At 31.1% G+C, this 57671-nt stretch carries 42 protein-coding genes; 25 read left to right on the plus strand and 17 right to left on the minus strand.

What is annotated here, in order from left to right; all coding sequences use genetic code 11:
- A partial coding sequence (locus ABD771_RS06155) for a beta strand repeat-containing protein (protein ID WP_425556451.1) occupies positions 1-5583 on the minus strand: 5583 nt, incomplete at its 3' end.
- A gap of 154 nt (positions 5584-5737) precedes the next feature.
- On the opposite strand from ABD771_RS06155, the gene folE reads away from it, so the two are divergent.
- The 5 genes from folE to ABD771_RS06180 all read left to right on the plus strand — a co-directional run bounded on the left by folE (position 5738) and on the right by ABD771_RS06180 (position 9917).
- Complete coding sequence (gene folE / locus ABD771_RS06160) at positions 5738-6409, plus strand: GTP cyclohydrolase I FolE (protein WP_345092167.1); 672 nt, start codon at positions 5738-5740, stop codon at positions 6407-6409.
- A 41-nt stretch (positions 6410-6450) separates the two neighbouring features.
- Positions 6451-7932, plus strand: a complete 1482-nt coding sequence (gene cysS, locus ABD771_RS06165; protein WP_345092170.1) for a cysteine--tRNA ligase — start codon at positions 6451-6453, stop codon at positions 7930-7932.
- An 11-nt stretch (positions 7933-7943) separates the two neighbouring features.
- Positions 7944-8189, plus strand: a complete 246-nt coding sequence (gene yidD, locus ABD771_RS06170; RefSeq protein ID WP_345092173.1) for a membrane protein insertion efficiency factor YidD — start codon at positions 7944-7946, stop codon at positions 8187-8189.
- Positions 8190-8258: 69 nt separating this feature from the next.
- Positions 8259-9182: a prolipoprotein diacylglyceryl transferase gene (gene lgt / locus ABD771_RS06175; RefSeq protein ID WP_298302051.1), complete on the plus strand. Its 924-nt coding sequence runs from the start codon at positions 8259-8261 to the stop codon at positions 9180-9182.
- 135 nt (positions 9183-9317) lie between these two features.
- On the plus strand, positions 9318-9917 hold the full coding sequence (locus ABD771_RS06180) for a DUF6624 domain-containing protein (RefSeq protein WP_345092178.1): 600 nt from the start codon (positions 9318-9320) through the stop codon (positions 9915-9917).
- A gap of 133 nt (positions 9918-10050) precedes the next feature.
- On the opposite strand, the gene secDF is transcribed toward ABD771_RS06180, so the two are convergent.
- From secDF to ABD771_RS06220, 8 genes are all read right to left on the minus strand, one after another.
- Positions 10051-13026 carry a protein translocase subunit SecDF gene (secDF, locus tag ABD771_RS06185; RefSeq protein ID WP_345092181.1) on the minus strand — a complete coding sequence of 992 codons (2976 nt, stop codon included), beginning with the start codon at positions 13024-13026 and terminating at the stop codon, positions 10051-10053.
- 221 nt (positions 13027-13247) lie between these two features.
- Positions 13248-14183, minus strand: a complete 936-nt coding sequence (gene mdh, locus ABD771_RS06190; protein WP_298302043.1) for a malate dehydrogenase — start codon at positions 14181-14183, stop codon at positions 13248-13250.
- 31 nt (positions 14184-14214) lie between these two features.
- Complete coding sequence (locus tag ABD771_RS06195) at positions 14215-15282, minus strand: DUF6588 family protein (RefSeq protein ID WP_345092184.1); 1068 nt, start codon at positions 15280-15282, stop codon at positions 14215-14217.
- Positions 15218-17158, minus strand: a complete 1941-nt coding sequence (gyrB, locus tag ABD771_RS06200; protein WP_345092187.1) for a DNA topoisomerase (ATP-hydrolyzing) subunit B — start codon at positions 17156-17158, stop codon at positions 15218-15220. Before gyrB ends, ABD771_RS06195 begins: the two co-directional genes overlap by 65 nt.
- A 444-nt stretch (positions 17159-17602) precedes the next feature.
- Positions 17603-19276 carry an asparagine synthase B gene (asnB, locus tag ABD771_RS06205; RefSeq protein WP_345092190.1) on the minus strand — a complete coding sequence of 558 codons (1674 nt, stop codon included), beginning with the start codon at positions 19274-19276 and terminating at the stop codon, positions 17603-17605.
- 211 nt (positions 19277-19487) lie between these two features.
- Positions 19488-19931 (minus strand): hypothetical protein, encoded by a 444-nt coding sequence (locus ABD771_RS06210; RefSeq protein ID WP_344816000.1) that lies wholly within the window; start codon positions 19929-19931, stop codon positions 19488-19490.
- A gap of 189 nt (positions 19932-20120) precedes the next feature.
- Positions 20121-21890, minus strand: a complete 1770-nt coding sequence (locus tag ABD771_RS06215) for a TonB-dependent receptor (RefSeq protein WP_345092193.1) — start codon at positions 21888-21890, stop codon at positions 20121-20123.
- Between the two features lie 37 nt (positions 21891-21927).
- Positions 21928-24942: a tetratricopeptide repeat protein gene (locus ABD771_RS06220; protein WP_345092196.1), complete on the minus strand. Its 3015-nt coding sequence runs from the start codon at positions 24940-24942 to the stop codon at positions 21928-21930.
- Between the two features lie 237 nt (positions 24943-25179).
- On the opposite strand from ABD771_RS06220, the gene ABD771_RS06225 reads away from it, so the two are divergent.
- On the plus strand, positions 25180-25863 hold the full coding sequence (locus ABD771_RS06225; RefSeq protein ID WP_298302498.1) for a cell division ATP-binding protein FtsE: 684 nt from the start codon (positions 25180-25182) through the stop codon (positions 25861-25863).
- On the opposite strand, the gene ABD771_RS06230 is transcribed toward ABD771_RS06225, so the two are convergent.
- Entirely contained in the window at positions 25832-26566 is a 735-nt protein-coding gene (locus tag ABD771_RS06230; protein ID WP_345092200.1) for a hypothetical protein, read from the minus strand. The two genes, ABD771_RS06225 and ABD771_RS06230, sit on opposite strands and share 32 nt — an antisense overlap.
- A gap of 599 nt (positions 26567-27165) precedes the next feature.
- On the opposite strand from ABD771_RS06230, the gene ABD771_RS06235 reads away from it, so the two are divergent.
- The 3 genes from ABD771_RS06235 to ABD771_RS06245 are packed head-to-tail and all read left to right on the plus strand — an operon-like array spanning position 27166 to position 29947.
- Positions 27166-27882: a glycosyltransferase family 2 protein gene (locus ABD771_RS06235; protein ID WP_345092203.1), complete on the plus strand. Its 717-nt coding sequence runs from the start codon at positions 27166-27168 to the stop codon at positions 27880-27882.
- 19 nt (positions 27883-27901) lie between these two features.
- A complete protein-coding gene (locus ABD771_RS06240) occupies positions 27902-29002 on the plus strand; it encodes a glycosyltransferase (RefSeq protein WP_345092206.1) in 1101 nt (366 codons plus the stop codon).
- A 3-nt stretch (positions 29003-29005) separates the two neighbouring features.
- On the plus strand, positions 29006-29947 hold the full coding sequence (locus tag ABD771_RS06245; RefSeq protein ID WP_345092209.1) for a glycosyltransferase family 2 protein: 942 nt from the start codon (positions 29006-29008) through the stop codon (positions 29945-29947).
- On the opposite strand, the gene ABD771_RS06250 is transcribed toward ABD771_RS06245, so the two are convergent.
- Positions 29931-30332: a sugar 3,4-ketoisomerase gene (locus ABD771_RS06250; protein ID WP_345092212.1), complete on the minus strand. Its 402-nt coding sequence runs from the start codon at positions 30330-30332 to the stop codon at positions 29931-29933. The genes ABD771_RS06245 and ABD771_RS06250 overlap by 17 nt on opposite strands.
- The gene (locus tag ABD771_RS06255) at positions 30322-31431 is read right to left on the minus strand and encodes a glycosyltransferase (protein ID WP_345092215.1); all 1110 of its coding nucleotides are present in this window, start codon (positions 31429-31431) and stop codon (positions 30322-30324) included. The genes ABD771_RS06250 and ABD771_RS06255 overlap by 11 nt, the downstream gene beginning before the upstream one ends.
- 37 nt (positions 31432-31468) lie before the next feature.
- On the opposite strand from ABD771_RS06255, the gene ABD771_RS06260 reads away from it, so the two are divergent.
- The 4 genes from ABD771_RS06260 to ABD771_RS06275 are packed head-to-tail and all read left to right on the plus strand — an operon-like array spanning position 31469 to position 35657.
- The gene (locus ABD771_RS06260; protein ID WP_345092218.1) at positions 31469-32608 is read left to right on the plus strand and encodes a glycosyltransferase; all 1140 of its coding nucleotides are present in this window, start codon (positions 31469-31471) and stop codon (positions 32606-32608) included.
- Complete coding sequence (locus ABD771_RS06265) at positions 32596-34245, plus strand: hypothetical protein (RefSeq protein ID WP_345092221.1); 1650 nt, start codon at positions 32596-32598, stop codon at positions 34243-34245. The genes ABD771_RS06260 and ABD771_RS06265 overlap by 13 nt, the downstream gene beginning before the upstream one ends.
- Complete coding sequence (locus ABD771_RS06270; protein WP_345092224.1) at positions 34220-35089, plus strand: decaprenyl-phosphate phosphoribosyltransferase; 870 nt, start codon at positions 34220-34222, stop codon at positions 35087-35089. The genes ABD771_RS06265 and ABD771_RS06270 overlap by 26 nt, the downstream gene beginning before the upstream one ends.
- A gap of 1 nt (position 35090) precedes the next feature.
- Positions 35091-35657, plus strand: a complete 567-nt coding sequence (locus ABD771_RS06275) for an HAD family hydrolase (RefSeq protein ID WP_345092228.1) — start codon at positions 35091-35093, stop codon at positions 35655-35657.
- On the opposite strand, the gene ABD771_RS06280 is transcribed toward ABD771_RS06275, so the two are convergent.
- Genes ABD771_RS06280 through ABD771_RS06290 form a run of 3 tightly spaced genes read right to left on the minus strand, consistent with a single transcriptional unit; the run spans position 35646 to position 38998 of the window.
- Positions 35646-36923, minus strand: a complete 1278-nt coding sequence (locus tag ABD771_RS06280) for an O-antigen translocase (protein WP_345092231.1) — start codon at positions 36921-36923, stop codon at positions 35646-35648. The genes ABD771_RS06275 and ABD771_RS06280 overlap by 12 nt on opposite strands.
- Positions 36924-38024, minus strand: a complete 1101-nt coding sequence (locus tag ABD771_RS06285; protein WP_345092234.1) for a DegT/DnrJ/EryC1/StrS family aminotransferase — start codon at positions 38022-38024, stop codon at positions 36924-36926.
- On the minus strand, positions 38021-38998 hold the full coding sequence (locus ABD771_RS06290; protein WP_345092237.1) for a GNAT family N-acetyltransferase: 978 nt from the start codon (positions 38996-38998) through the stop codon (positions 38021-38023). The genes ABD771_RS06285 and ABD771_RS06290 overlap by 4 nt, the downstream gene beginning before the upstream one ends.
- 116 nt (positions 38999-39114) lie before the next feature.
- On the opposite strand from ABD771_RS06290, the gene ABD771_RS06295 reads away from it, so the two are divergent.
- The 7 genes from ABD771_RS06295 (at position 39115) to ABD771_RS06325 (ending at position 48716) form a co-directional block, all read left to right on the plus strand.
- Complete coding sequence (locus tag ABD771_RS06295) at positions 39115-40929, plus strand: T9SS type B sorting domain-containing protein (protein ID WP_345092240.1); 1815 nt, start codon at positions 39115-39117, stop codon at positions 40927-40929.
- A gap of 71 nt (positions 40930-41000) precedes the next feature.
- On the plus strand, positions 41001-41789 hold the full coding sequence (locus ABD771_RS06300) for a TrmH family RNA methyltransferase (RefSeq protein ID WP_345092242.1): 789 nt from the start codon (positions 41001-41003) through the stop codon (positions 41787-41789).
- A 21-nt stretch (positions 41790-41810) separates the two neighbouring features.
- Positions 41811-43358, plus strand: coding sequence for a serine hydrolase (locus ABD771_RS06305; RefSeq protein WP_345092243.1), 1548 nt, complete (start codon positions 41811-41813; stop codon positions 43356-43358).
- Positions 43359-43487: 129 nt separating this feature from the next.
- Positions 43488-45707, plus strand: a complete 2220-nt coding sequence (locus ABD771_RS06310; protein WP_345092245.1) for a RelA/SpoT family protein — start codon at positions 43488-43490, stop codon at positions 45705-45707.
- Between the two features lie 80 nt (positions 45708-45787).
- Complete coding sequence (locus ABD771_RS06315) at positions 45788-46243, plus strand: Fur family transcriptional regulator (RefSeq protein ID WP_298302572.1); 456 nt, start codon at positions 45788-45790, stop codon at positions 46241-46243.
- Positions 46244-46303: 60 nt separating this feature from the next.
- Positions 46304-47575 carry an adenylosuccinate synthase gene (locus tag ABD771_RS06320; RefSeq protein ID WP_345092248.1) on the plus strand — a complete coding sequence of 424 codons (1272 nt, stop codon included), beginning with the start codon at positions 46304-46306 and terminating at the stop codon, positions 47573-47575.
- Between the two features lie 121 nt (positions 47576-47696).
- Positions 47697-48716, plus strand: coding sequence for a hypothetical protein (locus ABD771_RS06325; protein WP_345092251.1), 1020 nt, complete (start codon positions 47697-47699; stop codon positions 48714-48716).
- Positions 48717-48724: 8 nt separating this feature from the next.
- Here the strand turns inward: ABD771_RS06325 and ABD771_RS06330 are convergent, their stop codons facing one another.
- Positions 48725-49060 carry a hypothetical protein gene (locus ABD771_RS06330; RefSeq protein ID WP_345092253.1) on the minus strand — a complete coding sequence of 112 codons (336 nt, stop codon included), beginning with the start codon at positions 49058-49060 and terminating at the stop codon, positions 48725-48727.
- A 19-nt stretch (positions 49061-49079) separates the two neighbouring features.
- A complete protein-coding gene (locus ABD771_RS06335) occupies positions 49080-50972 on the minus strand; it encodes an alpha-amylase family protein (RefSeq protein WP_345092256.1) in 1893 nt (630 codons plus the stop codon).
- Positions 50973-51187: 215 nt separating this feature from the next.
- Between ABD771_RS06335 and ABD771_RS06340 the strand changes: the two genes are divergently transcribed.
- The 5 genes from ABD771_RS06340 (at position 51188) to ABD771_RS06360 (ending at position 57417) form a co-directional block, all read left to right on the plus strand.
- Positions 51188-52321, plus strand: coding sequence for an aspartate aminotransferase family protein (locus ABD771_RS06340; RefSeq protein ID WP_425556454.1), 1134 nt, complete (start codon positions 51188-51190; stop codon positions 52319-52321).
- Positions 52322-52436: 115 nt separating this feature from the next.
- Positions 52437-53831, plus strand: a complete 1395-nt coding sequence (locus ABD771_RS06345; RefSeq protein WP_345092262.1) for a tetratricopeptide repeat protein — start codon at positions 52437-52439, stop codon at positions 53829-53831.
- A 102-nt stretch (positions 53832-53933) separates the two neighbouring features.
- Positions 53934-54677, plus strand: a complete 744-nt coding sequence (locus tag ABD771_RS06350; RefSeq protein ID WP_345092267.1) for a shikimate dehydrogenase family protein — start codon at positions 53934-53936, stop codon at positions 54675-54677.
- A gap of 2 nt (positions 54678-54679) precedes the next feature.
- Positions 54680-55120: a hypothetical protein gene (locus tag ABD771_RS06355; RefSeq protein ID WP_345092270.1), complete on the plus strand. Its 441-nt coding sequence runs from the start codon at positions 54680-54682 to the stop codon at positions 55118-55120.
- A 131-nt stretch (positions 55121-55251) separates the two neighbouring features.
- Entirely contained in the window at positions 55252-57417 is a 2166-nt protein-coding gene (locus tag ABD771_RS06360) for a DUF349 domain-containing protein (protein ID WP_425556452.1), read from the plus strand.
- Positions 57418-57671: the final 254 nt, after the last annotated feature.

The raw sequence follows: 57671 nt of genomic DNA on the forward strand, positions 1-57671 counted from the left end.
ACCTGATTGCTCTGCTGTAATTAATGTTGCTAAATTAATAGCAGTAGCTAATGTTTCACAAACTGTGGTAGCTCCATCTAATCCTGCAACTGGCTGTGCGTTGATGGTAACTGTAGCCACACTCGTGTCATTAATGCAAGGCGCAGTTCCTGTTAAAGTATAAGTAAAAGTACTTGTAGTTGCTCCTAAAGCTGGGGTAAATATTCCTGCTGCTGCATTAAAAGATCCTCCTGTTCCACCTGTTCTTGTCCAAGTTCCACCTATTTGCTCTCCTGTAATTAATGTAGATAAAGTAATTGCTGTTGTTGATGTCTCACAAATCGTAATACCGCCATCTACTCCTGCAACTGGTTGTGCATTAATGGTAATTGTAGCTACACTTGAATCACTAATACATGGTGCGGTTCCTGATAATGTATAAAGGAAAGTACTTGTTGTTGATCCAACAGATGGTGTAAAAGTCCCATTTACGGAATCAAACGTTCCGCCTGTTCCACCTGTTCTTGTCCATGATCCACCAGATTGTTCGCTTGTAATAACACTATATAAATCTATAATACCTGATGTCTCACAAACAGTTAAAGAACCATCAATCCCCGCATCCAATTGTGCCGTAATATTTACAGAAGCAATACTAGAATCAGGTCCACATGGCGCAGCTCCTGTAACGGTATATGTAAAAGTACTTGAAGTGGTTCCTGCTGATGGAGTGAAAGTTGCTGATCCTGCATTGAAAGTTCCGCCTGTTCCTGAAGTCTGTGTCCAAACCCCACCTGAACTCTCGCCTGTAATCAAACTAAATAAATTAATAGGTGTAGAACTACTGCCACAAATATTTAAACTACCATCGATACCTGCGGTTGGTTGGGTAATGAAATTAATTGTAGCAATACTTGAATCATCAATACATGGTGCAGTACCTAGTAAAGTATATGTAAAAGTACTATTTGTAGTTGTAGCAGATGGTATGAAAGTTCCAGCAAGAGCATTAAAAGTTCCTCCTGTACCTGATGTTCTTACCCAAGTACCTCCTGTTTGTTCACTAGTAATAATTGAATATAAATCTATAGATGTTGTATCTCCTAAACATACATTTAAAGCCCCATCAGTACCAGCATTTGGTTGAGGGTTTATGTTTACTGTTGCTATACTAAAATCACCAGTACAAGGTGCTACTCCAGTTAAAGTATAATTAAAAGTACTTGTTGTAGCTCCAATAGCAGGCGTGTAGGTTCCTGAAGCTGCATTGAATACTCCACCTGTTCCACCAGTTTGTGACCAAGTTCCTCCAGCTTGCTCGCCAGTAATTAAACTTGATAGATTTATAGTAGCAATTGATGTTTCACAAATTGTTGTATTTCCATCAGTTCCAGCATTAGGTGATGTATTAACAATTACTTGAATTAATTGAAATGGTCTACAAGTTACATCTGAAGGTGCAGGGTTTGCAATAGCATATACATAATAAGTACCCAAAGCATTTGGTAAAGAACCTGCACTTCCTAAAACTGGTGCGTCATAAGTTGCAATTCCACCAGCATTAGGTGTAACATTTGCAAGTAAAGTACCTCCAGTGTACATATTTGTTCCAACTTGTGGAGTAGTAAAATACACATAACTTATACTGTTAGCAGCAGTAAATGTAGTATTTACTGTAAATGGTGTTGGATCTGAATTCAAACATAGTGTTTGAGTTGCAGATGGGTTTGTTATGGTTGGACATGTCGAACAATCATCCAAAATGATATTGAAAGATTTAACTCTAATACAAGGATTAGTAGTACTAATTAAACTCATATAGATAGTTTGACTTGTACCTGATGCTAAAATATAAGCAGCTGGATTAGCAATACTATTTGCTGCAGCATTTTCAGCATCAGCTTGGTTTGTATAATAATAAACATCATAAGCTCCTGTACCTATTAAACCTCCTAGAACAGTTGGTTCATTTGATGTTAAATTAAATACATTATTTGGAATACAATTTGTAATTGAATTAGGAGTCAAAGTATCATCTGGGAAAACCTCGATAGTAACAGGTTCTGTAACAGTTCTAACAATAGTTGATGGTGGGCCAGGTACATTACATTGAGTATATCTAACCTCTGCGGTATATGTGGTCGTAACCGTTGGACAAACAGAAATAGTTGGAGTTGTGCCTATTGGATTTCCGTTTTGTAACCATCTGAAAGCAGTTAATGAAGGGCCTGATGGAGAAAATCTCCATGCTTCATTTGTTGCAGTCCAAGTACCTGTATTTCTTCCTGGTGCCGCAATTCCTTCTGCTGCTGTTTGACCAGTTAATCCAATAACGCCACTTCCACTATTCCATCCTGCACAAACAGTTCTACTTTTTACATAAACATCGATAATATTTGTTGATTCATATAAAACTAATTGACTCTCTTGTAAACCTTGCGCAGTTCCACATGAAAACAATGGCATATTTTTTATATTCACAATTAATTTTCTACAAGGAGCTACCCCATCTACAATGTACCTTACATCAATAGGAGTGGCTGCTGGAGTAGCCACAGCAGGATTGGTATCATTCATTGGAAAATAAATAGAGTTTTGATATTCTACATTAGCACCAAATAAGGCAGGTATAGCTTGTGTAAATGCCCATGGGCTTCCACCAGTACAATTTGCATTATTTGTAGTAAAGGTCAAATAAGTATTAGTACTTAATTGAAAAGAATCAAAACAACTACCATAAAAACTAAAATCAAATGGTATAGGTGTTACAGCTGAATAAGCATCATCAACGTTACACAATGAAGTTCCAGCATTACCTAAAGGAACTAAAGGCGCATAAGGAATAGATGCTACAGTGTAAGAAGTCGTATCTTTAATATCTATATATGATGCTGTAATAGTCGTACAACTAGATGCATTACATAAAACAGGATTTGGGGCATCAATTGTAATCTCATCAGGGCAACAATTAGTTATGTATGTCAGTGTTCCTGTTGATGGTTGACTTACACATCCAGTCGTTGTATTAGTAATTACAACTGTATAATTTCCAGCAATTGCACTATTAAAACTAGGTACATTACCAGGTGCAGGAACTCCTGCAGGAACAGTCCAAGCATAGTTATAAGTTCCAGCAACTGAAGGTGTGGCTTGAATTAAAACCGGAGCTGTATCACCGGTACATTTAACAGGGCTGTTAACCAATACTGATGGTGATGGGTTTATCGTAATGGTAAAACTATTTGTAACATCTGTACATCCACTCAAAGAAGCAGTAACTGTTATAGTTGCTACAATTGGAGCAGAAGTTGTATTAGTTGCAAGTACATTAGTTAAATTTCCTTGACCAGCACTTCCAATTGCTAACAAAGGATTATTGTTTGTCCATGATATATTAGCACCTTCAAAAGTTGGAAGATTAGGTGGATAGTTTGTAGTAAAATTTAACGATGGTATTAAAGTTCCATTACAAACAATTAAATTATTTGGTAAATTTAGAGCAATTGGAATAATGTTTACATTTGTAGCAATTTGAGAACTAACACAATTTGTTATCGTATTTGTTATGACAACTGTATAAGTTCCTGAAGTTGTTGTAGTAAAACTAGGAACATTTCCTGGATTAGTAACACCTAGAGGTACAGTCCAAACGTAAGAATAAATTCCCGGCAATCCTGGAATAGCAGTCACTTGAGAAACACATGTAGTAATATTACTAACTGTAACAGTTGGAAGTGAATGTATCGTAGCCGTTCCAGATGAACTTTGACTTGAACAGTTTGTAATATTATTTGTAATTACTACACTATAAACCCCTGAAACAGTTGTATTAAAACTTGAAACATTTCCTGGGTTTGTTGCACCAGATGGCACAGTCCATGCATAAGTATATGTAGGACCAGCAGGTGAAGGTGTAGCAATAATATTTGCAGATGAACCAAAACAAACTTCAGGACTATTTACAACAACAGTTGGTACACTATTCACCGTAACAGTAACTGACTGTGTAACAGAACAAGTAGCATTTGTAGTAAATGAAATATCATCAATTGCAAAATCATTTCCTGCAACAGAAGTAGTTCTATCATACATTACGATTTGTGCCGTATTACTTGCACCTGAATTCCAAACATATGAGTATTGAGTCCAATTTCCACATGTTGCAATAGCTGGAGCCAATCCGATTCCTTGTGACACTCCATTTATTAGAACTTCTATTTGAGCAGGATTTGGTGTTGCAACTGTTTGAATCCAATAACTGAATGTATGATTTTGACCTGGTAAAACTGGAACCGTTTGACTCCATAACCTGTCATTTCCAGCATTTAAATTTGAACCATCAACAACCATCATATTTCCAGTTCCTGTAGTATGATCAGGACAATTTGAAAAAGGTGCAAACCATAAATTTGGCCTTGCAACTATTCCATAAGCCTTCTGAACTCCTGTTACTGGTGCTGATGCTAGATATTGATAATCAGTACCAAAACCACTATTTCCTTGCGAAAAATCTCCATTAACAATTAAGCTTCTAGGTGAAGTTATTGATGAAGTTACTGTATATGTAGTTGTTGCTGAAGGACTAACTGCAGGTGTTGCACTATTTGGTGTTGTCAATGATGGATCAGCTGGTGATGCTGTCCAAGTATAGGTTGAACCTCCACTAACGGATAATGTTGTGTTGCTTCCATTACAAATACTTGTATTAGAAGAAACTACTAAAGGGTTTACTGGATTAGCAATAACAACGTTTGATTGACTAACTGTTATAGAAGCACTATCTGTTACTGATATTGTGTATGTACCTGCAGGTAAACCTGTAAAAATTCCTAAAGCATTTATTTGTGAAACAGGACCTGAAATTGAATAACTTGTGTAAGGCTGTGAACCTCCAGCGGCATAAATTGCTACAGATCCATCTGAAGATGAAGGACATGATGTATTTAAAGCAGAGTAAGTAATTAATAATGGTGATGATGGTGGTGTTAAAGACAAATCATCTATCGCAAAATCATTGCCAACTGTATTTACATTAAAATTTCTTAACTCAATATTTACACAAGCATTCGTTGGTGTAAAAGTATAGGTTCTCATTTCCCATCCAGTAGCAGGCAAAGGGGCTAAAAAACTAGTTGGAGAGGTTAAAACCGTTGCATTATTAAAAACTACTCTAATATCTGGTTGTGTTGATGCACCTGTAACATTTGTTGAAATTGTTTTAACCCAATAACGAAAAGTATATGTCGCTCCAACAGTTAATCCACAAACACCACCTCCAGAATTACCAGCTTTCCAAAAACTTGGATTTCCTCCATCTGTACTACCATCAATAATCATCATTTTTCCTGTAGCAAGACCAGTTGTATGATCAAAACCACTTATAAAATTAGACGTATTATAAGGTTGAGGATTGGATCCAAACGAATAATCACCTGGAGACGTCGAACTAGTTGGAGTTGCTATATAATTATATCCAGTACTATTGATGTTAAATCCTACACCTACTCCACCTGATTCAAAATTACCATTAACTAATAAATTTTGAGCTGTTATTAGATTGATAAACAGACAACTTAACAATAGAATTAGAGTATTTTTTTTCATTGCGCAATACATTTTTAGGAGCGAAATATACATAAATTTAACCAAAATTTATCTTAAAATTTCTAATTTTTAAAAATAGAGTTTCCATTGCCAATTATAATTCAATAATATTTATCTTTGCAATTAAAATTTGCTAAAAAAATCTTATTAAAAAATGACCCATAACGAAGAATTTACCGACGAAATCGGAAACAATCATATTGCCACAAATGAACAAACACCTTTAAGAAAAGATGCGTTTGAGAAAACTGATGATGAGAAAATCGAATTAATAAAAAAAGATGTTGAAAATATACTTTTCACTCTTGGTATGGATCTAACCGATGATAGTCTAAAAGGCACACCCAATCGTGTGGCAAAAATGTTTGTTAAGGAGATATTTGGTGGTTTGAATCCAAATAAAAAACCAAGTTCGTCTACATTTGACAACAAATACAAATACAACGAAATGCTAGTTGAAAAAAACATAACTGTCTATTCAACTTGTGAACATCACCTACTACCAATAGTAGGCAGAGCTCATATTGCTTATATTTCAAATGGAACAGTTGTTGGTTTGTCTAAAATGAATAGAGTTGTTGATTATTTTGCTAAAAGACCTCAAGTTCAAGAAAGGTTAACTATCCAAATTGTTAAAGAACTTCAAAAAGTTTTAAATACTGAAAATGTAGCCTGTATTATTGATGCGAAACATCTTTGTGTAAATTCTCGTGGAATAAGAGATATTGAGAGTAGTACTGTAACTGCTGAATTTGGAGGAAAGTTTAAAGATGATATAGTTAGAAGAGAATTTTTAGATTACATAAAATTAGACACAAATTTCTAGATTTCTAATCATTTACTTATCAATAAAACAATAAATATAATATGCAACTTCATAAAAATCAAACACTTAAAATTTATAATTCTCTTTCTGGAGAAAAAGAAATTTTCACTCCAATAACAGATGGCACTATTGGAATGTATGTTTGTGGACCAACAGTATATAGCAATGTTCATCTAGGCAATGTTAGAACTTTTATGAGTTTTGATGTTATTTACAGATACCTTTTACATTTAGATTATAAAGTTCGTTATGTTAGAAACATTACTGATGCTGGACATTTAACAGATGATGGCGATATTGAAAATGATAGGTTTGTAAAACAATCAAGATTAGAAAAATTAGAACCCATGGAAGTGGTTCAAAAATATACTGTTGATTTTCACAAAGTATTGGATTTATTCAATTTTCTTCCTCCAAATATTGAACCAACAGCAACTGGTCATATACTTGAACAAATAGAATTAACTCAAAAATTAATAGATGAAGGATTCGCTTATGAAAGCAATGGATCGGTTTATTTTGACGTTTTAGAGTATAACAAAAGAGGTTTGAATTATGGTGAATTAAACAACCGAAATGTTGAAGAATTACTAGCAAACACTCGTGATTTGGATGGTCAAAACGAGAAAAAAAATCCTCAAGATTTTGCTTTGTGGAAACATGCCACTCCTGCCCACATTATGCGATGGAATTCACCTTGGGGAGAAGGTTTTCCTGGTTGGCATCTTGAGTGTACAGCAATGAGTACTAAATATTTAGGAGAACAATTTGATATTCATGGTGGTGGAATGGATTTGAAATTTCCTCATCACGAATGTGAAATTGCACAAGGAAAAGCTTGCAACGGAGTTTCGCCTGTTAGACATTGGATGCATACAAACATGCTAACTATGAATGGATTAAGAATGAGTAAATCTACTGGAAATTATATTCTTCCAATGGAACTGATTGAAGGTGGAAATAACTTTTTTGAAAAACCTTTTCACCCAAATGTAGTTCGTTTTTGCTTTTTACAAGCTCATTACAGAAGCGTTTTAGATATTTCTAACGATGCAATGGTTGCAAGTGAAAAAGGTTTTAGCAGATTAATGGAAGGTCTTCAACTTTTGAACGATATTCAAACAAGTCACTCTTCTACTTTAGATATTTCTTCTTGGAGTCAAAGTTGTTATGATGCAATGAATGATGATTTCAATACTCCTATTTTAATCGCTCAACTTTTTGAAGGAGTACGTTTTGTAAATTTACTTAATGATAAAAGAGAATCAATAACTTCATCTGATTTAGAACTGCTAAAAAAGACTTTAGAGGAATTTACTTTCGAAGTTTTAGGTATTAGAAATGAAAAAACTTCCGGAAATAACGGAGAAAAATTAGAAGGAGTTGTCGAAATGCTAATTGAAATGCGAAATGAAGCAAGAGCTAATAAGAACTGGTCACTTTCAGATGAAATTAGAGATAAATTATTAGCACTCGGCATTCAACTAAAAGACGGAAAAGAAGGAACATCCTTTAGTGTATAATCAAATTTCAAATGGTGAAAAAAATAATTATTTTTCCTCTTGTTCTACTTATTCGGTTTTATCAAGAAGCTATATCACCATTCACTCCTTCAACTTGTCGATTTGAACCTACATGTTCCAGTTATTTTCTTGAAGCATTAAAAATTCATGGATTGATAAAAGGATCTTATTTAGGAATTAAAAGAATTTTAAGTTGTCATCCATGGGGAAAAACTGGTTATGACCCTGTCCCTGAAAAAAAATGTACTCATAAATAACATAATTTTAGAATTAAGTAATTTTAAAATTACTATTTTTGATAAAATTCATATTAAAAAATACAAAAAATGATTTGGAATCCGTCAGAAGGAATACACATTGGCTCACTTAATTTGAGGTTTTACAGCTTAATGTTTGTAATTGCATTTGGATTAGGTTGGTACATCATGAAAAAGATTTTTATAAACGAAAAAGAACCTTTAGATAAATTAGACACTCTTTTCGTATGGACAGTTTTAGCTACTTTGTTTGGTGCACGTTTAGGACATGTATTTTTTTATGATTGGGAATACTTTAGAAATCATCCACTTGAAATATTGCTTCCTTTTAAGTTTGAACCAGAATTTCAATTTACAGGTTTTGCAGGATTAGCAAGCCATGGAGCTGCAATTTCAATAATAATTGTAATGTACTTTTACAGCAAAAAAGTAGTAAACAAACCTTTACTTTGGGTTTTAGATAGAGTTGTGATACCAGTAGCTTGTGGTGCTATTTTTGTAAGATTAGGTAACTTTTTTAATTCTGAAATTGTTGGAAAAACAACTACCAATGAAACTTTTGGAATTAAATTTGTTCGAGATTACTTTTCTCCTCAAGATGCCATGAATCAAACTCAGATTGCAAATCCAGATTTAGCTTATGATGCTATTGTAAACAATCCAAAATTTGCAAACCTACTTGCTGAAGTTCCTTTAAAACATCCAGCACAACTTTATGAAGCTTTTGCCTATATTTTTGTATTTTTTATTTTATTATTCTTGTATTGGAAAACAGATACTCCAAGGAAACATGGTTTAATTTTTGGAATTTTTCTAATCCTTTTATGGACCGTACGTTTTGTGGTAGAGTATGTAAAAGAAAGTCAAGGTGGTTTCGAGAGTGCTCTTGGACTATTTACAACAGGACAATGGCTAAGTGTTCCTTTTATTTTAGTAGGTTTATATTATTTGTTTATGGCAGAAGAACCTCTTCCTGATGATATAAAAATTTAAAATTTTATATCAATATATAAGAAGAGAACTAACATGGTTCTCTTTTTTTTTACAATCAAAATAGTTTTAATAACTGATTAAAAAAAACAATTAGTTTCTATTTTAGCTCATCAGAAACTTAAATTTATCTACAAAATGAATTTTCCAAAAATTGCTAAATTGATAATTGAATTAAAAGATGCTGATTTAAAGTTTCGAGAGAAACTTATTAAAGAAAAAAAGCTATCTGAAGGTTACAACAATGAAATGGAAACTCTTCATATAAAAAATGCAGAAAAACTAAATGAAATTATTGACGAAATTGGTTTTCCAACCATTGAAAAAGTCGGAATTGAGGCTAGTGAATCAGCTTGGTTGATTATTCAACATTCTATAAGTAAACCTGAATTCATGAAAAAGTGTCTAAAACTATTAGAAAATGTAGCTATTGAAAATAAAGTTTATGAGAAGAATTTAGCAAGTTTAATGGATAGAATAAGTGTTCTAGAGGGAATGCCTCAATTATACGGAACTCAATTCGATTGGGACAAAAATGGAGCGTTAAGTCCAAATGACTATGATGATCTTTTGCAAGTTAACGTCAGAAGATTAAAAATTGGACTCAATACTCTTGAAGAACAAACGAAAATCATAAGATTACAAGCAGAAAACGAAAACCAAAGGGTTCCAAAAAATCTTCATGAAAGAGAAAAAGAATTCAACCTTTGGAAAAGAAAAGTTGGTTGGATAAAATAAAAATGGCTTTTACAATGATAGAACTTAAACTTATTTGAGAACTAATACATTGAACCAAGACTAAATATCAAACTGTATTCAATAAAAAAAGCTACCTCAATCAAGGTAGCTTTTATATTTACAAACAATTCACTTATGAATGGTGACGCTCTTCAATTTCTTTAATATCTTTCTTATTCATTGAGTCAACTAAAACTGGTGTTGCAATAAATAAAGATGAATATGTTCCTACAACAATACCAACAAGCATTGCGAAGATAAATCCTCTAATAGACTCACCTCCGAAAATAAACATGATTAACAATACTAAAATCATGGTTAAAGACGTATTCAATGTTCTTGATAATGTAGTATTAATAGAAGCATTTACTACTTCTTTGAAAGTACCTTTAACATTTCCAGCTAAGAACTCTCTAATTCTATCAAATACAATTACTGTATCGTTCATAGAATATCCAATAACAGTTAAGATTGCTGCAATGAAGTGCTGATCCATTTCCATGTGGAAAGGCATCACTTTATATAATAATGAGTACAATCCTAATACAAAGATAACGTCATGTAATACAGCAGCGATAGCTCCTAATGAATACTGCCATTTACGGAATGAAATTACTAAGTAAAGTCCAACAACTAGCATTGCACCAATAACAGCCCAGAAAGAGTTTGTTTTGATATCTGCAGAGATAGCTGCTCCAACTTTAGAAGCTTGTAAAACTCCTAATTGTTTACCATCATAAGAATTGATGAAGTTTTCATATGAAGTATTAGTATAATATTTACCTAAAACTTTGTATAACTTTTTATTTACTTCTTCATCTACGTTAGCACTTTCTTCTTTGATTTTATATTTAGTAGTCAATTTTAATTGATCATCATCACCAAATACTTTTGCTTCAACTGCAGTTCCAAATTCTTTAGATAATTCTTCAGAAACTAGAGTTGGTTCTACTGCTTTTTCAAATTTTACTTGAAAGGTTCTTCCTCCAACAAAATCAACACCTTCGTCAAGACCATTTAAAAAGAAGATTGAAACTAAACTCACTACTACAACTACAGAAGAGAACAAGTAAGTCCATTTTTTAACTCCAATAAAATCAAAGTGGAAACCTGTAAACCAATTTTTAGTTAATGGCGTTGTGAATGTTAAACTTCTATTATTAGCAATATCTTTATCAATAAAGATTCTTGCAATAAAGATTGAAGTAAATAAAGAAGTTACTATACCAATTAATAAAGTAGTAGCAAAACCTTGAATAGGTCCTGTACCGAAAATAAATAAGATAGCTCCAGTTAATACGTGAGTAACGTTTGCATCGATAATTGAACGCATTGCTCCTTTCCAACCGTAAGATGCAATTACTGCATCACCTAAAGTTTTTCCTTCACGCAATTCTTCTTTTGCTCTCTCATATATAATGATGTTTGCATCTACAGCAGTACCTAGTGTTAAAACGATACCAGCAATACCTGGCAATGTTAATACAGCACCTAAACTTGCTAAAATTCCGAATAAGAAAAGTAAGTTAACTAACAATGCAATATTTGCATACCATCCAGCTCTACCATAGTAGAATACCATCCATAAACAAACTAATAAGAAACCTACAATAGAAGAAATGAATCCAGCATGAATAGCTTTCTCTCCTAATGATGGTCCAACAACTTCTGATTGAACAATTTCAGCAGCAGCAGGTAATTTACCAGCTCTTAATACATTCGCTAAATCTTTAGTTTCTGTAACATCAAAATTTCCTGAAATTTCTGATCTACCACCTGCAATTGGTCCTGTAGAAACACCTGGAGCAGAATAAACTACATCATCAAGTGCAATAGCGATATAACCTTTAGTTGTAAATGCATTTCCTGTTAATTGCTCCCATACTTTAGCACCTTGACCATTCATTTGCATAGAAACAGCTGGCTTACCTAATTGATCAAAAGTATCTCTTGCATCAGTGATAACTCCACCACTTAAAGGTGCAACATCATCTTTATTTCCTTTTAAAGCATAAAGTTCAAAAGTTTCAATATCAGCTTTAGTTTTTTCGTCTTTAGTAATAGTTGGTTTACCCCAAACAAATTTTGCAAAACGTTTGTCAGCTGGTAATAAAGAACGAATATCTGCTCTTTTTAAATAAGAGTTAATTTTAGCTGTATCTTTTACTGAAACAATACCTAAAATTGGTCCACCACCTTGACCTACAAATTTATCTAATATAGGATTACTTCCTTTTTTAGAAGCAACAGAATCATTAGCTTTATTAGCTAACATATCTTTAATAGAATCGTTTGTTACAGTCTTTACTTCTGGAGATGTTGCATTCTTTTCAGTAGCTTTCAAAGCGTCGTTTGCAGCCATTAAGAAACCACCTACTTCATCAATTTTGTAAGTTTCCCAAAATTCTAATTGAGCTGTTGATTGTAATAATTTTTTGATACGGTCAACATCTTTAGCACCTGGTAATTCAACAAGAATTCTTCCTGTTTGTCCAAGTTTAGCAATGTTTGGTTGAGTAACACCAAATTTATCAATACGCTTTCTTAATACGCCAAAAGCAGATTCAACTGATTCATCAACTTTTCTTCTGATAACTTTTTTAGTTTCATCATCAGACATTTTAAAATTGATTTCGTCAGATAAATTTTTGTTTGCAAAAATATCTGGAGAAGCTAATTTTGTATCACCTTTGATAGCATCAAAAGCCACAAAGAAAGCATCTAAATAAGATTGATTTCCTTGTTGATTAACCTTTGCATCTTCTAATGCTTTATTGAAAACGGCATTTTTAGAATTGTTAGAAAGACCTTTCAAAACATCTTTAACCGAAATTTGAAGAATAACGTTGATTCCTCCTTCAAGGTCAAGACCTTTGTTGATTTGTTTACCGACTACCTCATCATAAGTGTAATCAACAAGACCAAACATACTAAAAACCTTTTTGTTTTTAATATCGTTTAGATATTCTATTTCTTTATCTTGGTTTCCTTTTGCAAATGCTTTAGCGTCATTTTGAACACCGTTAGATACAAATGTGAAAGAAAGTTGGTAAATACTTACCAGTGCAAATAGAATTGCGAAAAATTTAATAAGTCCTTTATTCTGCATTATTACTAAAAATTAATTAATTTTTGTTTGTTGGGTTAAAAAAAACAAGTAAATATAAAGTAAGACATTGATTTTCAATGTAAATCAATAAAAATACTTTTGTACACGTTTTTTGAAACGTGCAAATATATAATTAACCTAAAGATTAACAAATTATTTACACATTAATATCAAAAAAAAGACTGCAAAAATGCAGTCTTTTTAATCTATTGTATTTTAATTTATGATAAAATCGATTTCAAATCACCATTCATTGCTCTAACTGCATCTGCACTCTTAGCAAATTTTGCTTTTTCTTCTTCGTTTAATTCAATGTTTACAATTTTTTCAATACCATTTCTTCCGATGATACATGGCACTCCGATACAGATATCGCTTTGTCCATATTCACCTTCTAACATTACTGAACAAGGAATCATTTTCTTTTGATCGTTTAAGATAGAATCAACTAAAAATGCTACAGAAGCTCCTGGTGCATACCATGCAGAAGTTCCCAATAAAGCTGTAAGAGTTGCTCCACCCACCATTGTATCTGCAGATACTTTAGCTAATTCATCAGCTGATAAAAATTCTGAAACTGGTACTCCGTTGTAAGATGCCAATCTTGTTAAAGGAATCATAGTAGTATCTCCGTGACCACCAATAACCATTCCTTGGATATCGTTAGCTGGTTTGTCTAAGGCTAAAGATAAATAAGTTTTGAAACGTGAACTATCTAAAGTTCCTCCCATTCCAATAATTCTGTTTTTTGGTAAACCTGTAGCTTTTAATGTCAAATAAGTCATTGTATCCATTGGATTAGAAACTACAACTACAATTGCATTTGGTGAATGTGCTAATAAATTTTCAGCCACTCCTTTTACAATTCCTGCATTAATTCCGATTAACTCTTCACGAGTCATTCCAGGTTTTCTTGGAATTCCAGATGTAATAACTACTACATCACTTCCTGCAGTTTTTGAATAGTCATTTGTACTTCCAGAAACCTTTGTGTTGAATCCTAAAGTTGTTTGTGTTTGCATAATGTCTAAAGCTTTTCCTTCTGCAAATCCTTCTCTAATGTCTAATAATACGATTTCACTCGCAATTCTTCTGTAAGCAATAGCGTCTGCGCATGTAGCTCCTACGTTTCCTGCTCCTACTATGGTAACTTTCATTGTATTGTGTGTTTATTTATATTGATAAAAATTAAAATTCGTATTGTACGGATAAGTTTGTGTTTACAAATTTACCAAAAGCAAATGAAGTTTGAACATAAATTTTGCTAAATTGATATCTACCTGAGATTTCTCCAATAGTATTAAATTTTGATTTGTAAATATCTTTTAGCTTTTCGTTCAAAATATATTGCACCGGAATAACATTTTCTATTTCACCTTTTGGTCCAGATAAATAGTATTTAAAATCACTTTGATTAGCAATAAAACTTGTCATTAATTCAAATCTCTTCCATTCTTTAGATGCACTCAGCTGAAACTGCCATGTATCAACTTCTCCTGTAATCTCATTAATACCTAAATTACCATAATTAGTGTAAGTGTCTAAAAAACCAAAACTTATTTCTTCTTTAGAGTAAGCTACTAATCCAGCTAAATGTATCTTTTTAGATTCTAACGATTTGAAGTACTGACTAAAATTATGTTTTAATCCAAATCCGTATACTTGATAATCTCCACGTTTTAATTTGACTTTTGAAGAAAATTTAACGACAGCTTCAAATCCTTTCCAAAGCGAGATTGAACCTTGCAAATAAGGATAAAAAATAGTTTCTTGATTGACTCCTTTTGGAGTTTCAATACGAACTTGGTTATTGTCAATTTCTCCAATTAAATAGTATTGTGAATCACTACCTAAAGCAGTTGGAACTGTTGCTGAAGAATTATTTTCTATGGTAAAAAAAGAAAAATCAGAGTTTTTAATTTCAAAGCTTCTGTCTCTTTTTGGTACAAAAAACAAATTTCCATGCAAACTCAAAGTTACATCATACAATTTTCTCTTTTTTGGAGAAGTCATCCAATTGGAAGATGCTTGATATACAGCAGCATCAGTGGCTGGAGTAATATATTTTTCAGAGTAAAATGTTGCATCTGTTAGAAACAAACCAATATCTTCTATCGTTTGTATAGATTGAGAAAAGGATTTGCCCGAAAAAATCAGACAAATCCCTATCATTACATATTTTAAAAACTTATTACGCATCGATGTTTGCGTAAACAGCATTCTTCTCGATAAATTCTCTTCTTGGTGGAACTTCATCACCCATCAACATTGAGAATACTCTATCTGCCTCAGTTAAATTATCAATAGTAACTTGACGTAAAGTTCTGAAATTTGGATCCATTGTAGTTTCCCACAATTGCTCTGCATTCATTTCTCCAAGACCTTTATAACGTTGGATTCCTGCACTTCCACCCATTCTTTCATTAGCAGCATCACGTTGATCATCATTCCAAGCGTATTCTTTTTTGTTACCTTTTTTAACTAAATATAAAGGTGGTGCAGCAATATAAACGTGTCCGCCTTCAATCAATTCACGCATAAAACGGAAGAAGAACGTAAGAATCAAAGTAGCAATGTGACTACCATCGACATCGGCATCACACATGATAATTACTTTGTGGTATCTTAACTTTTCTAAATTTAAAGCTTTAGAATCTTCTTCTGTTCCGATAGTTACACCAAGAGCAGTAAAGATATTTCTGATTTCTTCGTTTTCAAAAACTTTGTGGTGCATCGCTTTTTCAACATTCAAAATCTTACCTCTTAAAGGCATGATGGCTTGAAAATTTCTATCACGACCTTGTTTTGCAGTTCCACCTGCCGAATCTCCTTCGACTAAGTAAACTTCGCATTTTGCTGGATCTTGTTCTGAACAATCAGATAGTTTTCCTGGTAAACCTCCACCACCTAAAACGGTTTTACGTTGTACCATTTCACGAGCTTTTTTAGCAGCGTGACGCGCTTGAGCAGCAAGGATAACTTTTTGAACAATGATTTTAGCATCGTTTGGATTTTCTTCCAAATAATTTTCAAGCATTTCAGAAACCGCTTGAGAAACTGGAGAAACTACTTCTCTATTTCCTAATTTGGTTTTAGTTTGACCTTCAAATTGTGGTTCAGAAACTTTAACCGAAATAATAGCGGTCAATCCTTCACGGAAATCATCACCAGCAATTTCGAATTTTAATTTATCTAATAAACCCGAAGCGTCAGCATATTTTTTCAACGTACGAGTTAATCCCATACGGAAACCTTGTAAATGCGTTCCTCCTTCGTGAGTATTGATATTATTTACGTAAGAAAAGATATTTTCAGAATAACTAGTATTGTAAACTAAAGCCACTTCTACAGGAACTTCTCCTTTTTCGTGCTCCATGCTAATTACGTGAGAAATAATTGGCTCACGACCCATATCTAAGAACTTAACGAATTCCTTCAATCCTTCTTTTGAATGAAAAACTTCTCCTTCATATTCACCGTTATCTTTTGTACGACGTTTGTCAGTTAATGTAATTGTAATTCCTTTGTTAAGGAAAGACAACTCACGCATACGAGCTGCTAAAGTATCATAGTTATACTCTATTGTTTGAGTAAAGATAGTTTTGTCAGGATGAAAAGTAACCATTGTACCGCGTTTGTCGGTTGTACCAACTTGCTTTACAGGATACATTGCTTTTCCTCTTTCGTATTCTTGCTCGTATATTTTTCCGTCTCTAAAAACGGTTGCTTTTAAATTATCAGAAAGTGCGTTAACACAAGAAACCCCAACACCGTGAAGTCCACCAGATACTTTATAAGAATCTTTATCGAATTTTCCACCGGCACCAATTTTGGTCATTACTACTTCAAGAGCAGAAACACCTTCTTTTTTGTGCATATCCACTGGAATACCACGACCGTTATCTTCAACAGAAACTGAATTATCTTCGTTTATAAAAACTCCAATAGTATCACAATGACCTGCTAAAGCCTCATCGATTGAGTTATCTACTACTTCATAAACTAAATGGTGTAAACCTCTAACGCCAGTATCTCCAATGTACATAGATGGACGCATTCTTACGTGCTCCATTCCTTCTAATGCCTGAATACTGTCGGCTGAATAGCTATTTTTTTTAATTTCGTCGCTCATAATAAATTATATCGTATGTATGATTTTTGTCTAACACGCAAATATATAATTATTAAGATGATTTTAAAGCATTTTAAAGCATTTTGTCGTAGAAGTTATTAACATTTATCTTTTAATAAATTTTAATTGATTTAAAACGATTTTTTGAAGTTTTAACAAAAATGGTTTTTATAATTGATTGATATACTGACAAATGCTAGCTAGCCCTGATACTGAAATTGTTTGAGCTCTTTTTCTAATGTTGATTTCGAGAACCTCAATCAACATTAGAAAAAAGCGAGTTTCTGTGGCAGGAATATGGATTACTGATAAATAACTGACCATTCGCTCCAGATTCCTTCGGAACGACAAATTTGTTTTAAACAAAAACGCCTATCATAAATGACAAGCGTTTTAAACAAACAAACTAAACTTCAATCTAAAGTCAAGAAACTACGCTTGACTTTATGCTTTTACATAGGCGTCATCGTGAACATTAGCCACGGCTCTTCCTGATGGATCATTCATATTTTTAAAAGCTTCATCCCATTCTAATGCGATTTTGGTACTACAAGCAACGCTTGCTTCTTGTGGAACACAAAGTGCCGCTGTATCACTTGGGAAATGCTCTGTGAAAAGTGAACGATAATAATATTCTTCTTTAGATGTTGGTGTTTGGATTGGGAATTTGAATTTTGCATTCGCCAATTGCTCATCGGAAATTTCTTTTCCAACGATTTCTTTTAAAGTGTCAATCCAACTGTAACCTACCCCATCGCTGAATTGTTCTTTTTGACGCCAAGCCACACTTGCTGGCAACATGTCTTCGAATGCTTTACGCAAAACCCATTTTTCCATGCGTTCTCCGTTAATCATTTTGTCTTGTGGGTTGATACGCATTGCAACATCCATAAATTCTTTATCTAAAAATGGTACTCGTCCTTCAATTCCCCAAGCGGCTAAACTTTTATTAGCTCGCAAGCAATCATACATGTGTAATTTGCTTAATTTACGTACTGTTTCTTCGTGGAATTCTCTTGCATTTGGAGCTTTGTGAAAATACAAATAACCTCCAAATAACTCATCTGAACCTTCGCCAGAAAGCACCATTTTGATTCCCATAGATTTAATAACTCTTGCCATTAAATACATTGGTGTTGAAGCACGAATTGTAGTAACATCATAAGTCTCAAGATTATAAATCACGTCGCGAACGGCGTCTAAACCTTCTTGAATAGTGAATTTAATTTCGTGGTGAATTGTTCCTAAATGATTGGCAACTTTTTGAGCTGCTGCTAAATCTGGTGAACCTTCTAAACCAACTGCAAAGGAATGTAATTGAGGATACCAAGCATCAACAGTGTCGCCTGATTCAATACGTTTTTGTGAATATTTTTTGGCTACAGCCGATGTAATTGACGAATCTAAACCACCTGAAAGCAAGACTCCGTATGGAACATCGCTCATCAATTGACGGTGAACAGCTGCTTCTAAAGCAGTTTTAATTTCTTCTATACTCGTTGCATTATCTTTTACTGCATCATATTCTGTCCATTCTCTGTTGTACCATTTTATGAATTCGCCATCTTTGCTTGACATATAATGTCCTGGTGGAAATAATTCTATTTTAGTGCAATATCCTTCTAAAGCTTTTAATTCTGAAGCAACATAAAATGTTCCGTGTTGATCCCAACCAATGTACAAAGGAATAATTCCCATGTGGTCGCGAGCAATGAAATATTCGTCTTTTTCAACATCATAAATGGCAAATCCGAAGATTCCGTTCATTTCCTCAATAAAATGAACTCCTTTTTCTTTGTATAATGCAAGAATTACTTCGCAATCGCTTTCAGTTTGAAACTGATATTTGCCTTCAAATTGCTTGCGTAATTCTCTATGGTTATAAATTTCACCATTAGCAGCAAGAACCAAACTTTTATCTTGACTAAACAAAGGTTGTTTGCCAGAAGCAGGATCTACAATTGCTAGTCTTTCGTGAGCTAAAATAGCTTTATCATTACTAAAAATTCCACTCCAATCTGGTCCGCGATGACGGATGATTTTTGCCATTTCTAATACTTGAGGTCTTAATGATTCTGATTTTTGTTTTAAATCAAAGGCGCATACAATTCCACACATAATCTTTTCTTTTAATTTTTTATTGTGAAGCAAAATTGAGTCAATAATTCAAATATTAAAACTAAAAAAGAATAATTAGTTATAAATTGAAACTAAAAAATGATTTTATATGAAAATTATAAAGTAAAATTGTTTTGAATTGTGGTTTTGTGTTAGAGATTGTAATTCATTTGCCACAGATTAAACGGATTTTACTGATTTACGCAGATTTTTAAAGGATTGATTGAATTTTATATCTAGTTGAATTAATCTCAAACTCAAAACCCACTTCATTTCCCATCAACTTACTTCCAAGTGGTGATTGTGGAGAAACTGCGATAATGGTTTTATCTTCAATAGTGATTTTTGGTAAAGCCGCGCTTATAAATAATAACATTCCATTGGCTTGAACTAAACTTCCTAAAGCGATTTTAGTATGATTTGCTGAAGCGTCAATTTTATCAAGAATTGCTTTTTGGTCGAGAATTTCTTTTAGTTTGTGGTTGAGTTTTTCTTGTTCAATGTGCATCATTGACAAAGCCGTTTCATGCTTATCACCAGCTGAACCTTTAGCATCGTTTTGAGCATCTTCTGTTAATCCGGAAATCATATCACGGAATACATCTATTTTGTCTTGAAGTAATAGTTGGTGTTGTTGAAGGATTTGTTTTTTCATATAATTTGCCACAAAGACACAAAGGCACGAAGTTTATTATTAAAAATATTAGAAAAATTAAAAAAAGTTTAAAAGCATTGAGATATAAAGATTCATTAAGATTTAAAAAATTATTTTTATAAAATATCAAAGAAAATGAACCTTAATCTTAAATTTTCTTTGTGACTTCGTGGCTTTGTGGCAATAAAATTAAAAATCAAATTTATAATTAGCACCTAATAATCCTTGCACACCTTGCACTGGATAGTTTATCCATCTTTGGTAACTTTGGTTAGCTAAATTATTTCCTTTTAAGAAAAAGGTTAATCTTTCATTGTATTTGAATCCAATATGAGCATTCAAATCGAAATAGCTATCAAGTGTTGTTGTTTCTGTAGTATATGTTGGTGGAAAAATTGCTAAAGCTGTTTGTACAAACTTAAGATCTTTTCGTTCTCCAACAAAGAAAACACTTGTTCCAGCATACCATTTGTCAGTAATATTGAAATCTAAATTTGCTCCTAATTTCAAAGCAGGTAAATTCCAAGCTTCTTCCTGAATATCAGTTGTGTAACTGCTAAAAGTTCCGTTAACACCAAAAGATACATTTTTAGAGAAATCTGCTTTTAATTCACCATAAAAACTCACTGTTTTAACATCGTCATAAACTACATTAAATGAATTTCCGTAGGTATATCCATTTTTGTTATTGTTTGAAAATGGGATTTGATTGCTAATAAACATTGGTTTACCTCCTTCATTCATCAATGAACCACGAATGTTGTATCCTATAGTATTTGCTAATTTACCTTTTAATCCAACATAAATGTCAAATTTTTGATCGGTTGGTCCAATTCCTAATGTTGGTGAAACGAAGAAATTTTCTTGTACGAATTCTTGATAAGAATTTTGTTTTAAAGCACCTTCTGCTCCAGCATAAGCTACCATTAAATCGCCAACCACTTTGTAAGATGCTGTAATATTTGGATAGATAAAGAATTTATTTTTTCCAGATTCTGTTGCCATGCTGTAAAAGAATCCAACACCTAAATTTACAGATAAATCATCTTTATTGATTTGGAAACTTGGTTTCATTCCTACGTTGGTGTAACCATATTTCAACTCAGTTATTCCATTATAATCTTTGTCAAACTTACCATTGATGTAATCAAAAACAAAATCTACTTTTATCTTTTCATCCATGACATCAAATCCAAGAGATGGTTTTGCTACTAAACGATTTTCTCCAGAAGAAAAAGCATCTGAAAAACGATTGAATTTGATTGTTGCCTCTTTCAAAACACTTTCTCCAAGCGCTAATCTTCCACCAAGTGAAATGGTTTGATAGGTTTGTTTAGAATCGATTCCGTTAATAAAAGCATCCTTATCGGCAGGAATAAAATTTTCATAAAATAATGGATTCAAGCCATACCAATTATACATTTGATGTTGATAACCCAAATCTGCATTCCAAGATAGATTTCTAGATTTACTTCCGTAAGTTAAATCTATTGAAGAGTTTGAAAATTTATCATCTAAATCCAAATCTTTAATTCCGCCTTGAGAGGAAAGATGACGTAGCATTGCTCCCACATAATCACCACTTTCTAATGTTTGTGTTACAAACAATTCGGCATTGATATTTCCGTAGTTTCCTGCTGCTAAAGTAGCGTAATTACTATACAATTTTTCTTGCTTTCCTTTATCAACTCCAGCTGCTTTTCCTTTAGAAGGTGTAAATGTTGAAGCTACTGGGAAAGAGAAAATATTGTACTGAATATTCTCTTTTTTAGAATTATCATCGTCTTCTAAAGATGGTGTTTCTTTCACTTTAAAAGCATCTGAAATAGTTGGTGTGTATGGTTTTACAACGTTAACAACTTCTGTTCCGATGTTTTCGTCTTTCTTTTGAGCAAAAGTGATTTGAGTTCCTAAAAGAACAGTTACTATTGCGATTTTATATTGGAAATTGATTTTCATTTTTTTCATTTTTTATTGCACAGAGTTTAAACAAAGTTTATTTTTCAATAGAAGAATTCGTTTTACTTTCCTCTGATTTAATAGTATTCAATTCTGTTTTAGCTTCTTCAACAACATCGGTGAATTCTGCAAAATTTTCTATTACACTTTCTAAAATTGCTGTTGCTTGGAAACTATCTTTCAATCCGTAATAATTTTTCGCCATTACCACTAAACCTTTAGCTCCAAAATATTTGTAACCCGAATAGTCTTTAGCAATTTTTTGAACCACTTTATTAGATTCAGCAAATTTTCCATCTTTATTTTTGAAATAAGCATCATAAAACAATGCCTCAGCTGCTAATTCTCCTTTAGCAATTTTCAATAAATTAGCATAAGCTGTTCTTGCTTTGGCTTCGTCATTTGCTTTTATTGCTGAACGAGCTACAATAATCTGAGCATCACTTTTTACTTTATTATCTGTTTTTGGATTCGCTAAAACTTTATCAGCATAAATCACTGAATTTGGATAATCTTTTTGTGAATAATGAGCTCTCATTAAATTCGCTTGAGCAAAAGTTACGTTTTGTGGAAAATCAGCTTCTGTTTCTAATCGTTTTAAAACTGGAATTGCTTTAGTAAAATCATCTTTTTTCAAATGAATTTCACATAAACGAGCTAACGATTGTTCTGTAAATTCGCTTTTTGATTGTGCAATTACATACTCATAATTTGGAATTGAATTTGTTTCCAAACCATCTGCATAATAAGATTGAGCTAAATAGAAATTGGCTTTCAAAGCATGAATTCCTTTTGGAAAATTAGCCACATAACTACTTAAAGTTGCGATGGCTTGTTTGGTGTTATTTTGTAAATACTGTTTTTCAGCAGCTTCATAAGTATCGTTATCTAATTCAGCATCGGAAACTTCCACAAAATCTAAAGTTCTAACCCAAGTAGCATACTCTTCTACTTTACCATTATCTACATAAATCAATCTTGCAGTAGAAACCGCTTCTAATGCTTCAGGAGTTCTTGGATAATCGGCAGCTACTTTTTTGAACTTCGCAATAGCTTCATTATCTTTATTAGCATTGTAATAAATCAATCCTTGACGTAAAACCGCTTTTGATGAATAAGAACCATTTTTAAACTCTGACAATAATTGGTCGTAAGTTTTAATTGCTAAATCAGTTTTATTATCAGCTACATAAGTATTTCCTAATTCAAATAAGGCATCATCACGATATTGAGAGGTTTTGAAAGTTGACAAAAACTTATTGAAGTCTTCAATTTTCTTATCATTTTTACTTACAAAACCATAAGAAATTGCTTTTTGAAAGGCAGCATAATCAGCGTCAACACTTTTTAATTCAATCGCTTTATTGTAAGCATCCATTGCTGGCCAATATTTGGAAGTTACAAAACGGCTGTCTCCAAGCCTCAAATAAGAATCATTCAATCGGATTTTATCGTCTTTTACAGCGTCAATTTGTGCTTGAAAATAATTTCCAGCTTGGTCATATTCCTTTTGTTTGAAATAACAATAAGCGATATTGTAATTTACATTTTTAAATTCAGGTGTGTTTTTAGCTTCAGCCATTCCTTCAAATTGTTTGAAACTTAACAATGCTTCATTAAAATTATCTAAAGTAAATTCGGTTTCTGCTTTCCAGAAAGTAGCTCTTGCTGAAAATTTTGCATCTTTTTGTTCTTTCAACGATTTGGCAAACATCTTTTGAGCTTCTTGATAATTTCCGTCTGTGTATAATTCTAAACCTCTATAAAAAGTTACTTTTTGATACGCCAATCTGTTTTCTGGATTTTTATTTTTTTCCAACAAAGTTAGCGCTTCTTTGTAATTTTTAGAAGTGATATACGAGTTAATCAATAAGTTTTCAATTTCATTTTTGCTAGGTGAATTTGGATATTTTGCCAAAAAAGAAGACAAAGCATCAGGAACCGATTGATATGAATTTCCAATTTCATAACTGATTTTAGCATAATTCAAATTGGCGTCTTCTTGAATTTTTTTATCAAAATCCATTTCAGATGCAATCTTGAAAGCGTTTAAAGCTTGTTGCTTCTTGTCGGTTTTCATGTAGCTTTCGCCCAAATGGTAGTAGGCATTTTGAGCAACAAAATCCTTTCCATCAATAATCTTATTGAATTGCGAAATAGCGTTTTCGTAGTCTTTTTGTTGGTAATATGTATATCCTAATTGGTAAAAATCAGTGTTACTCCACTTTCCTTTTTTACCGTTATATTCTTTCAAATAAGGCAATGCTTCATCATACTTTTTCAAATTGAAATAACTTTCTCCAATAATTTTATTCAATTCCGATTTTTCAACAGCCGATGATTTTGCCATGGCAGCTTTTCCTAAATCGATTGCTTTTTGGAAATTTCCAAGTTTAAAATTCATATCAGCTTGAAAGTAAGACATCTTTTCTTTGTATTTCTCTTCACCAGAAACCTGATCAAAATACTTAGTTGCTTCTTTGTAATCATCACCTTCATAAGCCATAAATCCTAAGTAATATTTGGCTTGTGAACCATATTCTTTAGAATTAGCAACTTTATTAAAATAAGCTGTAGCCTCTTTTTTATTTTTTGCTGTAAAAAAAGCATATCCTTTTTGAAAATTATAACGCTCTAATTCATCATAAGTCAAGGCGCTTTCGTCAACTTTATTAAAATACTCTAATGCTTGTGGATAGTTTCCGTTTTCAAAATAGAAGGTCGCAACACCAATGTAAGCTTGATTTTGTTTTGTACTTGTTGGGTAATTTGCAACAAAATCTTCCATCAATTTATCAGCACCAGATTGATTTAAACGAATTGCACAATTGGCTATATAATAAGCGCAATCAGCTTGAACTTCTTGTTCTTTATTATTTTGTTGCACTTTTTCGAATAAAATCTGAGCTGCTAAATATTGTTTATCATTATATAAATCTGTAGCTCTATCAAATTCAGAAAGTTGGTTGGTATAAATAGCAGTTTGCTGTGCCGAAATCGTAGCTCCAGAAACCAATACATTTAAAAATAAAAAAGCTGTTATTTTACGCATTTCATATATTTTTTAATAATCATTCAAAATTACCATTCTACTAAGTATAACGAGACATCGTTTGGTTTTATTATAAACATTTTTCTTAACAATCTAATTTTAGATATTATTAAGATAGGAAACAATAAAAATCAACTTGTTAAGTTTTTAAATTAGGAAACTTCAAAATTTATATATCTAAAATCTTATATCTAATATCTAAAATTTATTACTTTTACCCAATAAACAAAATTTCCTATGTCACAACCCGTATTATCTTTAAAAGACGTTACTATTTATCAAGAAAATAAAGTCATTTTATCTCAAGTGAATCTTGAAGTAAATCACGGAGAATTCCTTTACATCATTGGAAAAACCGGAACTGGAAAAAGTAGTTTTATGAAAACACTTTATGGAGATTTACCTTTAACAGAAGGTGAAGGTCATATTGTGGAATATGATTTGGCAACACTACAAGAAAAAGACATTCCCTATTTGAGAAGAAAAATAGGAATTGTTTTTCAAGATTTTAAATTGCTTCCAGATAGAAATGTGAACGACAATATGCTTTTTGTACTGAAAGCAACTGGTTGGGTTGACATGACCGAAATGCAAAATAAAATTGATGAAGTTTTAGATAAAGTAGGAATGAAAGGTTTTGCCAATAAAATGCCTCACCAACTTTCTGGTGGAGAGCAACAACGAGTTGCCATTGCAAGAGCTTTGTTAAACGACCCAGAATTAATCTTAGCAGACGAACCAACAGGAAATCTTGATCCACAAACAAGTGCTGAAGTCCTTGAAGTATTAAAGAACATCAATGCCAACGGCAAAACAATCATTATGGCAACACATGATTATGCTTTGTTAATGAAGTTTCCATCTAAAACACTTAAATGTGAAGATGGTGCTATTTTTGAAGTGGTTCAAAGGAGTGTTTAGTTTTATCAAATATTTTTTTTGCTATTAAAATAAGAACAAATGAAAGTATTGGGAGGTGAAATCTATCTCCTTGTGAACAAGAAATTCCAGATAAAAAAATCGTATACAAGACAAAAAAACTTATTAAACTAAAATAAGGCTCTTTTTTGTAAGATGAAAAAAACATAGATATAGATAGAAAAAAACCAATAATGGTAAAGAACATATTCTGAAATTTTGAAATTGTAAAAAAGAATATTTTTGAAAATTTAAAATAGCCCGTATTATTAATATTTATTGTATAATCTAGCGCTGTGTTTCCTGCTGTTGAATTATCATAAACATCTGATAAATAAGCATAAAACAAATAAAACTTATTATTTGAAATTTGATTTATTAAATCATCAAAAGCTATTTTTTTTGTTTCAGTATTAGATATTGAAAATATATAATCCATTCTTGGATTATCAAGTTGATTAAGTTTTTTACCTTGACTTAAACAAACAGCCTTACTGCCTAAATAATTATAGTAAGTCACTGAATCAATATAACTTATTGTAAAATCTCCATATTGTTTTTTTAGAAGTCCACATTGAATAAGTACTAAAAAAAAACTTCCATACAAAAAAATAATTGCCTTATTATTATAATTTTTCAAAATTTCTTTGACAAAAAACAGTACTAAGAAAATAGCAAATAACTTAGCTCCAGGCTTTATCAACATTGATATTATAAAAATTGACAATGAAATTGATAAAAATAAAAATTTAGAGTTAACATAATATTTTTGAAGAAAATAAAACCCTAAAACAATAAAAAACAAATAAATATTTTCTGAATATAAATTAAAAATACAAATAGCACTTCCAATAAAAAAAATGGAAATTAACGATATGTAAAATGACTTTTTTAAAGTTAGTATATTGCATAATATTTTAAAAAGTAACAAGCCAGTTCCAATCCAAAATAGAAAATTAATTGGATAACACGCTTTAAAAACTTCCAAATTGGAACAACCAAATAAAAAAGGAATCCCATGAATTAAAGCTAAAAAAACAGGTCGATACTGATGTCCCTTGTGTAAGAAATATAAATCATAAGCTGATTCAAAATAGGATTCGGCATCAGGACTTATTCTATTTTGAATATCTAATTGCAAAATAAAATTCAAAAATTCTATCCACAAAAAGCCAATCAACACAATTAAAATTTCAAATTTATATTTTAAAAATAATGATTTCATAATTTTATTTTAAACAAAAATATAGAATTTATTGCAGATTAAATTTAGAACATTAGATTTGTGATTTAATTACGTGTAAAATGAAGAAATTATCTATTATCATACCTATTTACAATGAAGAAGCAACGATTCATTTGATATTAGATAAAATAAAAAACGTTTCTCTTCCCAATAATATAGAAAAAGAAATCATTATTATTGATGATTGTTCTACAGACAATTCGAAAACTAAAATAGAAGTCTACATTGAAAGTAATACAGAATTAGATATTAAATTCTACCAACACAATAAAAACAAAGGAAAAGGAGCAGCAATTCACACAGGAATTTCAAAGGCAACAGGCGATTTTACAATAATTCAAGACGCCGATTTAGAATACAATCCAGAAGAATATTCAATATTATTACAACCCGTTTTAGATGGTTTTGCAGATGTTGTTTATGGCTCTCGATTTATGGGTGGCAATGCACACAGAGTATTGTTTTTTTGGCACACCATTGGAAATCGATTTTTGACATTTCTTTCTAATATGTTTTCCAATTTAAACTTAACCGACATGGAAACGTGTTATAAATTATTCAACACCAAGATACTACAATCTCTAAATTTAAATGAACGAAGATTTGGTTTTGAACCTGAAGTTACAATAAAAGTTAGTAGAATCAAGAAAATAAGAATGTATGAAGTTGGAATTTCTTACTATGGAAGGACTTACGAAGAAGGAAAAAAAATAAATTGGAAAGATGGAGTTCATGCCATTTATTGTATCATAAAATACGGATTATTTCGTTTATAAAAATATTAAAATTCTAGCTTTGTCAAAACAAACAATCGTTATATCAGGAATTAACATGAAACATGGTGGTATTTTTACCATCTTAGACAATTGTTTGCAAAAGTTATCGAATTATATTGAGAACAAAGACATTAAGGTCATAGCGTTAGTTCACGATAAATCTAAATTTGATTACCCAAATATTGAATATCTTGAATTTCCTGATGCTAAAAAATCTTGGCTCAAACGATTGTACTATGAATATTTTTACTTTAAAAAGTTATCTAAAAAAATAAATCCTGACATTTGGTTTTCGCTTCACGATGTTAGTCCAAATGTGATTGCAAAAAAACGTTTTGTCTATTGTCATCATCCGACAGTTTTCTATAAATCATCTTGGTATGATTGGAAATATGATTATAAAATAGGTGTATTTTCAATTTTATATAAATATTTGTTTCAAGTTAACATCAAAAAGAATACTGCTGTTTTTGTACAACAAGAATGGATAAAAACTGAATTTGAAAAACTTTACAACATCAATAGTGTGATAGTTTGCCAACCTGAGTATACAGAAGAAATAACTTCTGATAGAACAGACTTAGCTTCTCACAAAGTACATTTTTTATATCCTAGTTTTCCTCGAACATTCAAAAATTTTGAATTACTTTTTGATGCTATTGAATTACTTGATGATGAAATAAGACATAAGGTTCAGTTTCATTTTACTACCATAAAAGATAATCCGCATAAGTTTGCAAAATATTTATTTGAAAAATATAGTTCAATGCCTGAAGTAGATTTTAAAGGCTGGATTTCAAGAGAGGAATTATTGAAATTATACAATTCCGTTAATTGCATTGTTTTTCCTTCAAAACTTGAAACTTGGGGATTACCTTTATCTGAAGCAAAAGCTTTTGACAAACCTGTTTTAGCAGCCAACCTACCCTATGCAAGAGAAACAGTTGGCGATTATGAGAAAGTTTCATTTTTTGAAGTAAATAATCCAACAGAATTGGCACAATTGATTACCGATTTTGTAAACAAAACCATTAAATTTCAAGGAAATAAATATACTTTTGATACCAACAATCAATTGAACGATTGGAATGCCATTTTTGATTTTATATTTAAAAAATAATTTATGTCCTTTTTTTCAGTAGTCATTCCACTATATAATAAAGAAAAGTATGTTGAAAATGCTCTGAAAAGTATTCTCAATCAAACCTTTACTGATTATGAAGTTTTGATTATAAATGACTGCTGCAATGATAAAAGTATTGAAAAAGTAATGCCTTTTTTATCTGAAAAAATCAAATTAATTCATCATCCTGAAAATAAAGGACTTTCGGCAAGTAGAAATACTGGAATTGAAAAAGCGTCTACCAACCACATCACGTTTCTTGATGCTGACGATTTGTGGAAACCAACTTTTTTAGAGACCATTCATAGGCTAATTATCAATTTTCCAGAAGCGAGAATTTTTGGAACCAACTATGAAGAAGTCTATCAAAATAAGACTTACAAACCTCACAATGGATCAGAGAGTTTACCTGAAAATTTTGAAGGTTATATTAATTTCTTTAAAATCAATGTAAAACAAGGAATTTACAATCATGGTAGCGTTTGTATTCACAAAGAAGTGTATGAAAAAGTTGGGAATTACAACAATGAAATTAAGTTTTCCAATGATATTGATTTCAGTATTAGGGCCAATTATCATTTTAAATTAGCTTACAGCAACACCATTCAAATGTCTTATTTAATGGAAGTTGAGCATCAAATTACACGAAACTCCATCTTACATAAAAAAATTCCGAATTACGACAATTATGAAGCTTGGACAAAAGATAATCCAGATTTAAAAAAGCATTTGGATTTTTTTAGATATGTTTTAGCAAAAAAATTAAAACGAGATGGCGATACAAAAGATTGGAAAAAAATAGCCAAAGCTATAAATCCATCCAATTTGAATTGGAAACAAAAAATATTGCTAAAATTACCGCAATCTTTGTTGCTTTTAGTAGAAAAAACTAAAGCTTATTTGATAAAAAAAGGAATAAAAATCTCTACTTATACGAATTGATATAAGCTACAAAAGATTTGTAATTTCTGATATAATCGTCTTCGTCATAAACTTCTGATGCTAGAACTAAACAAACTGCACCAGAAGAGAAATTTTCAAGTTCACGCCAAATATTGTTAGATATCAACAACCCTTTATCAGGTTTATTCATTGTGATAACTTGTTTATTTTTGTCGTCTTTTAAAACCACATCAAAACTTCCTGAAATTGCTATCAAAATCTGATTCAGTTTCTTATGAGCATGTCCGCCACGTTTAGAAGTACTTGGAATATCATACAAATAATAAACTCTTTTAATATCAAAAGGAACTACATCATTTTCAAGAACAGCAATGTTTCCTTCTCTATTTAATATTTTGGGAATATCAATTAACTTAATGTTCATTTTTTATTTGTTTAAAAAGTGATAACCATTGATTCCCAATGTTTTCAACTTCATATTTTGATATAGTTGTTTTGCAATTGTTTTTACAATGTAAATATAAGTTTTTATCCTCATAAAATGTATTAATTGCAGCAATCATAGCTTCTTTATTTTGATTTTCTACCAATAAACCATTTTGCAGATGATTAATAATTTCTGAAGGACCTGTTTCACAATTATAAGCTAGTACAGGTGTTTCACAAGCTAAAGATTCTATTAAAACCATTGGCAAACCTTCATATTTGCTTGTAAGAACTGTAAAAAGTGCTTTTGAATAATAAGCAAAAGGATTTTCTACATTTCCTTTAAAAATGATGTTTTCTTTCTGCCCTACTCTATCAGCTAAATCTATCCAATCTTGTTTTAATTTTCCGTCTCCTAAAATAATAAGTTTGATGTTTTTATCTGGTAAATTTGATTTAGAATAACATTCAATAAGATGATCAAATTGCTTTACATTTTTGTTCATACTTCCAGCTGCAAGAATGAAATCTCCTTCAAAATCAATACTATTTAATTTGATTTCATTTATTTTTTCAAAATCAATCGGATTGTAAATTTGATGGATGTTTTTAAAATTATATTCAATTTTAATCTTCTCTTCAATTCCTTTAGAAACAGCAATTAATTGTTTGCAATTTTTATATAGTAAATTGGCTAAAAACTTATTTTTAGATATGTAAGAATCTAGTTTATTACTGTGAATGGTTTGAATATGATTTTTGTATAAATAATTATGAATAATAAACTCTTGCAAGAAAAAACGTTTGACTCTAAAATCGATTACATAATCAAAATTCTGCTCTTTTAAATATTTTTTTAAAATAGTGAATCTCTTTATTCTACTAACTATTCTATTAGAACCAGAAACATGTTGCGCTAAATGCATTACTTCACCAGAATAATCATATTCTATTTTCCCAGAAAAAACTAAATGATGAACTTCAAAACCTTGATTAACAAAAAAATGAGACAAAGTTGCAGCGCATCGTTCCGCTCCACCATCAGAAAGAGTTACAGTTACAAGGCAGATTTTATAAGATGTTCGGTTTTGAGTCAATTTTTTGTATTTTAGCAAATGTAAATAAAACTTTTAAATGCGCATATTACTTGTTGGTGAGTTTAGCCGATTACATAATTCCCTCAAAGAAGGATTACTAAAGTTAGGACACGAAGTGGTCATAGTTAGTAACGGTGATGGCTTTAAAAATTATCCATCAGATTATTCCAATAGAGCATTTTGGTGTGAAAGCAAATTAGGTAATATACCACGACAATTGATTTATAGAATTACCAAATTTGATATGTCAAAAATTGAACGTGGTCTTCGTTTCTATTTTCTTCTAAATAAATTAAAAGGTTTTGATTGTGTCCAATTAATCAATGAAGCTCCTATTCAAACTACTGCTAAATTTGAATTATACCTATTAAAAAAACTCTTCAAACAGAACCACAAATTCTTCTTGTTATGCAGTGGTGTTGACTATGTTACTTTGAATCACATGCTTGATAAAAAGGAACGCTATTCTATAATGAATCCTTATTTTGAAAGAATTAAAGAATCGCTAATTCAATACGAATCGATGTGGGAATACAATTCAAAATCTCATAAAAAGATTCATGATTTTCTTTATAAAAAAATAAAAGGAGTCATTGCAAGCGATTTAGATTATGTAAATCCTCTAATTAACAATCCAAAGTTTTTGGGAATGATTCCAAATCCTATAAACATTTCAACTATTGAATTCGTTGAAAATCCTGTTAAAGACAAAATCGTTATTTTTCTCGGCATTAACAACGGAAATTCCTATAAAAAAGGGATTCATTTATTTGAAAAAGCATTGGAAATTATCAAACAAAAATATGCTGATAAAATTGAAATTATTGTCACAAGAAATATTCCCTACCAAGATTACATAAAACAGTTTAATAAAGCACATATTGTTTTGGATCAAATCTATGCTTATGATCAAGGTTATAATGCATTGGAAGCTATGGCTAAAGGAAAAGTAGTATTTACTGGTGCAGAAAAAGAATTTGAAGACTATTTCAATTTATCAGAAAAAGTAGCCGTGAATGCTTTGCCAAATGTTGAAAATCTAGTAACAGAACTATTCTATTTAATAGAAAATCCAAATGAAATTCAAGCTATTGGAATTCGTGCTAGAGTATTTGTTGAAAAGGAACATGATTATGTGAAAGTAGCTGAAAAATATTTGAAAGTATGGGAGAATTAAAAAAAATTGATGGTTACTTTCTGCTTTTTACCTTCATAGTTTCATTTTATTGCTTGGTTTTAGCTCACATTGGATTTGAATTTTGGGATACAGGTTATATTCCTAGTTTTTCATGGAGAATCGTTAATGGCGAAAAAGTTTATGAAGATTTTCTTTATAAAGGACCGCCAGTAACATTGTACTTTCATGCTTTTTTAATGAAAATCCTTCCAGAAGTTGGTCAATTTTATTGGATAAGAGTTACAAATTATCTACTATTTGCATTACAAGTATTTTTCACAGTAAAAGCATTTGATAATTTTTATGGATTAGAAAAATTCAAAATCAATAAATGGGCAATAATGTCTGTTGGATTTGTAATTTCACTATTGAATTTTCCACCATATCCTTGGCCAACAACTGATGGTTTACTTTTTTCATCAATAGCTTTATATTTTTCATCTAAATTGAATAAAATAAAAACATTTGATTTAATTTTAATTGCTTTTTTTAGTGTTTTATCAGCTTTAACAAAACAATCATTTTATTTAATTCCGTTGCTTTTTATTATTTTTATTGCGATTCAAAAAGGAATTCAAAAAGCAATGATTTTATTACTTTTCATTTCATTCTTCATATCACTTTTTCTTTACTGGATTACATCAATAACTACGTTAGATAATTTTCTAAAACAAACCACAGGTCAAACTCATATAAAAGACTTATTTTATGCTGGATTTTTAAATTATTTCTGGATTTATGATGATAAAATCCAAATCTATAGCATCATACTTATTGCTACTTTAATCTTGTATTATTTTAAATTTAAAAATTCTACATTTAGTTTTAAAAAATTGTTTGAAACTATTTCAATTACGCTTTTATTAGTTTCTATTGTTTTATGTTTTTCTAATCAATTTTTAATTGCATCAAGAATAGCTGCAATTTCATGTACCATAGCTTTATTGAATCAAATAAAATTAAGTATTGAAAGTATAAAGTTCCATTTACCTCAATTACTTTTTCTAGGAATAGCTTGGTGTTCTGCAATAAGCATGGGATACGCATTTCCAATTTTATTTTCAACTGGAATTATTTTATCTTGTATTGTATTATTTCATGATGAATTGCAAAAATATACAAAGCTAAATGTTATCATTATTTCTTTTCTTTGCTTGTTTGCGTTTTCATATAATTACAGACCATATAGAGAACAAAATGTATTAAAAATTGATTCGACCTTGGATGCGATTTCACCTAAATTAAAATACATTTATACTACTGAAAGTAATTTTAATAAACTTAAAGAATTGAAACAATTGAGAGAGAAATATGGTTCAAAAACAATAGTAGCTCCAAACATGTCTATGACTAATTATATTTTTAATAGCAAAAGTCTTTTTCCAGCCGATTGGGTTATTAATACTGAAGTAAATCGTGATACAAAAACATTCATAACAATAGCATCATATAGAGAAAATTATATTTTCATTGAAAAATCTTTTATTAAAGGAGAAGAATTAATGCCTTTAAAAAGAGAAAAATTCAGTATAATTGCTGATTATATCTATAGAAATTTCAATAAAATTGAGGAAACAAATCATTTTATTGTTTACAACGGACAAAAAACAAATGAAAAATTACCTAAAATTAATTAGAGTTGAACAATATATAAAAAATACGTTTGTATTTGCACCGCTTTTTTTTGATAGTCAGTTTCTAAATTTAGACAATTTGATTAATGTAATTTTGGCATTCCTATGTTTTTGCACTATATCAAGTAGTGTTTATATTTTTAATGATTATTTTGATATCAATGAAGATAAAAATCATCCCCAAAAACGTTATAGACCTTTAGCTTCAGGAAGTATTAGTATCCAAAATGGATTAGTTTTGATGCTAATTTTAATGATTAGTTCCCTAACAGTTTCTTATTTGATTTCAGTTGAATTGTTTCTTGTAATCATTTCCTATTTAGCGTTAAATTTTCTTTACTCAAAATGGCTTAAACACGTTGCAATACTTGATGTAAATATCATTGCAGTTGGTTTTATACTTCGTATTGTAGCTGGTTCTGTAGTGAGTGATGTAGTGCCTTCGATTTGGATTTTACTAATAACTTATCTTTTGGCACTATTCTTAGGCATTTCTAAACGAAGAACTGATGTTATCCTTGCCGAAAATGGTAACGATGTACGCAAAAATATTGAAGGTTATAATCTAATTTTTATTGATGTCATTTTAGGAATTTTGGCATCCATAATCATTGTTAGCTATATATTCTATTGTATTTCTCCAGAAGTTCAACTACATTATCATTCAAAATTATTGTATGTTTCCATCATCTTTGTTGTTAATGGAATTTTTAGGTATTTGAAATTGGTTTTTGTAAATCAATCAACCTATTCTCCAACTAAAATAGTATTGAATGATCGATTTATACAATTTACAATATTGGGCTGGCTCCTGCTGATGAGTTATTTATTATATTTCAGAAATTAGGATGAAAACATTAGTATTAGTTGACTTTGACAAAACACTTTATAAAAAAGATAGTTTGATAGAATTTACACGATTCTACAAAGGAACTTTTCGATTAATAATAGGTTTTATAACTCTTTTACCAATGCTTTTAAATTGGAAACTTGGAAAAATTTCTAATGAAACTGCTAAACAAAAATTCATGACTTATTTTTTTAAAAACGAGCATTACAATTTGTTTTTAGAAAAAGGAAAACAATTTTCAAACGAAAATATTCCGAGAAATCTTAATAAAAATATTTGGGGAAAAATTCAGCAGTTTCAAGAGCAAAATGCAGATATTTATATTGTAACAGCTTCGTTTGGCGAATGGATTTATGGTTGGACAGAAGAAAATAATTTAAAATTAATTACTTCAAAACTTGAAATTGCAAACAATAAAATTACAGGAAAATTCAAAACAAAAAACTGTTATGGTATTGAAAAAGTAAATCGTATTAAAGAAAAAATAAATCTAGAAAATTACGATAAAATTGTAGTTTTCGGAAATGGAAAAGGCGATTACGAGATGCTTCAGCTACGCAAATAAATTTTTTCTAAAGTAAATACTCAAGGTGATAAAATAGATTGAATAAGTAAAAGCATGAGCCATTACAACTCCTTCAATTGAAAATTGGGAAACCAAATAGATACTACTAAAATACAATACAAAAAGAGAAAATAGCTCCGAAATAATGAAAGCTTTAGTAAGTTTCTTAGCATAAAATTGATATCCTAAAATAAAAGATGCCGCTTTAAAAGTATCACCTATCAATTGCCAAAAAAACAATTTAGAAACTGGTAAAAATTCTTTAGTAAATAATAAGTGTATGATAAAATCTCTTAGAAAATAGATTACAATCATTCCAATTATAAAAACTGGTAAAATTCCTTTGTAATAATTCCAAAAAAGTGTTTTGGTTTCTTGATTAGTTTTGGCTGTAGCTAATTTCGGTAAAAAATAAATAGAAATAATTGACGTAATGAACATAAAATAGTAGGAAGACATTCTACTCATTGCTTCCCAAAATCCTGCTTGTTCAATTCCTAAATCAGCTATAATATATTTTCTAATTGCAAGAAAAACCATTGGACCAAATACGGCTGAAACCAATGCCATCAGAGAATAGGATGATAAATTTTTCAGAAAAGAAAGATTGTAAAACTTCAAATCAATAGCTTTTAAAATCTTAATTTCTTTATTAATTGAGAAAAAAGAAACTAAAAATAAAACAGATGGCGTCAAAATAATTGATAACAAAGCACCTTCTGTATTCAATTTCCAAATCAATAAAACAGAAGCAATCAAACCAATTAAGCTTCCAATAATGTTGACATAGATAACTTTTTTATAAGCTCCAAATCCGTTGATTGTAGCTATTAAAAAGATGTTGCCAATATAGAATGGTAAAGCAACAGCAAGTGACTTAAACACAAAGGAATATTGATAATTATTGCCAAAAATTGAATTGTTCAAATATTCTGAAAACAAAAACAATCCCAAACTAATTAAAAGACAAGTGAATAAGACTGTAATAAAAATAGTAGAAAGTGTTTTCTTAAGTTCATTGTCATCCGATTTATGTTCGGCCACATATTTTACAACTCCATTTTCAAATCCGAGTGTTGCAAAAGCTTCTGTTGTTGTTAGAAAATTTCTCAAATTTCCAACCAAAGCCATTCCACTTGGACCAACAAAAACGGCTATAAATTTAGAAGTAATAAATCCGACAAAAATCTTTATTAAAATACTTATTGCATTCAAAGAAGTAGCTTTGAATAAAGGTTTGGATAGTATTTCTTTGATAAAACTCAATTAGTATTTATTTAAAATTGAAATAACAATACTAACTTCATCATTAGTCATAATTGGACTTATTGGTAAACTTAACACTTCATCATGAATCTTTTCAGTAATTGGAAATGATAAATTATTCCATTCAGGAAAAGCTTGTTGTTTGTGAGGCGGAATTGGATAATGAATTACTGTTTCAATTCCATTTTTTAGTAAATAATCTTGTAAATCATTACGGTTTTCAGTTCGAACAACAAACAAATGAAATACATGATTGTTAGAAAAATCCCAAGTTGGCAAAACTATTTTATCGTTTTTAATTTCAGACAAATAACGTTTGGCAATACTTCTTCTTTTATCGTTATCTGCGTCTAAATTTGGCAGTTTTACATTTAAAAAAGCCGCTTGAAGTTCGTCTAATCTTGAATTTATCCCAACAAATTCATTGTGGTATTTTTTTGCAGAACCATAATTTCGCAATGAAAATAGAACTCTAGCTAATTCATCATCATTGGTTGTGATAGCACCACCATCGCCAAGAGCACCAAGATTTTTCCCAGGATAAAAACTAAAAGCAGCAGCGTTAGATAAATTTCCAGCTTTAAGTTTGTCGTTTAAAATTGCGCCATGTGCTTGCGCGGCATCTTCAATTACAAGTAAATTGTATTTACTAGCAATGGTGATTATAGTTTCCATCTCAGACAATTTTCCGTAAAGATGAACTGGTAAAATAGCTTTAGTTTTGGTCGTTATTTTCTCCGAAATTAAATTGGGATTGATGTTGTACGTTTCTAATTTTGGCTCGACCAAAACTGGGACTAAATCGGCTTGCAAAATAGCTAAAATACTAGCAATATAGGTATTTGCAGGAACTATAACTTCGTCTCCTTTTTGTAACTTCCCAAGTTGGATATAAGCCTTAAAAATCAAAGCCAAAGCATCCAACCCATTGCCTACTCCAATGCAATATTTTGTGCCGCAATAATTTGCAAAATTAGTTTCGAATAATTTTACTTCATCACCCAAAATAAACCAGCCTTTATCTAATAACAATTTCATTTTTTCTTGAAATTGCTCTTGATAACCTAAATTTAATTGCTGCAAATCGAGGAATTTTATCATATCAAAACAGATTCTAGTAATGAATAATTCTTTGTTTGAACTTCATAAAAACTTTGAATTACGGTTTTGGCGCCAAAACTTTCTTTCCAAAACAACAAGCCGTCATTTATTTTTGTTCCTTGCTCTTCATTGGAATTATTAAAATCAAAAAAATGCTTGTCTTTATAAACTTCTGTAATTAAATGATGGTATAAATAATCTAAACTTCCCAATTCATTTTTATCTGAATTTCCAGAAACATACTGTGGATGTGCTACTTTATCAGTACAAAAAACGGTTGTTCCTGCTACAATTTTATTTTTGTCATACACGTTAAAATGACGAATATTATTTGGAAAACGCTTTTGCAATAAGGTAATTTCTTCAACCGAATGAACTGGTTTTACTTGATGTTTTTTATCTAAATTCGGAATCAAAATTTCATTCCAAAACAACTCAAAATTCAATTCTTCTTTTATAATTAAATTATTTTTTTTGCCTCTACGGATACTTTCTTTTCTAGTTTTTGTAATAGAATAAGACTTTTTCAAATCGATTACAGAAAGTGAATCTCTCCTATTTAATTTTGCTTGAGTGATAAACAAACAATATTCTAATTCATCTGAAAAATAGTCTAAATAAAAATTTGGGATTGTTTTTAAAACCAATTTCTCAATCGAATTTTTATTTAAGAATTGTAAAACACCTTTCAAAATTGAAATAACTGAACTTAATTTTGCTCTAGAACTCAAAACTAATCCGCCATAAGTCAAACCTTGATGCGAATAAATTATATTTTCATTCTTATTGGCAGGCAAAACTGCAACCAATTTATCTCCATCAAAAACCATCAATGAATAATCCTGAAATCTATCTGAATGATATTCCATGAAGTCTCTATTGAATAGAAATGTAGCATTCTTGGCAACACTAATAAAAGCATTCCATTGATCAAAATCTGATGAATTATATAATCGAATTTGGTAGTGTTTCACAACTAAAATTAAAACTTTGGAAAATTACACAATTATTTAATATTAAATCCAAATTAATAACTAGTAAAATTTAAAAATAATTGATTAATTTAGTTTTCTCAAATTACTATGATTAAGTGAATTCTAAACTGCATAATGTTGTTTTTAGTATAATTTTAAGCTCATTTTGCTCCGTTTTTGGGCAAAACGTAACTTTATACAATCAATTCAACGGACGATATGACTTTACTTTTATAGGAAATACTATGAACTTAGGTGAAAACAATATCACTTTAGGTTGCGAAAATTTGCTTTTAACTTCATCAAATGCTACTTTAAATTTAAATTCCAATCAGATAGTAGAAAGTGCTTATTTGTATTGGGCAGGTTCTGGCACTGGAGATTTTAATGTGAAATTAAATACAGTAAACATAACAGCTCAACGAACTTTTTCTAATATTTCAATAAGTTCAGGTCTTCCCTATTTTAGTGCTTTTAAAGATATTACAAGTCAAATTATTGCAACTGGAAACGGAACCTATACACTTTCAGATTTAGATATTTCACAAACACTTATAAATGAACAAGGATATTGCAATAACAGAACTAATTTTGCTGGTTGGGCGATTGTTATTGTTTATAAGGAAAATAGTTTGCCTTTGAATCAAATTAATATTTATGATGGTTTGCAGAGTATTCCAAATGCACTAAATATAACATTAAACAGTTTAAATGTAATTGATAATAACAATGCACAAATTGGCTTTATTGCTTGGGAAGGTGATAATGTTTTAGCTGTAAATGAAACCCTGAGAATTAACGGAAATACGCTTAGTAATCCACCATTAAATCCTGCAAATAATGCCTTCAATAGCACCAACAGCATCACAGGAAGCACTACACTTTACAATATGGATTTGGATATTTATAACATTCAAAACAATATAAATATTGGAGATTCCTCTGCACTAATTCAACTAACATCGGGACAAGATGTGGTTTTGATAAACGTTGTAGTTACAAAACTCAATAGTCAATTACCAGACGCTACGATTGCAATAGATTCTATCAATCAATCCTGTAGTTCAAATGTTTATACAATTAATTATACAGTTTCAAATCTTAATTGCACCAATCCACTTTCTGCTGCAACACCAATTGCAATTTATGCAAATGGAATTCTAGTTGGGCAAACGCAAACACAAAATAGCATTCCGATAGACGGAAGTGAAAACGGACAAATTACTATAACAATTCCAAATAATATACCAACAGATTTCACCTTAACTTTCGTAGTTGATGACAACGGAACTGGCACCGGAATAGTAACCGAAATAATTGAAAACAATAATACTTTTTCGCAAACAATTTCTAGTTGGTTGCCACCAAATTTTAACCTTCTTGAGCCTTTAACTTCTTGTAATGAAGGGTTTACTGCTGGTACTTTCAATTTTTCAAATTATGCTAATCAGGTGCTAACCAATTCAACTGATACTTTTATTGGATTTTACGAAACAGAAGCAGATGCCATAGCTAATGTAAATGAAATAGCAAATACTTCAAATTATGTTTCAACTTCAACGCCAAAGAAAATTTTTATACGAATTGAAAATGACCATTGTTTCACAATTACTTCATTTGACTTAACAACAAAAAACTGCCCTCCAATTATCTATAATTATGTTACTTCCAATAACGATGGCTTTAACGATACATTTTATATTGAAGGACTAAGGAACATTTTTCTAAATTTTGAATTGGAAATATACAATCGTTGGGGAAGGTTAATTTGGAAAGGAAATAATCAATCAGAAGATTGGGATGGCGAAATCACTATCGGACAAACAATAAATACTTCATTAGCGCCAAAAGGAACCTACTACTATATACTAAATTTAAATGATGCTAATTTCCCAAAACCACTTGTGGGTTGGTTATATTTTACCAAATAATTATAAGCAAGTTTTAAGATGGAATATTTTAAAATTCTCTGTAACTTCGCACCATAAACAAGTTATTTCTTTTGAAACAAATCACTTCTATACAAAATTCGTTTATCAAATCTTTAGTCTTATTACAAGAAAAAGCTAAAGCTAGAAAGCATTCAGGTACTTTCTTGATTGAAGGTAAACGTGAAATTGAGCTTGCCATTAAAGGAAATTATCAACTTGAAACTATTTTATTTCTTCCTGAATTAATTACAGAAAATGAAATCAATAAACTTCTTAAAAGTAAAGTCGAACTGATTGAAATTACCAAAGAAGTATATCAAAAATTAGCTTACAGAGATACAACTGAAGGTATTCTAGCAGTTGCAAAAACAAAAACTTTATCACTAAATGATTTAAAATTACCTGATAATGCTCTGGTTTTAGTGATGGAATCAATTGAAAAACCAGGAAATATTGGTGCTATGCTTCGCACATGTGATGCTGCCAATATTGATGCCGTGATTATTGCCAATCCAAAGACCGATTTATACAATCCTAATATTGTTCGTTCAAGTGTAGGATGCCTTTTTACCAATCAAATTGCCACTGATACCACCGAAAATGTAATACAATTTTTAAAAGACAAAAAAATTGCTATATTTGGTGCTACATTACAGAACTCCAACTTCTACCATACTCAAGATTATACTACAGCTAGTGCATTGGTTGTAGGTACAGAAGCGACTGGCTTAACTCAAGCTTGGCGCGATAATGCTACCCAAAACATCATCATTCCGATGCAAGGCGAAATCGATTCTATGAATGTCTCTGTAGCTTCAGCTATTTTATTATTTGAAGCCAGAAGACAAAGAGGATTTTGATTTTCAACTTAAATTTATACCATGAGAAAACTTTTTTTTACCGCAATTTCAACAATCACTTGCGCTTTATCGTTTGGACAAATTTCTGAATCTAAATTAGATGATGTTGTAAACAGAACTATGAAAACCTTTAACGTACCTGGAATTGCTGTTGCAATTGTAAAAGACGGAAAGGTAATCATCTCTAAAGGTTATGGTGTTGCTAATATAAATACACAAAAGAAAGTTGACGGAAATACCCTTTTCGGAATTGCCTCCAATAGCAAAGCATTTACATCAGCAGCATTAGCAATGCTTGTAGATGAAAAAAAACTTGATTGGGATGATAAAGTCATAAAATACATTCCCGAATTTAAAATGTATAATGATTTTGTTACAAACGAATTCACCATAAGAGATTTATTAACCCACAGAAGTGGATTAGGATTGGGAGCTGGTGATTTAATGATATGGCCAGACGGACATGATTTTACTCCAAAAGACATCATCAAAAACATTCAATATTTAAAACCAGTTTCTTCTTTTAGAGCGCAGTACGATTATGATAATTTACTTTATGTAATTGCAGGAGAAGTTATTGAACGAGTTTCAGGAACATCATGGTGCGAATTTGTAGAAACACGTATCATGAAGCCTCTACAAATGAACAATAGTGCTGCTTCTTGGAACAGACTAAAAGACACCACAAATACTATCGTTCCTCATGTACCAACTAATGGCAAATTAGAAATCATCAAGCGATATACCAATCCGATTTTTGATGCTGCTGCCGGAATTTACGCTAGTACAAATGACTTAAGCAAATGGGTTATTGCTCAACTTAATAAAGGAAAATACGGCACAAACAATCAATTATTTAGTCCTGAAGTTCATGAAGAAATGTGGTCACCACAAACGATTCTTCCTATTCATGGCATGAAACCTTACAGTTGCAACTTCAAAGCTTACGGATTAGGTTGGCAATTATCAGACATCAACGGACATTTACAAGTTTCTCATACTGGAGGATTGGATGGAATTGTTACGCAAACCATCATGTTTCCAGACATTCAATTAGGAATAATTGTATTAACCAACCAACAATCTGGAGCTGCTTTTAATGCAATTTCAAATACAATTAAAGATAGTTATTTGGGACTAAAAAATGCTGATCATGTAATTACGCTAAGTGAGGAACGCAAAAACAGAGAAGAAAATGCAGATAAAATTACAGATGAAGTTTGGAAAACTGTAAATCAAAATAGCATTACTCGTGTAAAAATTGATTTCACAAAATATATCGGAACATATAATGATAATTGGTTTGGTGAAGTTTACGTTTATTTAAAAAATGGAATCTTAAATTTTAAATCCAAACGTTCACCGAGACTTTCAGGAACCATTTTATTTTACAAAGACCAAAACTTTGTTGTGAGATGGAACAATAGAAGTTTTAATGCAGATGCTCATATTTTCTTTGAACTAGATTCACAAGGAAAGGCTACAAAGTTCAAAATGAAAGCCATTTCACCTCTAACCGATTTCAGTTATGATTTTCACGATTTAGACTTCTCAAGAATAGATAACTAAATTAAATATTCTCACACTGAATTTGTTGAGTATTCAAATCCAAATTCTGAAAAAAAATATCGGAATTTGGATTTTTTTTATTGCAATTTGAATAATATTTCTTATTTTTAGCTAATTGAAGAATTTGCTATGACAGAGATCGATTTAGAAGAAGAAAAAAAAGCATTAGCACGGGAATACAAGGAGTTACTTCGCATTAGTTATCAAACACTTACACCTGAAGATAAGAAACTCATACGTAAAGCATTTGATGTAGCTGTTGATGCACACAAAGACCAACGCAGAAAATCTGGTGAAGCCTATATATTTCATCCTATTGGTGTTGCTAAAATTGTTGCTTCTGAAATCGGACTCGGGCCAACAAGTATAGCTGCAGCCTTAATGCATGATGTTGTTGAAGATACAGAAATTACTATAGAAGACATTGAAAAAATGTTTAATCCAAAAATTGCACAAATTGTAGCTGGATTAACTAAAATATCTCAAGTAAAGAAAGACTTGAACATCTCAATGCAAGCTGAAAATTTTCGTAAAATGTTGCTTACATTGAACGATGATGTACGAGTAATTCTTATCAAAATAGCCGATAGATTGCACAATATGCAAACTATGGATTCAATGCCCGATTACAAACAAGTCAAAATTGCTTCGGAAACATTATATATCTACGCTCCTCTTGCCCATCGTTTAGGACTATACAATATTAAAACCAAATTGGAAGATTTGGGATTAAAATATACCGAACCTGCTGTTTATAATGATATTGTAAGCAAGATAAAAGAAACCAAAGAAGAGCAAGATGAATACATCAAATTGGTTTCAGATGTATTAAAAAAATCATTGAATGAAGAAGGTGTAGATTATGTGATAAAAGGTCGCCCAAAGTCAATTTACTCCATTCGACGTAAAATGTTGGCTCAAAATGTCAGTTTTGATGAAGTTTATGACAAATTTGCGTTACGAATTATATACAAATCCAATGCTCACGACGAAAAATTCTTGGCTTGGAAAATTTATTCCATAATTACCGATCATTATCGTCCGAGTCCTAGTCGCTTACGTGATTGGATTTCATCGCCAAAATCATCTGGTTATGAAGCACTCCACATCACTGTAATGGGACCAAAAGGTCGCTGGGTAGAAATTCAAGTGCGAAGTGAACGAATGGATGAAATTGCCGAAAAAGGATACGCAGCGCATTACAAATACAAACAAGGTGCAACCGAAGAAAATGGTTTGGATGTTTGGCTAAACCTACTAAAAGAAGCACTAGAAAACTCTGAAACCAATGCAGTTGATTTTGTTGAGGATTTCAAAATGAACCTCTATGCTAAAGAAATCTTTGTCTTTACACCCAAAGGTGAAATTAAATCATTACCAAAAGGTGCCACTTCATTAGATTTTGCATTCAGTATTCACTCCGAAATTGGAATTAAAACAAGAGGAACTCGCGTTAATGGAAAATTAGTACAACTAAACCACGAATTGAAAAGTGGAGACCAAATTGAAGTGATAACCTCAGTTAATCAAAAACCTACAATGCATTGGCTAGAATATGTTACCACTTCAAGAGCAAAAAACAAAATCAGAAGTGTTCTTAATGAAGACACCAAGAAAATAGCCGAAGAAGGAAAAGAACTTCTTACAAGAAAATTAAAGCATTTAAAAATTACTTTAAATGAAACTGTTGTAAATGAATTGGTAAACTTTTTCAAACTAAAAACAAGTTTAGATTTATTTTATCGCGTCGGAATTGGCGCTATTGAAAATCAACAATTAAAAGATTTTGCTGCTCAAAAAAGTAATACACTAATCAATTTCTTTAAAAATAAAATCAAACGTTCTCCAAATTCTAATGTTGAAGACATCAATAGGCAAGAACTAACCAGTAATTATGATTTATTGGTTTTTGGAAAAGAACAAGACCGATTAGATTACAAATTATCAAGTTGTTGTAATCCAATTCCTGGTGATGAAGTATTTGGATTTGTAACCATTAATGAAGGTATAAAAGTGCATAAAAAAGACTGTCCAAATGCTATTGCATTACAATCAAATTATGCCTACAGAATCATGATTGCTAAATGGATTGACTCTTCACAACAAGAATTTAAAGCCGTATTGAAAATTACCGGAATGGATACTTTAGGATTGACTAATGAACTTACAAAAGTAATTTCAAATCAAATGCACGTAAATATTCAAAGCATTTCCTTGAGTGGTGAAGCTGGAATTTTTAATGGTCAAGTGACGGTAGTTGTACAAAATAATACCATCCTGAAAAAACTAATTGATAACATTAAAAAAATTGATGGTATCGAAAAAGTTTCAAGGGTTTACAAGAACTAACAAGATTATCAACAACTAGTTTATAACTTTTAAACTCATAAAGTTTCATACTTATAAACTATAATTTATCTTTGCGCATTATGACACAAATAGCATCAGATAATACAAAAAATCAAGAAACAGTAAAGAACGTTTTTACTGCCTATCTTGAAAACAAAGGACACCGTAAAACGCCTGAACGCTACGCTATTCTTCAAGAAATTTATAATAGTCAAGAACATTTTGATATAGAAAATTTGTACATCAAAATGAAAAATAAAAACTATCGTGTTTCAAGAGCAACGCTTTACAACACCATCGAATTACTTTTAGATTGCGGCTTGGTTAGAAAACACCAATTTGGTCAAAATCAAGCGCATTACGAAAAGTCTTATTTTGATAAACAACACGATCATATTATTATGACCGATTCTGGTGAAGTAATTGAGTTTTGTGACCCAAGGATTCAAACTATTAAAAAAACTATGGAAGAAATTTTTGGTATCGAAATCACTAATCACTCCTTATATTTTTACGCAAATAAGAAAAAAGAATAAGTACAGACAAGGCATTGCCTTGTCTCAACAAACTAACTACAAACAATAAACAACAACACAATGACCGTAGATTTACTACTCGGATTACAATGGGGTGACGAAGGAAAAGGAAAAATCGTTGACGTACTTACCTCAAAATACGATATTATTGCACGTTTTCAAGGTGGCCCAAATGCTGGACATACTTTAGAATTTGACGGAATAAAACACGTTTTGAGAACTATTCCGTCTGGAATTTTTCATGATAACAATATCAATATTATTGGAAATGGTGTCGTTATCGATCCAGTAGTTTTCAAAAGTGAAATCGATGGTTTGGCAAAATTCAATTTGGATATTAAATCTAAATTAATCATTTCGAGAAAAGCACATTTAATTCTTCCAACGCATAGATTACTTGACGCCGCTTCTGAAGCTTCAAAAGGTAAAGCTAAAATTGGTTCTACTTTAAAAGGAATTGGACCAACTTATATGGACAAAACAGGTAGAAACGGAATTCGTGTTGGTGATATCGAATTAGAAGATTTTAAAGAACGTTACAGAGCTTTGGCAGACAAACACGAGGCTATGATTGCTTTCTATAACGTTGATATTCAATATAATTTACCCGAACTTGAAAAAGAATTCTTTGATGCCATCAAGGATTTACAAAAACTAACTTTTATAGATAGCGAAGAATATTTGGCACAAGCACAAAAAGCAGGAAAATCAATTCTTTGCGAAGGAGCACAAGGTTCATTATTAGATGTAGATTTTGGAACGTATCCATTTGTAACATCATCTAATACAACTGCTGCTGGAGCTTGTACTGGTTTAGGAATTGCACCAAATAAAATCAAAGAAGTTTACGGAATTTTCAAAGCTTACACCACTCGTGTAGGTTCTGGACCATTTCCTACAGAAGATTTTGGCGATGCTGGTGATGTAATGGCAAGTGTAGGAAACGAGTTTGGCTCAGTAACTGGAAGAAAAAGACGTTGCGGTTGGTTAGATTTAGTTGCCTTGAAATACGCAATTCAAGTTAATGGCGTAACGCAATTAATGATGATGAAAGGCGATGTTTTATCAGGATTTGAAACTTTGAAAGTTGCTACAGCTTACAACTATAAAGGCGAAGTTATCCAACATTTACCATACAACATTGAAGAAGAAAACGTAACACCAATTTACACCGAATTCAAAGGATGGCAAGCCGATTTAACTGGTTTAACTACTTTTGATAGTTTGCCAAAAGAACTAAAAGACTACATCGAATTTATAGAAAAAGAAGTAGAAGTACCTATAAAAATAGTTTCCGTTGGACCTGATAGAAAACAGACTATTTTGAAGTAATAAATAGAAATCCCAAATTTTAAGTTTGGGATTTTTTTTCGAGTATCAAATAATAAATAAAATTTAATTGTTAGATAAATTTGTTTAGTTATATTTTAATCGTTGATTATAAAAATTAAATATGATTTCAAGAGAAGAATTTAGAGAAGTTTGTAATAAGCATATAGGAATTCATAAGTTACGAAAGTTAATTACAGATGATTTTATTGCTCATAAAAATGTTGAATTTGCAAGAAAACAACATTGGTGGTTAAAACTAAAAGATCCTTATGGTTCAGCAGATTTATTTTTTAAAAATCTTATGCAAATGGGTTATTATGATGAAGCATTAATCGAACTGAATAAGATAATAGGCAAAACATATATACAAGAAATAAAATTAATAAAATCCTTAATAAAACTAAGAAGCAAACTTAAAAAAAATATCATCAACTCAAAACATATATATTCTCTGCATCTTTTTTCTGCTCATCCTTTAACAAATTTTGGAAAAGATAACTTTGATAGAATATTAGAGTTTCTTAATAACCATTTAAATATTATTTATCCAAATGGATTTTTAGAACAATTTTATATCATCAATGAAGATGGTGAAATAAATTCAACTTTAAAGAGAAAAGACTATTACCAATACTTTGAATTAATAAAATTAAAAACGAAAGAACTTGAAAATTTCAAAAATAAAAAAGGTAAAATTTCAAATGAAGAAATGACATATATAATTGGTAACGTTTGTTCAAATCTGCTAAGAGAAGTTGAAAATGAACTTAGGGTATCCATGGGAGCAAAACCAATAGGTGAAGGATATATTAGTGAAACAGAGTTATTCTATAAAATTAAAAATAGATTTACTGAATTAAAAGTACTACAACATGGAAAACCAGATTTTTTGGGCAGACAACACTTTGATGTTTGGATTCCAGACATTAAATTAGCTATAGAATATCATGGAACTCAACACGACAAACCTGTAGAGTTTTTTGGTGGTGAGTCTGCATTTTTAAAAAATCAAGAACGAGATAAACTTAAGAAAAAAAAATGTGATGAAAATAATGTGAATTTAATTGAAGTTAGACCTGGTTATAATTTTAATGAACTCGTAAACCAAATAGAGATACATCTTACTAAAAATAAATATTAATAATTCAACTAATGACCAATCTTTATTTCACCATTAAAATTAATTTGAAATTGATTTATTGTTTCCTCTGAAAAAAACCAAAAACATTTTTCAGGACCATTTGGACCCATATTTCTATAAATTCTCTGATTAGGAATCATAATTGGTCCTACTAAATGATTTTTTTCGGAAATATATTTTGCATTTACTTCAATTGCAGGTTTATTAACAATTGCAATAGCAGTAACTATTCCGCCTATTGATTCATAAAGAGGTAGTCCGTTGTGATAGCCTCTAAACTCTAACTTCCAATTTGTTCTATCTAGTTCAATAGAAAACCCTTTATTTATTTCAATTGAGTACATTTAAATCAACATTTATCAATTACAGCTTCAAAATAAAACTCTCACTGCCTTTCAAACTTATCTTTACAATTCCTACTCCATTGCTTACTTTTAAAGTATGAGCAACACCATAAAGTTGTTCTGTTAACAAATACGTTCCATCTTTAAGTTTCCATTCCTTAATAACATCGGCTGGAATTTTTAAATCAAACATTTCGTTAATATCTGGCGATAAGTTAGACACGATAATCAGTTTTTCATTCGCTGACCAGCGTACAAACGAATACACATTTTGACCATAATTTGAAGTTTCCTGTCTATTCACAGACTGAATTTCTTGAAATTTACCCATCAACGCCTCACTTTTAATAGTGAAATTCAATAAACGCTTGTAAAAATCTCTCAGTTCTTTTTCGCTTTTAGAAAATTGACCTCCATCAAATTTCCCATTATTCATCCATCGTTGGTGATTAGGAACGCCTACATAATCAAAAATTGAAGTTCTAGAACGTCTACCAAAACCAGCATCTTCGTTTCCTGCCTCACCTACTTCTTGTCCGAAATAAACCATCGTTGGCGAAGAACTCAAAGTAGTAGAAATAACCATTAAAGGTTTTCCTTTTTCACCACTTCCAGCAAATTCTGGACTTGCCAATCGCTGTTCGTCATGGTTATCAAGGAAATGCAACATATGATGCTCAATATCTCTCATTCTGTTTTGAATATCAGTCAATCCATCTGGAGTTGTTTTTCCGTGAATAACGGCTTTTAAATGATCATAAGTTTCAACTTTATCATACAAATAATCCATTTTTCCTAAGAAAATATAATTTCTATATTCATTCGGATTATAAACTTCTGCCAATAGAAAAGCATTCGGATTTTTCATTTTGATGGCCGAATTCATATAACTCCAAAACTCGTAAGGAACCATTTCCGCCATATCGTAACGGAAACCGTCTACTCCTTTTGCTGTCCAATACAAAGCAATATCTCTAAATTTTATCCATGAACTTGGAACGTCTTTATCTTTCCAAAATTCAAAATGTTCTTTATAAGATTTCTTTTCAAAACCATTTGGAAGTTCAGGAAAATCTTTAGAACCATCAGGACGAATTCCGTAATTTACTTTTACCGTTTCATACCAATCGTTGATGTCTGGTTTTGCCAAACGTGAACCGTTTCCAGTCCATTTTGCAGGATATTCTTCAAACTTACCATCAATCAACGGATTGCTTTCTCCATTCAAAGGACGATAATCATCTGATGTTGGCACTTCAAATCGTTGTTCTGGAATGTAGTAAAAGTTGTTATTTCTATCATATTCAACCGATATATTGTCTTCAGCTCCAAAGTCTTTCACTCCTTTTGGATTATTTTTTCCTTCATATTTTCTAGCAATATGATTGGGTACAATATCAATCAATAGTTTCAGACCATTTTTGTGAGTACGAGCAATTAAAGCCTCAAATTCCTGCAAACGATTCGCCGGATTAATAGCCAAATCTGGGTTTACATTATAATAATCTTTAACAGCATAAGGTGAACCAGCTCTACCTTTAACTACTTCTGGATCATCATTTGAAATTCCAATATTGGTGTAATCTCTCACCAAAGCATGGTGTGGAACTCCTGTGTACCAAATATGCGTAACTCCAAGACCTTTAATTTCTTGCAAAGCTTTGTCAGTAAAGTCGTTAAACTTCCCTACTCCATTTTCTTCTATTGTTCCCCAAGGTTTATTGGCTGTATTTGTATTTCCAAACAATCTTGTAAAAACCTGATATACAACTTTCTTTTTCTCTACTGGAGTCACTTTTTTATTATCCACAATGGTAACTTTTTTATTTTTGGCGGTTGATTTACTTTTTTTATTTTGAGCATTGACAGTTAGTGATAATCCAATCAAAGCGAACAATAAGACTTTCTTCATAATGAGTACTATTTACGTAACATGATTCAACAAATATAAAAATTTGAAAATCATTTCAAACTACTAATAAAAAAATCTTAATAAACATTTGTGCTTACTCTAATTTCATAAATTTGCCAAAGATAAATTAGTCAATAAAAAATTGACTTTATACCAATATTAAATTGAACGATTTTTTAAAATACCAAGCACAAACATCACCTTATCCATTAGGAATGGAGGTTTCGCATGCAATTGGTTCTTATATTTACGATACTAACAATAAAAAATATTTAGATTTTGTTGCTGGAGTTTCGGCTTGCTCGCTTGGTCATCAACATCCACGTGTAAATCAAGCTATAAAAGATCAATTGGACAAATATTCACATGTAATGGTTTATGGCGAATATTCTCAAAGTCCAGCGGTTCAATATTGCAAATTATTAGTTGAAAATTTACCCAAAGAACTCAATAAAGTTTATTTAGTAAATTCAGGTACAGAAGCTTGTGAAGGTGCGTTAAAACTCGTTAGACGTGTTACAGGAAGAAGTCAATTGATTTCGTGTCACAATGCTTATCACGGAAATACGATGGGTTCGATGAGCGTCATGGGATTTGAAGAACGCAAACAAGTTTTTCGTCCGTTAATTCCCGATGTTGATTTCATCACTTTTAATAATGAAGATGATTTACAAAAAATAACGACCAAAACTGCTGGAATAATTCTCGAAAGTATTCAAGGTGGCGCTGGTTTCATTCAACCTCAAAATGATTTTTTGGCTAAAGTTAAAAAACGTTGTGAAGAAGTTGGAGCTTTAATGATTGTAGACGAAATCCAACCTGGTTTTGGAAGAACTGGAAAATTATTTGGATTTGAAAACTACAATGTCGTTCCAGATGTGGTGATTATCGGAAAAGGAATGGCTGGCGGAATGCCAGTTGGTGGTTTCATCGCCAACGAAAAACACATGGATTTATTAAGTCACGATCCTAAATTAGGACATATTACAACTTTTGGTGGTCATCCTGTAATTGCTGCCGCTTGTTTGGCAACACTACAAGAAGTTTTAGAAAAAGACTACGCCAAACAATCTTTAGAAAAAGAAAAACTTTTTAGAGCACTTTTGGTACATCCTTTGATACAAGAAGTTAGAGGAAAAGGATTGATGCTAGCCGCAATGACATCTGATGAAGAAATAACAAATCAGGTAATTTTGCGTTGTCAAGACAAAGGATTGATTCTGTTTTGGTTATTGTTTGAAGGAAAAGCCATCCGAATTACGCCACCATTAACCATTTCTGAAGAAGAAATTAGAGAAGGTTGCAAAATTATTTTGGAGGTTATGGATGATATTCAAAAAAATCAATAGTTAAAATCTGAAACATTTTTTCTGTTAATTAAATTGTTCAAAACAAAAATCAGTTTTCCTTAAATAACGATATTAGTTAACTACTTTTATTAAGGATAATTTTAAACAAAAAGCTATGCATTTGGATCACGACGAAGAAGACTACAATCTATCCTTATCGAAGTTTGAATCCATGTTGAAAACCAATAAAGTTTTCTTTTTTGATTCAGAAGAATTTGAAGAAATTATTCTTCATTATCTTGATATGGGCAAAGCTAATTTAGCTAAAAAAGCTTTAAAATTAGGACTTGAACAACATCCTAAATCGACTGGTTTAAAGCTAGTTCAAGTAGAAATGTTGGTGTATGATGACAAACTCGAAATAGCTGAAAAGATGCTTAACGAATTGTATGCAATAGAGCCAACGAACGAAGAAATTTTTATCCAAAAAGCTAATATATATTCTAAGAGAGATAACCACGTAAAAGCGGTTGAACTCCTTCAAGAAGCTTTAAAATATACCGAAGATTTAGCCGATGTTTATAACCTAATTGGTATGGAATATCTGTTTATGGACAACCTTGAAAAGGCAAAAGAGAATTTTAAAAGTTGTTTAGAAGTAGATATTGAAGACCAATCGGCACTTTATAATGTGGTTTATTGCTACGAATTTTTAGATCAAAATGCGGAAGCCATTGAATATCTTAAAACCTACATTGATAGAAATCCTTATTCAGAAATTGCTTGGCATCAAAAAGGTCGCTTGTATTATGGACTGAAAGATTATGTAAATGCCGTGCGTGCTTTTGAATATGCAACATATATTGACGAAGAATTTATGGGTGCTTTCATGGAAAATGGTAAAGCGCTAGAACGACTTAAGCGTTACGAAGAAGCAATTGAAAACTACCAAAGAACCATTGATTTAAATGATCCAACTTCTTATGCCTTGCTACGCATTGGAAAATGTCACGAAAAATTAGGTAATAAAGCGGAAGCATTAAAATATTTCAACAAAACAGTTCACGAAGATCCTTTATTAGACAAAGGTTGGATTGCAATTACTGATTTTTATGTGCGTCAGAAAAATTATCAAAAAGCTTTGTTTTATGTAAATAAAGCTTTAGCCATTGACGACCAAAATCGTGCTTATTGGAAACGTTTTGCAACAATAAATGAAGCCATGAATTTCTATGAAGAAGCCGAACTTGGTTTTAGAAAAGCGATTGAGTTTGGTGATGACCATTTAGACACTTGGTTGTTTTGGGTTGATATTTTGCAGTTTTTAGGTGAATTTGATTCTGCTGTTATGACATCGCTGCAAGCTACCGAATTTTTCCCTGAAGAGTATCAAATTGAATACCGTTTGGCAGGATTTTATTTTATGCTAAATGATACCGAAAAAGGAACATTTCATTTGAGTAATGCTTTGCGTTTGAACTTCAATAATCATACTTTAATAGAAGAATTATTTCCAACTGTTTGGACTATCAAAAAAGTTCAGAGTTTGATTAAAAAGCACTATAAATAAAAACAATACTATTGCAAACAAGCCATTAAGGTATTTAAGAAACATTAAGCATTTTTACTTAATTACTTAAATTTCTTAATGGTTTTTTAAATTAAAATAACCTTGGAAACCAATAAAAAATTCGGATTAATTGGAAAAGACATTTCCTACTCCTTTTCAAAAAAATACTTTACAGAAAAATTTTCAAAAGAACTTTTTGATGATTGTACTTATGAGAATTTTGATATTGCAAGTATTGAAGAATTTCCGAATATATTGAAAAATAATCCAGATTTAAAAGGTTTAAACGTAACTATACCTTACAAAGAAGCAATTATTCCATTTCTTGACACCATGTCGGATAAAGCGTTCAGAATTGGAGCAGTGAATGTGATACGTTTTACCAAAAAAGGAAATCTAAAAGGTTATAATTCTGATTGGTATGGTTTTAAAAAAGCATTAGAACCACTACTCCAACTACATCATAAAAAAGCATTAATTCTTGGAACTGGCGGTGCTTCAAAAGCAGTTGCGTTTGCTTTAGATAAACTCGGAATTTTTTATACTTTTGTTTCAAGAGAAGCAACTGAAAATGCTATTGATTACAACAGAGTAAATACCACAACATTTGATAATTATCAAATAATAATCAATTGCACACCACTTGGAACCAGTCCAAACACAAAGGAATTTCCACCAATTCCGTATGAGTTTTTTACAGAAAAGCACATTGCTATTGACTTAATTTACAATCCTGAAGAAACGCAGTTTTTAAAGAAAGCCAAGAAAAAAGGCGCAACTATTAAAAACGGCTACGAAATGTTGGTTTTTCAAGCTGAAAAAGCTTGGACCATTTGGAATAAATAAGTATGAAAATCAACAGATATCATCTACTTCTTTCGTTTTTCATTACTTCATTTGTTATTGAATTTAATGTTATTACTTTCCGAACAATTTTAGAAAACCACCACGAACATGAACCAAATTTATTTGGGTTTCCACTTATTTGTAAAACAAGTGTTCCTTGGGTAAACTCTATGGAACAAAATGTTTATTTACTTGGATTATTTGGTAATTTGATTGTTGGAATAGTGTCCTTCTATTTAATTATCATACTTCTTAACAAAATTGAAATTCCCAAAATGGTAAGGAAAATTAGTAACTTCATTATCATGACTTTTGGAATAATTTCAATTCTATCATTCCTTTTCGGTCCGTTTGAGGATAAATGTTATAATTGGAACCATCCATTTGACACAAAAAATTCTAAAAAAGAAATTGAGTTTTTTTCCACTTCAAATGAAAAATAATATCATTTAAAATTTATTTTTTTGAAATAAAACCAACAGAAACCATTGATTTTCTTTGATTTTTGATGCTACTTTACTACCTTTCGCCCTCCAAAAAGGAAAATATTGTATAACCTTACACATTTAAGCAAATGTTAGAAGAAAAGAATGATAACCTGTCAGTTAACGAAAACGAGACAGATGGAAACGTAAACAATGCCTCTCAAGAAGCTATTCAAACTGAAAATCAAGAAGTTGAAGCAATTGCAGAAGCTATTGAAAATGCAGTTGAATTGGTTCCTGATACCGAAGTTGAAGCGCCATTAGTAGCTGAAAATGAACAAGAAACAGTTTTAGAAGTTGAAGACCTTGTAGGTGAACAAATTACAGAAACACCTGAAGAAGTTCCTACAATCGAGAACACAAATGAAGAGATTGTTGAAAATGTTATTGAATTAACAGACGAACAAGTTGCTGACGATTCTATGGTTTTAGAAGATGCAAATGATTTTGCAATTAATGCTATTGCCAATGCGAATGCAGAAGAAAGCGAAGATGAAACAGTAAAAGGTCGTTATGATATTCCGTTGCAAGACTACGAAGCTTTGCCAATGGAAAAATTGGTCGAAGAGTTGGAAACACTTGTTGCCACTGACCAAGTAATGTCGGTTCGCGAACATGTTGAAGAAGTTAAAAAAGCATTTTTGTCTAAATTTCATCACTTTATGGATGAAAAGAAAGATGAATTTCACGCTGAAAATCCAGATACTACTGAGGATTTTCATTATAGTTTTCCATTAAAAACAAAATTCGATTCATTATACAATCAATACAGAGATAAGAAAAATGTACATTTTAAATCGCTTCAAAACAATTTGAAAGCGAATTTAGAAAACAGAATGACGATTGTAGAAGAGTTAAAAAACTTGGTAAACAATTCGACAGGAAATATTGCCAATGCTCTAAAACAGTTAAATGATATTAGAGAACGTTGGAAAAATGCTGGACCAATTCCAAAAGATAAATACAATCACGTTTGGAATAATTATCATTTTCACATTGAGAATTTTTACGATTTCTTGCACTTAGATAGAGATGCACGTGATCAAGAATTCAAACATAATTTAGAATTAAAAAACAAAATTATAGCTCGTGTTGGTGAATTAATTAATGAAACTGACATCAACAAATCGTTCCGTGAATTGCAAGATTTACACCGTATTTGGAAAGAAGATATCGGACCAGTTTCTAGAGAAAATCGTGAAGAATTATGGAAACAATTCAGTGAATTGACCAAACAAATGCACGACAAACGCGAAACTTTTTACGAAAGTTTTAGAGCAAAAGAAACCGATAACCTTGAAAAGAAAAACGAAATCATTGCTCAACTTGAAATTTTAGCTCAAGAGAAAGTAGATTCACACCAAGCTTGGTTGAACCAAATTGTAAAAGTGGAAGCATTAAGAAATCAATTCTTTGCTACAGGAAAAGTTCCTAATGAAGTAAATGAAGCAACTTGGGCAAAATTTAAAAATGCAGTTCGTGATTTTAATGTTTTGAAAAACTCTTTCTACAAAGACATTAAGAAAGATCAAAACGATAATTTAAGTAAAAAACAAGCACTTGTTGATAGAGCGAACGAATTGAAAGAAAGCGAAGATTTTGCTGCTACAACGCCTTTAATGAAGCAAATTCAAGAAGATTGGAAACAAGTTGGACACGTACCAAGAAAGTTTTCTGATAAACTTTGGGATGAATTTAAAGCGGCTTGTAATCATTATTTTGAGCGTTTGAAAGACAGTAAAAAAGAAGAAAATGCTGAAGAAGTTGCTGCTTTTGAAAAGAAAAAAGAATATTTAGAAACATTGCGTTCTTTTGAATTAGTTGGCGATCACAAAACCGATTTGGATGCCATAAAAGCGCACATTGAAGCATGGAAATCTATTGGAAGAGTTCCTTTTAACAGAAGACATGTAGAAGGAAAATTCAATAAAATTCTAGATGCTTTGTTTGAAAAATTAAGTTCAAGCAAAAAAGAAAGCGAGCAATTGCGTTTTGCTAATCGTTTGGATAACATCGCAGGTTCTGAAGACAGTAGAAAATTGGATAATGAAAGAATCTTCATAATGAGAAAAATTGATGAAGTTCAAAATGAAATTTTCCAATTAGAAAACAACATTCAGTTCTTCCAAAACACTAAGAATGCTAAGAAAGAAAATTCAATTGTAACTGAAGTTAGAAAAACAATTGAACGACATAAAGAAGATTTAGTTTCTTGGAAAGATAAGTTGAAACAAATTAGAAATTTGAATAAATAAAACGAAAGCTCACTTTAATCGGTGAGCTTTTTTTATAGCTCAATTATAATTTACAACAATAACAATTTATAATGTAAAATATGTTGTCAATTCTTAAACTAACTTTGGTAATTGAAAATTAAAACTTCAATTATGATTTGCCAAGTTGGCGCAACAGCATTTAGAATATAGAGATTTTCCAAATTTCCGTCTATAACCAACGAAATGGTACACGAGCTGAATAACTGTTAATCATAAAATTAAAAAACTACTTA

Origin of the sequence: Flavobacterium chungnamense (assembly GCF_039539165.1) — a bacterium.
Taxonomy (GTDB): domain Bacteria; phylum Bacteroidota; class Bacteroidia; order Flavobacteriales; family Flavobacteriaceae; genus Flavobacterium; species Flavobacterium chungnamense.

Bases quoted from the DNA above. Each gene is read 5' to 3' on its own strand.
- ABD771_RS06275 (WP_345092228.1), top strand. From the start codon at position 35,091: ATGAAAACATTAGTATTAGTTGACTTTGACAAAACACTTTATAAAAAA.
- folE (WP_345092167.1), top strand. From the start codon at position 5,738: ATGACCCATAACGAAGAATTTACCGACGAAATCGGAAACAATCATATT.
- yidD (WP_345092173.1), top strand. From the start codon at position 7,944: ATGGTGAAAAAAATAATTATTTTTCCTCTTGTTCTACTTATTCGGTTT.
- asnB (WP_345092190.1), bottom strand. From the start codon at position 19,276: ATGTGTGGAATTGTATGCGCCTTTGATTTAAAACAAAAATCAGAATCA.
- ABD771_RS06330 (WP_345092253.1), bottom strand. From the start codon at position 49,060: ATGTACTCAATTGAAATAAATAAAGGGTTTTCTATTGAACTAGATAGA.
- ABD771_RS06360 (WP_425556452.1), top strand. From the start codon at position 55,252: ATGTTAGAAGAAAAGAATGATAACCTGTCAGTTAACGAAAACGAGACA.
- mdh (WP_298302043.1), bottom strand. From the start codon at position 14,183: ATGAAAGTTACCATAGTAGGAGCAGGAAACGTAGGAGCTACATGCGCA.
- ABD771_RS06340 (WP_425556454.1), top strand. From the start codon at position 51,188: ATGGAGGTTTCGCATGCAATTGGTTCTTATATTTACGATACTAACAAT.
- ABD771_RS06335 (WP_345092256.1), bottom strand. From the start codon at position 50,972: ATGAAGAAAGTCTTATTGTTCGCTTTGATTGGATTATCACTAACTGTC.
- ABD771_RS06245 (WP_345092209.1), top strand. From the start codon at position 29,006: ATGTCCTTTTTTTCAGTAGTCATTCCACTATATAATAAAGAAAAGTAT.
- ABD771_RS06310 (WP_345092245.1), top strand. From the start codon at position 43,488: ATGACAGAGATCGATTTAGAAGAAGAAAAAAAAGCATTAGCACGGGAA.
- ABD771_RS06235 (WP_345092203.1), top strand. From the start codon at position 27,166: ATGAAGAAATTATCTATTATCATACCTATTTACAATGAAGAAGCAACG.
- secDF (WP_345092181.1), bottom strand. From the start codon at position 13,026: ATGCAGAATAAAGGACTTATTAAATTTTTCGCAATTCTATTTGCACTG.
- ABD771_RS06180 (WP_345092178.1), top strand. From the start codon at position 9,318: ATGAATTTTCCAAAAATTGCTAAATTGATAATTGAATTAAAAGATGCT.
- ABD771_RS06210 (WP_344816000.1), bottom strand. From the start codon at position 19,931: ATGAAAAAACAAATCCTTCAACAACACCAACTATTACTTCAAGACAAA.
- ABD771_RS06355 (WP_345092270.1), top strand. From the start codon at position 54,680: ATGAAAATCAACAGATATCATCTACTTCTTTCGTTTTTCATTACTTCA.
- gyrB (WP_345092187.1), bottom strand. From the start codon at position 17,158: ATGAGCGACGAAATTAAAAAAAATAGCTATTCAGCCGACAGTATTCAG.
- ABD771_RS06325 (WP_345092251.1), top strand. From the start codon at position 47,697: ATGATTTCAAGAGAAGAATTTAGAGAAGTTTGTAATAAGCATATAGGA.
- ABD771_RS06345 (WP_345092262.1), top strand. From the start codon at position 52,437: ATGCATTTGGATCACGACGAAGAAGACTACAATCTATCCTTATCGAAG.
- ABD771_RS06265 (WP_345092221.1), top strand. From the start codon at position 32,596: ATGGGAGAATTAAAAAAAATTGATGGTTACTTTCTGCTTTTTACCTTC.
- ABD771_RS06250 (WP_345092212.1), bottom strand. From the start codon at position 30,332: ATGAACATTAAGTTAATTGATATTCCCAAAATATTAAATAGAGAAGGA.
- ABD771_RS06220 (WP_345092196.1), bottom strand. From the start codon at position 24,942: ATGCGTAAAATAACAGCTTTTTTATTTTTAAATGTATTGGTTTCTGGA.
- ABD771_RS06225 (WP_298302498.1), top strand. From the start codon at position 25,180: ATGTCACAACCCGTATTATCTTTAAAAGACGTTACTATTTATCAAGAA.
- ABD771_RS06285 (WP_345092234.1), bottom strand. From the start codon at position 38,024: ATGATAAAATTCCTCGATTTGCAGCAATTAAATTTAGGTTATCAAGAG.
- ABD771_RS06320 (WP_345092248.1), top strand. From the start codon at position 46,304: ATGACCGTAGATTTACTACTCGGATTACAATGGGGTGACGAAGGAAAA.
- ABD771_RS06215 (WP_345092193.1), bottom strand. From the start codon at position 21,890: ATGAAAATCAATTTCCAATATAAAATCGCAATAGTAACTGTTCTTTTA.
- ABD771_RS06260 (WP_345092218.1), top strand. From the start codon at position 31,469: ATGCGCATATTACTTGTTGGTGAGTTTAGCCGATTACATAATTCCCTC.
- ABD771_RS06195 (WP_345092184.1), bottom strand. From the start codon at position 15,282: ATGAAGTTCCACCAAGAAGAGAATTTATCGAGAAGAATGCTGTTTACG.
- ABD771_RS06315 (WP_298302572.1), top strand. From the start codon at position 45,788: ATGACACAAATAGCATCAGATAATACAAAAAATCAAGAAACAGTAAAG.
- ABD771_RS06305 (WP_345092243.1), top strand. From the start codon at position 41,811: ATGAGAAAACTTTTTTTTACCGCAATTTCAACAATCACTTGCGCTTTA.
- ABD771_RS06270 (WP_345092224.1), top strand. From the start codon at position 34,220: ATGAAAAATTACCTAAAATTAATTAGAGTTGAACAATATATAAAAAAT.
- cysS (WP_345092170.1), top strand. From the start codon at position 6,451: ATGCAACTTCATAAAAATCAAACACTTAAAATTTATAATTCTCTTTCT.
- ABD771_RS06230 (WP_345092200.1), bottom strand. From the start codon at position 26,566: ATGTTGATAAAGCCTGGAGCTAAGTTATTTGCTATTTTCTTAGTACTG.
- lgt (WP_298302051.1), top strand. From the start codon at position 8,259: ATGATTTGGAATCCGTCAGAAGGAATACACATTGGCTCACTTAATTTG.